The sequence below is a fragment of the Streptomyces sp. NRRL F-2664 genome (genome assembly GCF_000719345.1).
GTDB lineage: Bacteria > Actinomycetota > Actinomycetes > Streptomycetales > Streptomycetaceae > Streptomyces.
In genome coordinates, this window is record NZ_JOFX01000046.1 from 1 (window position 1) to 45708 (window position 45708).

The window sequence follows — 45708 nt, forward strand, 5'->3', positions numbered from 1 at the left end:
CCCCGAAGCCCCCGCCCCTACCCCCGGCCCAGGAGGACCGTGCCCGAGGAGCAGAACCAGCCGCCTGTGCCTGAGGCCAGGGCCACCTCGGGGAGGTGGCCGCCGGGTTTGGTGACCTGGCCCGCTCCTGCCTCGCCGCGTAGTTGGCGCACCGCCTCGACCAGTAGGAACAGGCCCCGCATGCCCGGATGGCAGGCCGAAAGGCCGCCGCCGTCCGTGTTGACCGGGAGTTCTCCGTCGCGCAACAGGCGGCCCTTCTCCACGAACGCCCCGCCTTCGCCTTTCGCGCAGAAGCCGAGGTCCTCCAGGGTCACGAGGGTCATGTACGTGAAGGCGTCGTAGATCTCCGCGAGGTCCACGTCCGCCGGGGTGAGGCCCGCTCGTTCGAAGGCGATGCGGCCCGAGACGGCGGCGGGGGAGACGGTGAAGTCCTGCCACTCCGACATGGTGGTGTGGGAGACGGAGGTGCCCGCGCCCAGAATCCATACGGGGGTCTTGGCGGTGTCGGGGACGTAGTCCTCCGCTGCCAGCAGCACCGCGCAGCCGCCGTCCGAGCGGATGCAGCAGTGCAGTTTCGTGAAGGGGTCGGCGATCATCTCGCCGGAGAGGGCCTCCTCGACGGTGATGGGGTCGCGGAACATCGCGTCCGGGTTGGTGGCCGCGTTGGCCCGGGCCTGGACGGCGACGGAGGCGAGCTGCTCCAGCGTCGTCCCGTATTGGTGCATGTGGCGGCGGGCGGCCATGGCGTACTTGGAGACCAGGGTGTGGCCGTAGGGGACCTCGAACTGCAGGGGACCGCGGGCGCCGAAGGAGAGGTTCGAGGTGCGGCGGCGCGCCTTGATGTCGGCCCGGGCCGTGGAGCCGTAGACCAGTAGTACGGCGTTGGCATGACCGGCGGCGATCGCGTCCGCCGCGTGCGCGGCCATGACCTCCCAGGTCGAGCCGCCGACGGAGGTGGAGTCGACCCAGGTGGGGCGCAGCCCCAGATACTCGGCCACCTCGACCGGTGCGAGCAGGCCGAGGCCGGCCGAGGCGAAACCGTCGATGACGGAGCGGTCGAGGCCGGAGTCGGCCAGGGCGCGCCGGGCCGCCTGTGCGTGGAGGGTGTAGGGGGTGGGGCCGTCCACCCGGCCGCAGTCCGAGAGGGCGATGCCGACCACCGCGACCCGTCGGCCGGGGCGGCGGGGGGTGGTTCCAGGTGTGAGTCCAGGCATGCCAGGACGGTACATCTGACGTATCGTCAGATGCTAGGCCCCGCCGGCGCCTCGCCTCCGCGCGCCCGCAACCCACCGCCCGCGCCCCCTGTGCATCTGTCGCCCGCCGCCCTAACATGACGGCCCGTCAGATACGGGGAGGAGCCCGACGATGGATGCCGCCTTCACCGCGGAGCAGGACGAGATACGGCGCACCCTGCGCGAGATCCTGGGCAAACGCTGCGGCCCCGACGAGGTCAAGGCCGCGGTGCGCACCGACGCCGGGTACGACCGCGAGCTGTGGCAGCAGCTCTCCCGGCAGCTCGGGCTGCCGGGCATCGCCGTCGCGGAGGAGTACGGCGGGGTCGGCTGCGCCCCCGCCGACCTGGCTCTGGCCTGCGAAGAGACCGGACGGGTACTGCTGCCTTCGCCGCTCCTGGCCACCGCAGTGCTGTGCGCGCCCCTGATCGCCGCCCTCGGCACCGCCGCCCAGCGCTCCGCGCTGCTTGCGCCGCTGGCATCGGGCGGGCTGACCGCGGCGCTCGCCGTTCCCGGCCCGGCGCTGGCCACTGCCCTCGCGCTGACCGGTGAGGACACCGCGGCCCGGTGGTCCGGCGGCGGGCGGGCCGGCGGGGTGCAGGCCCGGGCCGGCGCGGACGGCGACGACAGCTGGCGGCTCTTCGGGGAGGTGGCCCAGGTGCTCGACGGGCACAGTGCCCCCCTGCTGCTGGTCGCCGCGCACACCGGCGGTTTCGCGCGCAGCCGTACGCTGCTCTTCCTCGTCCGGGAGGGCGCCCCCGGCCTCGTCCGGTCGCGGCAGACCGTGCTCGACGAGACGCGCCCGCAGGCGCGTGTCCAACTGCGCCACACCCCGGCGGAGTTGCTCGGTGCGACCGGTGGCGCGACCGGTGCCGGGGCCGCTGGTGGCGACGCCGGCGTGCCGGGGGCCCTCGCCGCCGTCGGCCGTACCGCCGCAGCCGTGCTCGCCGCCGAGGCGGTCGGGGCGGCCGAGCAGGCGCTGGCGCACACGGTGGAGTACGTGCGCCGGCGCGAGCAGTTCGGCCGGGCGGTCGGCTCCTTCCAGGCGGTCAAGCACCGGCTGGCGGACCTCTACGTACAGGTGCAGGCGGCCCGGTCGGCCGCCTACTACGCGGCCTGGGACCCGGACCAGGGAGGCCTGGCGCTCGCGCAGGCGCTGGAGGCGCTGCGCGTGACGGCCGGGGAGGCGATCCAGCTGCACGGCGGCATCGGCTTCACCTGGGAGCACGACGCCCACCTCTATTTCAAGCGGGCGGCCTCGGACGAGCTGCTCTTCGGCCCGGTGCACCGGCTGCGGGCGCACGCCGCGGACCGTGCGGGCCTGTTCGCGCAGACGCCCGCCGCCGCATCCGCACCCGGGGTCGAGCCCGCCGCGGCCGGCGCCGCCACCCGGCCCGCATCCGCACCCTCCGCCGCGGCCCCCGCCGCGTCCCCGCCCCCGCCCCCGCAGAAGAAGGTGGCCGTCTGATGGCTCGCGTGGCTCTCGGCGTCAAGCTGATGCAGAAGGTCTCCTCGACCATGCTGTTCGCCAAGATCGCACCGCACTTCGTCCCCGCCCTGGACAAGGCGGTGCACAGGCTCACCCGCGGCAAGGTCATGCTGAGCGCGCAGATGCTCCCCGGGGTGATCCTCACCGCCAGGGGCGCGCGGACCGGTGAACCGCGCACCACACCGCTCGCGTGCATGCCGGAGGACGGCGGGGCGAGCTGGATCCTGATCGGGTCCAACTTCGGCCGGCCCGGGCACCCGGCATGGACCGGGAACCTGCTCAAGCACCCCGAGGCGAGCGTGAGTTGGCGGGGCGAGGACATCGCCGTACGGGCCCGGCTGCTGGCGGGCGAGGAGCGCGCCGCGGCCTGGCGGGCGGTGCTGGGGTTCTGGCCGCCGTACGCGACGTACCAGGCGCGCATCGAGCGTGAGATCCGGCTGTTCCGCCTGGAGCGTCGCTGATCCCGGGCGGGCCGGAGCGCCGGCCCTGAGCCGGCGGCGGGCGTGGAGCCGCAGCGGGCGGCGGACCCGGGGCGGGTCCGCCGTTACCGGGTCGGCTTCTTGCCCGTGATGCCGAGGTGGACGAGCAGGGCCAGGTTCGGCTTGAGCTCGGCCTGCTTGACCCCCCAGGTCTGGAACCCCTTCTGGTGGGAGGCGACCGCGGCCAGCATGGCGACCAGCGAGCCGGCCATCGCCGCAGGGCTGACGTCCTTGTCCACCTTGCCCTTGGCCTGGAGCTCCTTCACCGACTCCGTGAGGGAGTTGGTGACCGAGTTCAGGATCTTCATGCGGATCTTGTAGAACCGCTTGTCGCCCTCGGCCGCGCCGAGGTCGACCACGCGCAGGATCGCATCGTTGCGGCGCCAGAACTCCAGGAAGCCGTCCACGAGTTCCTCGGCGGCGGACCACCCGGACTTGCCCACCCAGCTGCGGCCCTCCACGAGCGCGGTCAACTGCGCGCCCTCGGTGGCCATGTGCTCGGCGATCTCCAGGACGGCGCCTTCGACGTCCGGGAAGTACTGGTAGAAGGTCGCGGGGGAGGTACCGGCCTTGCGGGCGACGTCGATCACCTTGACGTCGCGGTACGGCGAGGAGCTGAGCATCTCGCCGAGGCAGTCGAGCAGCTTCTGCCGCGTCGCCTGGCCGCGCCGGCCGGCGACACGCCCGTCGACGGTGCGTACTTGTCCTGTCATGCCGTCAGCTTACCGAGGGGTGATCGGGGCGCTATTCGGCCGCCTGCAAATGGGGTTACACGCTCCCTGGCCTGGGGGGAAGCCTGTCCCGGGCGGCCGTGGGGGCGGATTCGCGCCGGGTGCGGCACGTGCTGCCGGTCCGGGCGCTGCCCCCGTCCCGGCCGGAAACACCCCATGATCACGTCCGGGCGTGTCGCCCGGTTCCATGAAGTTTCCCCCGAATAGTCTTATCAACAGGCTGTGGACAAGTTTTCGGGCGGATCATGGCTCGGAGGGGCGAGAGGGTACATACCCCCGCAGAACGGAAGGAACCAGGCCCATGGCCGCATTCGTGGAAGGCGTACCCTGCTGGGTGGACGCCTCGCTTCCGGACGTCGAAGCGGGCAAGCGGTTCTACGGCGAGCTCTTCGGGTGGACCTACGCGGACAGCGCGGGCGCCGAGTACGGCCACTACACCCAGGCCTACAGCCGGGGCCGCAACGTCGCCGCCCTGGCCCCCAAGCCCGACGGCCGGATGCCCACGGTCTGGGGCGTCTACCTCTACACCACCGACGCCTACGCCTGCGCCCAGCGCATCCGGGCCGCGGGCGGCCAGATGGTGATGGACCCCATGCCGGTCGGCCCGTACGGAACCGCCGCGATGGCCGCCGACCCCGGCGGGGCCGTGTTCGGGCTGTGGCAGCCCGGCACCCACCACGGCTTCGAGGCCCAGCAGGAGCCGTACACGTACTGCTGGAGCGAGGTCTACACCCGGGCCCGCGACGCCGTGGACGTCTTCTACGCGAAGGTCTTCGGCTACGTCCCGCAGGACCAGGACGACGCCGGCGTCGAATACCGCCTCTGGTCGCCGCCCGGGAAGGCGCCCGGCACGGACTCCGCCGTGCTGGGCCGCAGTCTGATCACGGACGCCTTCCCGGAGATCATGCCGGCGCACTTCCTCGTCTACTTCGCCGTCCCCGACTGCGACCGGTCCGTGGCGACGGTGCAGCGGCTCGGCGGCCGGGTCACCGCGGACCCCTTCGACACCCCCTACGGGCGGATCGCGGTCGTCGCGGACAATCAGGGGGCGGTCTTCGGGCTCCTCTCGGAGCCCCGCACGCACTCCCCCGCGGAGGCCCGCGCCGAAGCGGAGGGGTAGCCCCCGGCACGATCGCCGGGCAGATCACACCCGGCTGCTCGCCGTGCCGGGGCCGGACCCGTCCCGGGCCTGACAGAATCGGGGTTGCGCGACCCGGGCTGCGCCCCGGAATGAGACGCTGCACGGGGCAGGGCCCCGTGCCGGTGGGAGCGGGCCCGGTGAGTGGCCCGTACGGGGAGGTGTGGAGGCGAGTGGTGGAGCAGCTGACGCAGCACGACCCGAGACGGATCGGCCCCTTCGAGGTGCTGGGACGGCTCGGCGCCGGCGGCATGGGGCTGGTCTATCTCGCGCGGTCGGCGTCCGGACGGCGGGTCGCGATCAAGACGGTGCGGACCGAGCTCGCCGAGGACCAGCTGTTCCGCGTGCGGTTCACCCGCGAGGTCGAGGCGGCGCGGGCCGTGTCCGGTTTCTACACGGCCGCCGTGGTCGACGCCGACCCGCGGGCCGCCGTGCCGTGGCTGGCCACCGCCTACGTCCCGGCCCCCTCCCTGGAGGAGATCGTCAACGAGTGCGGGCCGATGCCCGCCCAGGCCGTGCGGTGGCTCGCCGCCGGTATCGCCGAGGCCCTGCAGTCCATCCACGGCGCCGGGCTCGTCCACCGCGACCTGAAGCCGTCCAACGTGCTCGTCGTCGAGGACGGCCCGCGCGTGATCGACTTCGGTATCGCGAGCGGCGTCTCCAACACCCGCCTGACCATGACGAACGTCGCCGTCGGCACCCCCGCCTACATGTCGCCCGAGCAGGCGAAGGACTCGCGCAGCGTCAAGGGCGCCAGCGACGTCTTCTCACTCGGCTCCACGCTGGTCTTCGCCGCGACCGGGCACCCGCCCTACCACGGGGCGAACCCGGTGGAGACGGTCTTCATGCTGCTGCGCGAGGGCCCGAACCTGGAGGGGCTCCCCGAGGAGCTGCGGCCGCTCATCGAGTCCTGCATGCAGATGGACGCCTCCCTGCGACCCACCCCGGCCGACCTCCAGGCGCAGCTGGCACCGCACCTGTTCGACGGCGGCGACGACAGCGGCACCGCGTCGGCGTGGCTGCCCGGCCGGGCCGTCGCGATGATCGAGGCCCGGCGCGCGGGCAACCGTACGCCCGCCGCGTCGGTGCCCGCGCCCGGTCGCGACGGCGGCGGCGCCGGCGGTGCGCGCGGCCGGGGGCCGCAGTCCGAACAGGCGACGCACCGCCGCCCGCGGGGCGCCGAGGGCTGGGTGGACCCGCGTACCGGCCAGGCCGTGCCGGCACGCCCGCAGCACCCGCCGCGGTCCCCGGCGCCGTCGGGGGAGCCGGTGCGGCTGGGCGGCTCGCCGGTGCCGATCGGGCCCGGCCCGTTCGCGACGGCCGCGGCGTCTGCGGCGTCTGCGGCGCACGCCTCGGCCGTGGACTCCGCCACCGGCTGGATCCGTCCTCCGGACGGGTCCGCGCCCCCGCACGCCACCGGACCGGTCGCCCCGGCCGTGCCGGGCCCCGGCCCGGCCCCCGACAGCGGCCGCTGGCGGCCGTGGCGCTTCCGCATGTCGAACGAGGTGTGGGGGACGCCGACCGTCGCCGGCAACCTGCTGTACGTGACCTCCTTCGAGGTGCACGCGCTGGACGTGGCGAGCGGCCGCCGGCAGTTCAAGACCCGCGACGTGGCCTGGTCCATGGCGGTGGCCGACGGCCGCATCCACGCCTCCGACGGGCCGTCCCTCTACGCCCTCGACGGCTCCGACGGCTCCGAGCGGTGGCGGCTGTCCACCGACGCCTGGGTGTACGCCCTGCGTGCCGAGCGCGGCACGGTGGTCACCGCCACGCGCGGCGGCGGCGTGCAGGCCTGGGAGGCGTCCAGCGGCCACAAGCTGTGGGAGCTGACGGGCGCGCAGAGCGACTTCGAGACCCCGGAGGCGGCTCCCGTCCTCCACGACGGCACGGTGTACGTGTGGCAGGACGCGCGGCTGCGCGCCCTGGACGCCCGCAGCGGCCGCGAGTCCTGGTCGTATCCGATCGGTGACGCGGCCTCCTGCGGCAACGTGCCCGTCCGGGTCACACCCGCCGCGGACGGCCATGTGTACGTCGCCGCCGGCACCCGGGTGATCTCCGTGGACCGGGCCTCGGGCCGGGTCCGCTGGCACTTCGAGGCTCCCGCGGTCTTCCTGGCGCCGCCGGCCTTCGCGCCGGGCGCGGCCGTCACGGGCGGCGGGGTGTACCTCGCCGACTACCTGGGCACCGTGTACGCGCTCGACGCGGCCACCGGCCAGGACCGCTGGCGGATCGCGACGGAGTCGCGGCAGTCCTCCGACCCGGTGCTGGTGGTGGGCGGCAACGTCCACCTGGGGGCGGGCAGCGCGCTGTACACGCTGGACGCGGTCACCGGTACCCCGAAGTGGCGGTTCGCGGCGGGCGGGGAGATCACCGGACTGCCCGCGGTCGCGGACGGCCGGGTGCACTTCGGTTCGGCCGACCACTGCCTCTACACGCTGGACGCGGCGGGCGGCCAGCTCCGCTGGAAGCTGGCCACGGGTGGCGAGATCACCGGCGCCCCGGTCGCGGAGGGCGGCGTGGTGTACGCGTGCAGCAAGGACCGCTGCGTGTACGCCCTGGACGCGGCGAAGGGTACGGGCACCCGTACGAGCGGTTGACCCGGGAGGGGCCGGGTCCGGCCCCGCCGGGTAGCGCACCGCACCGGGAGTGACAGGATGGGACCCATGAGCAACGTCTACTTCGACATCACCATCAACGGCGCCCCGGCGGGCCGCATCGTCTTCAACCTCTTCGACGAGGTCGTCCCGAAGACGGCGCGCAACTTCCGTGAGCTGGCCACCGGCCAGAACGGCTACGGCTACGCGGGCTCCGGCTTCCACCGCATCATCCCGCAGTTCATGCTCCAGGGCGGTGACTTCACCAACCACAACGGCACCGGCGGCAAGTCCATCTACGGCGAGAAGTTCGAGGACGAGAACTTCAACCTGAAGCACGACCGCAAGTACCTGCTGTCGATGGCGAACGCCGGCCGCAACACCAACGGCTCGCAGTTCTTCATCACCACCGTCGTCACCCCGTGGCTCGACGGCAAGCACGTCGTCTTCGGCGAGGTCGTCTCGGGCCAGGAGCTCGTCGACCAGATCGAGGCCCTGGGCTCGCAGTCCGGCGCGCCCAAGGGCAAGGTCGAGATCGCGGCCTCCGGCGTCGTCGACGCCGCCTGATCACCACCCGCCCACCCGGCCGGTCGGCCCCGCCCCCTCCCTGGGGGCCGGGGCCGCCGCCGTGTCGGGGCCGCCTGGTAGCGTGACCGGCCGTCTGTCCATGGGGGAGGGGGTCGGGCCATGGTGTCCGGGCGTCGGATCAGGTTCACCGCGGTGCTGGTGGTCGTCGTGTTCGCGTTGACGGGGTTCTCGTCGCACGGCGGTGGCAGCGGCGGGAAGAGCAAGAGCGGCAAGAGCAAGGGCAGTGGCGGCGGCTGCTCCAGTTCCAAGAGCAAGAAGAAGAGCGGCGGCGGGAACGGCAGTACGGCCTCCGCGGCGCCCACCGGTTCGGCGAGCCCGAGCGGCGACCCGGCCACCGTGGTCGTGCTCACCTGCACCCGTTCCGGTGCGCCGGTCACCACGCTCCGGTTCACCTCCCGCCTCGACCGCAGGGCGACCGTCGAGGTCGACCTCCGCCGTGAGGGCGCCGGCGGCGCGGCCGTCGAGTCCGAGGTGGTCCGGGTGGAACTGGGGGCGCGCGAGACCCGCACGGTCGACGTGCCGCTCGACGAGCCCGCGCGGGCCGCCGAGGTGAAGAACTGCCGGCTCGGGCAGCCCACCACCCGCGGCTCCGCGCCGGCCGCCACGCGCACGCCGGGCGCCGGGTCCGGTTCCGCTCCCGGCTCCGCCTCCGGCGGGTCCACCAGGACCGGGGAGGCGGAGGCGGTTCCCCGCCCGAAGACGTCCCGCAAGCCCCGCTGAGGGACGTTCTCAGCGCAGGCGGGGTTCCGGGGCCGTGCGGCGGCCCGCGAACAGCTCCGCCTGCCGGTCCGGCGGCAGGTTGCCCAGCGCGATCAGGGCCGGGGCCTGGGACAGGGCCTGCTGGAGCGCGGCCTGCTTCGCCGACCACAGGGCCCGCACGGTGCCCTGCACGGCCTGCGTCGGGAAGCCGGCCAGGGTCTGCGCCGCCCGCAGGGCCGCCGGGAGCAGCCCGCCGGGGGCGGCCAGTTCCGAGACCAGGCCGATCTCGTGGGCCCGGCGCGCCGTGAGGCGTTCGGCGGTGCCCATGAGGGACATCCGGGCCGCCTCGCCGAAGGGCATGCGCTGCGCCATGTGGACGGCCTCGTACGCGCTGACCATGCCGTAGCTGGTGTGCGGGTCGAAGAAGGTGGCGGTCTCGGAGGCGATGAGGAACTCCGCCTCGCCCAGCAGGTAGAAGGCCCCGCCGCAGGCCATGCCGTTGACGGCGGCGACCACCGGTTTCCACAGGTCGCAGGACTTGGGGCCGATCGCGATCAGCGGGTCGTCGGCCGAGTAGGGGGACGGGGGCTGCGGTACGTCGACGCCGCGGTCGATGCCGGTGCAGAACGCGGCCGTGCCGGCGCCGGTCAGTACGACCGCCCGCACCTCCTCGGCGAACCGCAGCTCCCGCCACGCCTCGCCCAGTTCCGCGGCGGTGGCCAGGTCGACGGCGTTGTGCCGGTGCTCGCGGTCCAGGGTGACGACGGCGACCCCGGTGCTCTTGTCGCGTTCCACCCGCAGGCTCATGACTTCTCCAACAGCCAGCGCGGCACGGTCGTCCCGCCCTGTGCGGTGAAGGCCACCTGGACGCGGGCGCCGATGCGCAGCCGGGCCGGGTCCAGGGAGTCGAGGGGGGCGTCGGCGGAGGTGACCAGGTTCCCGGCGAGGCGGATGTGCGGGGCGTCGGCGAGCTCGACGAGGACCACGTTGTACGGGGCCTGCGCGGCGTAGGCGGGCAACAGCGGCGGGTGCGGCAGGACGTAGGACCAGATGCGGCCGCGGCCGCTCATGCGGCGCCACTCGCTGTCGAAGGACCGGCAGTGCGGGCAGCAGGGGCGGGGCGGGAAACGCAGCCGGCCGCAGGCGGTGCAGGCCTGGACGCGCAGTTCGCCACGGGCGGCGTACTCCCAGAAGGGGGCGCCGTCCTCGTCGGGGACGGGCCGGAGCAGGGCGTCCGCGGTCGCGGCGGCTTCGGGTGCGGTGGTCATCGGTCGGTCAGCTCCTCAGCAGGATCGCGGACGTGGGGACGCCTTCGCCGGCCGTGACCAGGCAGGTCTCGGCGTCCGGTACCTGGGCGGTGGAGACGCCGCGCAGTTGCTTGACGCCCTCGTTGATCAGGTTGAAGCCGTGCACGTACGCCTCGCTGAGCCCGCCGCCGCCGGTGTTGAGGGGGAGCCGGCCGCCCAGTTCCAGGGCGCCGCCCTCGGTGAAGGCGGCGCCCTCTCCGCGGCCGCAGAAGCCGTAGCCCTCCAGGGAGAGCGGGATGAGCGGGGTGAAGGCGTCGTAGATCTGGGCGACGTGGACGTCGGCCGGGCCGAAGTCGGCCTGCTTCCACAGGTGCCGGGCGGCGGTCCAGGCGGGACCGGACAGGGGGTCGTCGTTCCAGTAGTTGACCATGCCGTGGTGCTGGGAGGGCAGGCCCTGGGCGGCGGCGTGGACGTAGACGGGCCGGTGGCGGCAGTCACGGGCGCGTTCGGCGGAGACGATCACGCAGGCGAGGGCCCCGTCGGTCTCCAGGCAGTTGTCGAAGAGGCAGAGCGGGTCGCTGATCATGCGGGAGGTCATGTACATCTCGCGGGTCAGCGGGCGTTCGTACATCATCGCGGCGGGGTTGGCGTTGGCCCGGTTGCGGCAGGCCATGGCCACGTTGAAGAGGTGGTCGCGGGTGGCGCCGTACTCGTGCATGTAGCGGCGGGCCAGCATGCCGATCTCGTCGGCGGGGCGCAGCAGGCCGAAGGGCCGGGTCCACTGGCCGGGGGTGGGCAGTTGGACGGCGGTGTTCTTCCAGGGGCGCGGGCCGGAGCCGCGTTTGCGGGAGCGCCAGGCGACGCCGACGGTGGCCTGGCCGGTGGCGACGGCGGCGGCGAGGTGGCCGACCGTGGCGCAGGAGCCGCCGCCGCCGTAGCCGATCTTGGAGAAGAAGGTGACGTCGCCGGCGCCGATGGCCTTCGCGACCTCGACCTCGTCGGTCTCCTCCATGGTGTAGGAGGAGAAGGCGTCGACCTCGGAGGGGTCGATGCCCGCGTCGGCGAGGGCCGCGAGAACGGCCCGGCAGGCCAGTTCCTTCTCGGACTGCGGCAGCCGTTTGGCGAAGGCGGTCTGGCCGATGCCGACTATCGCCGTCGCGTCCTTGAGCGTTGCCGCCATCGCCACCTCCGGGGAGTGCGCCAGTACTGACAGCCGCGAAGGCTACAGCTAATCTGACGGATAGTCAGCTACTGGGTTCGCGGGAGGGTGGCACGCATGGGCGACGACGGGCCGCGCGAGGACGTGCGCGACAGCGTGGGTGAGGACGCCGGCCGGGGCTCCGCCGAGGGCTCCGGCGAGGACGAGCGCGGAGACCTGCGCTGGGGGACCATCGCCGGACTCGTCCGGTCGGCGGCGGCGCAGTACGCCGACCTGGAGGCCGTCGTCGACGGGCGCGTCCGCATCCGCTACGCCCAGCTCGGCGAGCGCGTCGAGCGCGCCGCGGCGGCCTGCATGGCCGCCGGGGTGGAACCGGGCGACCGGGTCGCCGTCTGGGCCCCCAACACCCTGGACTGGATCGTCTCGGCCCTCGGCGCCGTCTCGGCGGGCGCCGTCCTCGTCCCCCTGAACACCCGTTTCAAGGGCGCGGAAGCGGCATACGTCCTGCAGCGCAGCCGGGCCCGGCTGCTCTTCGTGACCGGCACCTTCCTCGGCACCTCCTACGTCGCCTCACTGCGCCGGGCCGCCGCCGAAGGGTCCGGCAGCGGACCCCTGCCCGGACTGCCGCACCTGGAACAGGTCGTCGTCCTCGCCGAGGACGCCCCCGACACCTTCCGCACCTGGAAGGACTTCCTAGCCGGCGGGGACCGGGTCCCGGCGCAGGCCGTCCGCGAGCGCGCCGAGGCCGTCCGCCCGGACGCCCCCTCCGACATCATCTTCACCTCCGGCACCACCGGCAGCCCCAAGGGCGCGGTCATCACCCACGCCCAGTCCCTGCGCTGCTACGCCGTGTGGAGCGAGCTCGCCGGTCTGCGCGAGGGCGACCGCTACCTGATCGTGAACCCCTTCTTCCACACCTTCGGCTACAAGGCCGGGATCCTCGCCTGCCTGATGCGCGGCGCGACGATGGTCCCCCAGCCCGTCTTCAACGTGGACACCGTCCTCGCCAACGTCGCCGCCGAGCGGATCTCCGTTCTGCCCGGACCGCCGACCCTGCACCAGTCCCTGCTGGACCACCCCCAGCGCGACCACCACGACCTGTCGGCCCTGCGCCTGGTCGTGACCGGTGCGGCCGTGGTCCCGCTGCGGCTCGTCGAGCGGCTGCGCGGCGAGCTGCGCATCGGGACCGTTCTGACCGCCTACGGACTCTCCGAGGCGGGCGGCATCGTCACCATGTGCCGCCGCGACGACCCCGCCGAGACCGTCTCCGCCACTTCCGGCCGGCCCATCCCGGACACCGAGGTGGCGGTCCTCGACAGCGCCGGACACCCCCTGCCGCCCTGCCGTGCGGGTGAGATCGCGGTCCGCGGCCACCACGTCATGCAGGGGTACTTCGAGGACCCCGACGCGACGGCCGCGGCGATCACCCCGGACGGCTGGCTGCGCACCGGGGACGTGGGCGTACTCGACGAGCGCGGCAACCTGCGGATCACCGACCGGATCAAGGACATGTTCATCGTCGGCGGCTTCAACGCCTACCCCGCCGAGATCGAGCAGCTCCTCGGCCTGCACCCGGACGTCGCCGACGTCGCGGTCGTCGGCATCCCGGACCCGCGGCTCGGCGAGGTCGGCAAGGCCTACGCCGTGCGCCGCCCCGGTTCCACCCTCACCGCCGACGACCTCATCGCCTGGTCCCGCCGGGAGATGGCCAACTACAAGGTCCCGCGCGCGGTGGAGTTCGTCACCGAACTCCCCCGCAACGCGAGCGGCAAGATCCTCAAACGCGAACTCCGCGCCCGCCCGTGACCCCCGCCGACGGCCGCCGCGCCCGGGTCAGCGGGCGTAGGAGCCCAGACCCACCAGGCAGTACACGTACTGGTTGAGGACGAGCGAGCCGCGCATGTAGCGGTAGGAGAAGGCGTACTGGGTCTTCGGGTTGTCGTTGCAGCTGTTGAGGTCCGAGGTGCCGGGGATGCTCTCGATCACCCGGTAGTGGGCGTCGGACGCTGAGCAGGGGACCTCCTCGACGCCGCTGACGCTGCGCGGGGTGGTCGAGTCCGGCAGCTGTCCGTTGAGGCAGGTGCCGCGGTCGAAGGGGCTGGGCTCGGGGCTCGGCTCGGCGCTCGGCACGGGAACGTACGGGGTGGTGGCGGCCGCTGCGGGGGCCGACGGCCAGGGTTCGGGCGGGGAGGGCGTGGCGGCTTCGGCGGGCGAGGGGGACCAGGAGGACGACCAGGTGGGCGTGGCGTCCGCGGCGGGCTTGGCGTCCGAGCCGCCGTCGCCGTCGCTCAGCACGAAGAAGCCGATGACCAGGGCCGCGACGACGGCGAGCCCCACCAGGCAGCCGCGTCCGCCGCCGGTCGCCGGGCTGGTGGCCGCGGCCGGATGCGGGGCGGGCCGCTGCCCGCCCGCCGCGGTCGGGGGAGAGACACCCCCGGCCCCCGCGATCCAGGCGGCGCCCGCCCCGGAGACGTGGATCCGCAGCAGCACCTCCTCCGCGCCGACGCGGACCGTGACGCGATCGCCGTGCCGGCAGGGCGGGATGCGCAGCCGGACCGGCCCCGTCGGTAGTTCCACGGGGAGGATCACACCGTAGGTGGCCTGCTGGGGCGTGATCGTGATGAGCATTTCCTGTGACGACACCGGCTGCTCCAAGGCGTGAGGGTGGTACGCAGGCTGCCTGACGGCTTCTCACGGATTGTGCCGGGTGTCCCGATGGTGACGCAGGCGTTCCGCCCAGGGGGTGTTGCGAAAGTCCCGCACGGCGCCCACGGCACCCGGCACGCACTCTCGCCGCACCGGCCGAAGCCCCGAGTACGCCCAGTCGGAGGTGTGAGTACGACGTGTGCACGTGCCGGGCCTCGGGACCAGGGCCAGAATCCCCACGGCATCCGCCGCTGCGGGGCCGAGATCCTGCTCGGGCAAACGGCCCGGCAGATGCAGGGCGTCGGTGACCAGGGCGTCCACCAGTTGGAAGCGTGCCTGCTCGTCGTTCCAGGCGATGCGGGGTGTGCCCGGATCGGCGTAGTCGTGGGCCCCGCAGTACGCTGCGGCCACGGTGCCGGCGCCGGGCACTTCGCGGATCACCCGGCAGGCCGGGACCAACTCCCGGCACGCCGCCCACACATCCGGCCCCACTGGGTCATTGCGCGCCTGCCCCATCACGCCCGCAACTCGGGCCCGGGTCAGGGCCGTGGAGCAGGACATCGCGGGGGCCCTCACCACCCGGCCCCAAAATCTTCATCTGTCTCCCAGGAGCGGCCCGCTCCGTTGGACAGCTCCCCGGCGCACTCCCAGAATCGTCGAAAGTGTGAGGAGGTGCGCCATGAGCATCCGCATCGGCACCTTCAACGCCGAGAACCTCTTCCAGCGGCCGGTCGCCTTCGGCATCGACGACGAGGAGCGGCGCAACAAGGTACTCCAGGACTTCAAACGGCTCGTCGAGATCCTCGACAAGGACGCGTACACGGCCGACGACAAGGGGGAGATCATCGAGATCCTCCTGGCGCACAGCATCGACGTCCGCCCGGAGCTCTCCACCAAGACGATCCTGGTGAACGAGCCCAAGGGCAGGGCCCGGCTGCTCACAGGGGAGGGCAGCGGCGTCCAGGTCAGGGAAGAGGCGACGGGGCGGGATGCCTGGGTCGGCTGGGCCGAGCTGGTCCGCAGGGACCTCTCCCTGGACGCCATCGGGAACACCGCCAGGGTGATCGCCGAGGTGGACGCCGACATCCTGCTCACGGTCGAGGTCGAGGACCGGCTCACCCTGGACCGCTTCAACCGACAGGTTCTGGCCGGCCGGCTGGACGGGAAGCGTTATCCGTTCAACCTGCTGATCGACGGGAACGATGAACGCGGCATCGACGTGAGGCTGTTCAGCCGGCGTCCGATCACCTCCGTACGCTCGCACATCTTCGACAAGAAGAATCCCCGGGACCGCTTCGGCATCTTCAGCAGGGACTGCCCGGAATTCGAGATCGACATCGACGGCCGGCCGCTGTGGCTGCTGGGGAACCACTTCAAGAGCAAGCGCGGCGGGGGTGGGGCGGACAAGCGCAAGCTCCAGGGTGAGCGCTGCGCCCAGATCTACCGGGACGCCCTCGAACGCTCGGACCACGTCGTGGTCGCCGGGGACCTCAACGACACCCCGGCCAGCCCGCCGCTCGACTTCCTCCTGAACGCCGGCCTGCAGGACGCGATGAGCCACGGCAGCTACGAGGGGCCGAAGGGCACCCACGGCAAGTGCAAGGCGGCCGACAAGATCGACTACCTGATGTTCTCGCCGGAGCTGTTCGGCAAGGTGAGCGAGGTGAAGCTGGAGACGCGCGGGATCTTCGAGTTCGGCGACCCGTTCGACAGCGTGCACGGACCGCACGACCAGGCCTCCGACCACGCGGCCCTGTTCGCCGACCTCGACCTGTGAGGGGGCCCGGAAAAGCCGGACGGCCGCCGCCTCCGCGGCCGTCACCTGGCGCCCTTGCTGGCCATCGCGCCGGCCGGCCGGCCCCGCAAGGACACCGTCTGCATCGTCGACGGCACCCTGGTGCCCACCCGTGGCGGCGGCTCAGCTCAGCGTCAAGTGCACCAGGTCGATCTCCTCGTCACGAGCCCGGGCGAAGCACCGGCTCTTCCCGGTGACGATGAAGCCGCACTTCTCCAGCACGCGGATGGAGCCGGCATTATCAGCGGCGGCGTCGGCGTGCAGCGGCCGCGCGGGCTCCAGCTCGATCAGCTCGGCAAGGGCCGCGGTGGCAATGCCCTGGCCCCAATGTGCTCGCCCGATGACGTACGTGACCTCACGCTCCGACGGCGGACCGAAGACAGCGGCGTGCCCTGCCACAGCCCCGTCGGCGAGGACGGTTCGCACGATCACGGACGAGTCCGAGCGCACCTTTGTCCAGTGCTGGTCGAAGTGGCCACGATCGTAGTGGTACTTCCTGGTCACGGCTGCCATGTGCCGCAACTCGGAATCCGTCAGCTGCTGCCAGAAGATCGGCAGGTCACTGTCCTCAAGCTCGCGCAGGGATATGTCCATGGGCGCAGTCTCACTCTCCAGAAGATCGGTACCCGGGTAGCTGGCTCGGATTGGGCCCAGCTCGCAGTTGCGGGACAACTTTTGGCCGTCCCGTCGGTGAGCGCCTTCGGCCCGTCACCGGCGGGCGAGCACCAGCCGCCAGCGCGGAGCGCCCCCGGGCAGTCGGCCGAAGTGCTCCAGCGGGACGGTCTCCACGGTGAAGCCGGCCGTGCGCAGGTCGGCGCGCACCCCGCTCAGCGGGAAGGTCCGGTAGTACATGACGAACGGCGGCCGCCACACGGCGTTGCGCACTCGCATCAGGGCGTCGAAGCCCGCCACCGCCCACCACACCGGCGAGCTCGGCGGGATCGGGGCGCCGATCGGGAAGGCGAAGAGGCCGCCCGGGCGGAGGGCGGAGTGCACACCGGAGAAGAGCGCGGGCCGCTCGGAGGGGAGGAAGTGGCCGAAGGCCCCGAAGCTGACCGCCAGGTCGTAGGAGTCCGCCAGATCCGCCGGGAGGTCTCGCGCGTCGGCCCGTACGAAGTCCACCCGGTCGTCGTCCGCGTGCCGGCGCCCCGCCTCGGCCAGCATGCCCGCGCTGAGGTCCACCCCCGTGATCCGGTCCCGGCACAACCGCCGCAGCAGGCCCGTCCCGGCGCCCGTGCCGCAGCACACGTCCAGGCCGGCGCCGAAGGTCCCCTCCCGCCGGGCGAGGGTCTCCTCGACCGCGTCGAGCATCCGGTCCGGGGTGCGGAAGGGAGTGTGGTCGAACTTCGGCGCGAGCAGGTCGTAGCCCCGCTCGACGGAGGAGAGGCCCTGCACTGCCAGTTCGCGGACGCTGGGCCCGTGGGAGGAGAACACGCCCCCAGCCTATGCCGCGCCCGCCGGTCCGTCCGGGCATACGGGTGCGGCGGCCGCGATGGCTCCCCCTCCGGGCCACCGCGGCCGCCGTCCCCCGTTGCTCCCCCGTACCCCCCCGAGCCCCCGTTTCCCCCGTGGGCTCCCCCGTACGTCCTGTGCCGGCTTACGGGCGCGGACCGGACGCGTGGTTGTCCAGCGTCCGGATCTCCTCGCCCGCGGCCTGGTCGTCGGTCGGCGGCTTGATCTCGCCGCCCGACGCGTGGTTGTCCAGGGTCTCGATCTCGGCGCCCGAGGCGTGGTTGTCGAGCGGCTTGACGGTGCCGTCGTTCGGCAGAAGGTTCTCGTTCGTCGTCATCGGTTCTCCTGATGGATGGGTGGGACCCGTTCGGCGATTCCCCCGATGACCGCCGAACGGGTGATCCTTCCAAACGGCCCGGATGTCCCCCGACGCACCGGGTCGATGCACCTATCGTGCCGTTCGGCGATAAACGAACGATGAACGCCGCATTCAACCGGGTCCCCATGCAGGTCAGGCGGCGATCTCCGTGGCCAGCAGGGTCCGCACCTCGGCCAGTTCGGCGGAACCCAGCTGCTGGAACACCGTCTCCGCGTCCCGCCAGCACGCCCGCGCCCGGTCCGTCTGCCCCAGCCGCCGCAGCGCCTTGCCCAGGACGGTCAGCACCGTCGCCCGCCGCCACTCCCCGCCGATGCCGCGCAGCGCGATCGCCTGTTCGGCGTGCGCCGCGGCCAACGTCGGCCGGCGCGCAGCGAGATGGGCCTCGGCAAGGCGGAAGTGGGTCACGCCCTCCCACAGCGGCTGCCGGTTGTCGTGGAACAGCGCCAGAGCCTCCGTGAGCTGCTCCAGGGCCTCGCCGAGCCGGCCCGCCTGGGTGAGCGCGATGCCGAGCGCGTAGCGGCCGTTGGCCAGGCGCAGCGACAGGCCCATCCGGTCGTAGATGGCGATGCCCTGCTGTGCGAGGTCTATGGCGCTGCCGAGGTGCCCCAGTTCGACGTGGATGCGGGAGAGGTTGCACAGGGCACTGGCCTCGCCGACGTTGTTGCCGTCGGCGCGGAAGTTCTGGATGGCCTGGAGCAGGTACCGTTCGCCGTCCGCGTGCCGGCCCTCGTAGAGGGCGATGATCCCGCGGTCGTTGGGAGCCCAGCAGCTGGGCAGCGGGTCGCCGGCCTCGCGGGCCAGCAAGGTGGCCCGGCGGGCCTCCTCGTCGGCCTCGGCGAACCGGCCGGCGACCAGGTGGACGTTGGTGAGGGTGGTGCGGGCGCGGCCCTCGGCGTACGGGTCCCGGGCGGCCTGGGCCGCGTCGCGCAGGGCGGTCGCGGCCGACTCGTACTGCTTGGAGTTGGCACCCGACTCGGCGAGGTCCTTCGCCGCCCACAGCAGGTCCACGCCGCGGCGCAGGACCGGTGAGTCGCCGCCGCGTACGGACGCCTGCCGCACGCACGCCAGCAGCGGGCCGGCCTCGGCGTACAGCCAGTCCAGAGCGGCGCGCGGCTCGGCGAAGACCAGTCCGGGGTAGTGGGTGTCGGACAGGTGCGCGGGCAGCCGGTCACCGGGGCGTTCGAGGGCGTAGACCCCGGAGGCGGTGGCCAGGTAGAAGTCCAGGAGGCGGTCCAGGGCCGCCTCGCGCTCGCTGGGCGGCTGCTCGTCGCGCTCGGCGCAGGCACGCGCGTAGAGGCGTACGAGGTCGTGGAAGCGGTAGCGGCCGGGCGCGGCGGATTCCAGGAGGGAGCAGTCGACCAGAGCCTCCAGGAGGTCCTCGGTGTCGTACTCGGGCAGGTCGAGCACGGCGGCGGCCGCCGACAGCGAGATGTCGGGGCCGTCGGCGAGGCCGAGGAGGCGGAAGGCACGCTGCTGGGCCGGCTCCAGCTGGCCGTAGCCGAGCTCGAAGGTGGCCTTGACGGCGAGGTCGCCGGCCTGCAGCTCGTCCAGGCGGCGGCGTTCGTCGGCGAGTTTGGCGGCGAGGACGGAGACGGTCCAGGTGCGGCGGGCCGCGAGCCGGGACGCGGCGATGCGGATGGCCAGCGGCAGGAAGCCGCAGGCGCCGACGACGTCGAGGGCGGCCTGCCGTTCGGCGCGCACGCGTTCCTCGCCGACGATGCGGGTGAACAGCTGGAGGGCCTCCTCGGGGCTCATCACGTCGAGGTCGACGAGATGGGCCCCGGCGAGGCCCGCCATGCGGACCCGGCTGGTGACGAGCGCCGCGCAGCCGGCGGTGCCGGGCAGCAGCGGGCGGACCTGGGCGGCGTCGCGGGCGTTGTCGAGGAGGACCAGGACGCGCCGGCCGTCGAGGGTGGAGCGGTAGAGCGCAGCCCGGTCGGCGGGGGAGTCGGGGATGGCGGTGTCCGGGGTGCCGAGGGCACGCAGGAAGGAGCCGAGGACGGCCTCGGGTTCGGCGGGACGGGCCTCGGTGCCCTGGAGGTCGACGTAGAGCTGGCCGTCGGGGAAGTGCGGACGGGCGGCGTGCGCCACGTGGACGGCGAGGGTGGTCTTGCCGACGCCGCCGATGCCGGCGAGTGCGGAGACGGCCATGACCTGGTCCTGGGCGCCGTCGGAGAGGATCGCGCCGAGTTCGCAGACGAAGCTGGAGCGGCCGGTGAAGTCGGGCACCGTCGCGGGCAGCTGGGCCGGCCTCACGTGAGCGGCCGCGGCGGCCGGGGCGGGGTCTTCCGCACGGGCCAGGTCGGCGTCGGCGTTCAGGATGCGCTGCTGGAGCGCGGCCAGTTCGGGGCGCGGGTCGACGCCGAGCTCGTCGGCGAGGAGCCGGCGGGTGTCGGCGTAGACGGCGAGGGCCTCGGCCTGCCGGCCGCTGCGGTAGAGGGCGAGCATGAGCAGCTCGCGCAGGCGTTCGCGCAGCGGGTGGGCGGCGGTGAGGGCGGTCAGCTCGGACACGGCCTCGGCGTGGTGGCCGACCTCCAGGTCGAGGTCGAGGCGGGTCTCCAGCAGCTGCAGGCGCCACTCGGCGAGCCGGGTGCGCTCGGTCTCGGCGTGCGGGCCGGGGACCCCGGCGAGGGGTTCGCCCTCCCACAGGTCGAGGGCGCGGGTCAGCAGCGTACGGGCGAGGGAGCGGTCCCCGGCGGCCCGGGCCGCCTCGGCGTCGGCGGCGAGGCCGCGGGCGACGCCGAGGTCGAGGGTGGCCGCGGAGCGCAGCCGGATGGCGTAGCCGCCGGACTCGGTGACGAGCAGGCCGGGGGCGACGACCTTGCGCAGGCGGGAGGCGTAGGTGCGGATGGTGGCGAGGGCCTGCTGCGGCGGGTCCTCGCCCCATATGGCGTCGATCAGTTCGGGTGCGGTGGCGGTGCGGCCGTCGCGGAGCAGGAGTACGGCGAGCAGGGCGCGCTGCTGGGGGGTGCCGGAGGGCAGTGCCTCGGCCCCCCGCCACGCCCGCACGGGCCCGAGGACGGCGAACCGGGAGTCACCGGGGGTGTCGCCTGCGGCCGTGCCGCTCCCGGCGGGCCGGGCGGGGCCGGCGGCCGTGCCCCGGGCGGGCTCTGCGGTGGCGGTAGGGCGGGGCGCGGCGGTGCCCGGGCCGGGTGACCGGGGTGCGGCGGGTTCCGGGCCCGTTCCCGTGCCGGTTCCGGGTGCGGTGGTCCTCGGCCATACGGGTCCGGCGGGGGCGCCGCCGGACGCCGGGCCTGCTCCGGGGCGGACGGCGGCCGCGTGGCCGCATTCGGATGCGGCGGCAGCCGCACGGACCTCGGGGTGGTTCCGCGGGTGCGGGATGGCCGGTACGCCGTCCATCTGTCGTCCCCCCTGCCTTCCGTCGGTGTAAGGGTCAGTCTGCCCTGTCTCACGTGTACCCGTCAGCCCGTCCCTGACCGATCAGCGACCAACTAGCTGACGGTTCGTCAGATCAGCGCTACGGTAAGGGCCATGGAGACCTTCCCGAAGATCATCTCGGTGGACGACCACACGGTCGAGCCCCCCCACGTCTGGCGGGACCGGCTCCCGTCCAAGTACCGGGACACCGGCCCCCGCGTCGTCCGCGCCCCGCTGAAGGAGATGACCTTCCTCGGCGGCAGGTTCGCTCCCGTCATGGGAGCCCGGGGCGACGACGGGCCGATCGGCGACTGGTGGGTGTACGAGGACCTGCACCGGCCGCTCACCCGCCTCGACACCGCCGTCGGGTACGACCGCGACGAGATCAGGCTGGAAGTCATCACCTACGAGCAGATGCGCCCCGGATCCTTCTCGGTTCCCGACCGGCTCGCCGACATGGACGTCAACCACGTCCAGTCCGCCCTCTGCTTCCCCACCTTCCCCCGGTTCTGCGGCCAGACCTTCACCGAGGCCCAGGACCGTGAGCTGGGACTCCTCGGGGTGCGTGCCTACAACGACTGGATGGTGGAGGAGTGGTGCGGCCCCGACGCCCGGGGCCGTCTGATCCCCCTCACCCTGATCCCGCTCTGGGACGCCCGCCTCGCCGCCGCCGAGGTCCGGCGCAACGCGGCGCGCGGCGTGCGCGCGGTCGCCTTCTCGGAGATACCCCCGCACCTGGGCCTGCCGTCCATCCACACCGACGAGTGGGACCCCTTCCTGCAGGCGTGCGACGAGACCGGCACGGTCATCGCCATGCACATCGGCTCCTCGTCACGGATGCCCTCGACGTCCGCGGACGCCCCGCCCGCGGTCGGCTCCACCATCACCTTCGCCAACTGCTGCTACTCCATGGTCGACTGGCTGATGAGCGGCACGTTCGAACGCTTCCCCAACCTGAAGATCATGTACGCGGAGGGCCAGATCGGCTGGATCCCGTACATCCTGGAGCGCGCGGACGTCGTCTGGGAGGAGAACCGCGGCTGGGGCGGTGTCGCGGACAAGGTGCACCGGCCGCCGTCGGAGCTGTTCGCCGGGCACGTCTTCGGCTGCTTCTTCGACGACGCCTTCGGCCTGCGCAACCTCGACGCGATCGGCGTCGGCAACGTCCTCTACGAGACGGACTACCCCCACTCCGACTCCACCTGGCCGAAGTCCCGCGAGGTCGGCGAGGCACAGATGGGCCACCTGGCGCCGGACGTGGTGGACCGTATCGTGCGCGGCAACGCGATCGACCTGCTCGGACTCACCCCGGACGGCCTGTGGGCAGGACCGGGCACCGCCGCCTGACCGTCCCGGTCGGGCCCCCGGACCGGGCGATTCGCCCTGTCCGGCGGCCGTCCGGTGGACGCCCGCGGGCTACTTGGGGGTGGTCCAGATCTGGCGCTTGTTCGTGTTCGCCGCGTGGAGCTGGACCACGGTGCCGTTGGCGGTCGCGCCGCCGGTCACGTCGAGGACCTTGCCCGAGGCCACGTGGACGATCTGGCCCTTGGCGTTGACGGACCAGCGCTGCGCCGCCGAGCCGTTGCAGTCGTGGAGGCCGATCCTGTTGCCGTCGGTGCTCGCGTTGCGCGCGTTGTCCAGACACTTCCCGAGCGCGCGGAAGGTGCCGTCCTTGCCCAGGATCCAGGACTGGGCGGCGGTGCCGTTGCAGGTGTAGAGCTGGATCTGCGTGCCGTTGGCGGCCTTGCCCCCCTTGACGTCGAGGCACTTGGAGCCGATGCCGGCCACCCGGCCCTGCGGGGGGAGCACCGCCCCGGCGCCCGCCGCGAGGCGGCGCAGGCCCTGCACGTCGAACTGCTGGACGTAGGTGCCCGCCCGCTTGTCCTGGTAGGCGTGGGCGGGGGAGCACATGACCGGGAACTGGCCCGAGTCGCTCCCCTTGACGCAGTCGCCCCTGTTCAGGCTGCGGTTGGCGTGGGTCAGGCCCAGGGTGTGCCCGAGCTCGTGGCTGATGTGGTTGCGCATGTACGTCTCGCCCATGGCGGCGGTCGGCTTGCCGGCCGGGGTGAAGAACGACTCGTCGATGTACGCGTGTCCGCTGGTCACGGTCTCGGCGACGGAGGAGCTGGTGAAGCCGCAGCTGAGGTTCGCGGTGCCCGAGCCGTCACGGACGACCTTCCAGCCCGTGCTGCCCATGGTGCCTTCGCCGGCGGGCGGGACGCACGGCCGGGGCAGCACGCCGATGACGACCTCGCCCTTGGGGCGCATGTAGTCCCAGCCCACCGGCTTCGTGTCGACGGCGACCGGCAGGTTGGTGATGCGGCGCAGGTCCGCGGCGGATGCCCGGACGTAGGGACCCAGCCGGTCCGCGGACTTCTGGTCGTAGAACTTGATCGTGTAGCCGGTCGCCAGCCACTTGGTCGCACCGCTCAGCTTCCAGCCCTCACCCTGCGGAGGGGCGGGTGCGGCGGCGGCCGACCTCGCGGCGGCGGCCCCGGGGAGCGCCGACGGCTGTGCGGCGAGCGACATGACGCCGTTGCGGAAGACCGTCCCGTCGCTGCCGTGGACGGCGGAGTCCTCCGCGTGGGCCTCGGGTGCGTCCCCGGCCGGCGGGACGCTGTCCGCGGGGGTCTCGATGCGTGCGGTGTCCGGGACGTCGTCGGTGCCGAACGCCGTGGACGGCAGCTGAAGGGCGCCCACGATCGCGGCCACGGCCGCCACGGCGACGACGGATATCCGGTGCTTGCCTGTGCCTCGCACGGGTTCGTTGCCCTCTCGTCAGGATCTTCCCCCGCGAACGCGCGCGGCGGCGGGGGCGGTGGACCACCGGCGATCATAGGGGAATCGGCCAAGTGTGCGACGTAGGACCAAGGTTGACCGGTACGTGCTGCCTGCCGGTCGTGCCGGACCGGCTGCGCAGGCGTCGTCCATTGCCTTGCACCCGGCCCCGCGGTCAAGGCATGCTTCGCCGGGGCAAAGCGGAAGGATCATCATGCCGGTGGACAAGCGGAGCGTCGTGACGGCCGTGCTGTGTACGGTGGCGGCGCTCGGCGCCTCCGCGGCGGTGGCGAAACTCGCGCCGCCCCCCGAGGCGGCCGCTCCCGCCCAGGTCAAGGCCGCGCAGCCCGCCCAGTCGTCGCCGGCCCCCTCGCGTTCGCACGAGCCGAAGCCCCACCTGTCCGGCCTGCCCGGGAGCACCCTGCCCCCGGCCGTGACGCCCCCGCCCGGCGGGCCCGCCGCCTTCACCGGGGCGCTGTTCACCAACGGCCTGGACAGCGACCACTTCTGCACGGCGACCGTGGTGCAGAGCCCGGGCCGCAACCTGATCGTCACCGCCGGGCACTGCCTGCTCGCCGGGCAGCAGCGCGAGGGCACGGCCGTCTTCGCCCCGGCCTACGCCAACGACACCGCCCCCTACGGCACGTGGAGGATCGAGGAGGTCTTCGAGGACGAGCGCTGGGCGGAGGGCACGGACGACGACTACGACCTCGCCTTCGCCACGCTCGCCCCCGACGCCCAGGGCCGCTCGATCGAGGACGTGACCGGCGCGGCCCTCCTGGACACCACCGGCCGGGCGGGCGAGGAGGTCACCGTCACCGGTTATCCGGCCGACCGCAAGATCCCCCGCACCTGCACCGCGACCGCCGTCCGCGAGAGCGCGACGCAGCAGCGCTTCGACTGCGCGGACTTCCCCGGGGGCACCAGCGGCAGCGCGTGGATCGCCCGCGACGGCAAGATCGTCGGCATCCTCACGGGAGGCGACACCGACGACGTGTCGACCAGCACGGTCCTCGGCGACTACGCGGCCGCCCTCTACGCCCGGGCCACCGCCCAGGCCCCGGCGTCCCGCTGAGGGCGTGATCCGCCGGGTGCCACGACGTACGTCGAGCGTCGCGGTGGCGGTCGGCCTCGCGGGCGCCGAGGCCCGGATGCGGCCTCAGGCCATGAGGCCCAGGTGGACCGGGGCGGGGCGGGGGTTCGCCAGCAGGTCCGCGAGGCGCGGCGGCCAGACCGGTTCGCGCAGGCCGGCCAGGTGCCGGGCCGACAGCCACTGCCAGTGGATGCCCGGGGCCTCCAGGGTCGGTTCGCGGTGCGGGCCCGTGGTGACGTAGATGTGCTCGTGCTGGCGCACCGGGACGCCCTGGTGGGTGAAGTCGTGCTCCCACGTGCACAGCAGGCGCTCCGGCTCCAGGTCGGTCCACCCGGTCTTCTCGCGCAGCTTCCGCCGGACGCAGTCCTCGGGGCTCTCGCCGGGGTCGATGCCGCCGCCGGGAGGCAGCCAGTGGATGCCCACCTCCACGTTGTCCTCGCGGAAGAGGAACACCGACCCGGTGGGGGACAGGATGACAACGCGCGCCGCGTGACGGGGAGTTCGCCTCATCGATTCAGGGTACGTCGGTGATCGGCCCCGGGGGACGGCTTACCCCCGTCCCGGGGCCGGTCACCGGGCGGGCCGTCCCGCCCGCCGCCGGGGCCGGGGCCGGGGCCGGGGGCGAGGCGGGCGGCGCGCGCACACGGGGTGGCGGCCGGCCAGGGTGCCGATCGCCGGGGCGGCGGGGAAGCCGCCGGCCACCGCCCGCACGGGGGCACCGCCCACGGCATGTCACCCGGGCCGGCGTGGAGCGCCGCGGCCGCGCCGCCCGGGGCGATGCCGGCCGGCCGGGTCCGGACGGGCAGGCGGAGACGTCGCCGAGCACCATGGGATTTCGCCCGGTTGCCCCGTCGAGCCGGGCCGCGCGCCAATCGGGGCGCGCAGGGTGCCCCAGCGGGTCGTCCTCGGCCGCCTCGACCGCGACCGCACCCGTGTCCTGCGGCCGTCCGGCGCCACGCCCGGCCCGCGGCTGTCGCCGGGTCGCCCGTACGTGGCGGGCAGTGCGTGCGAGCCGGCGCGGTGGCGGCCGGCGGGCGGGGAGGCCCACCGCCGAGGAGCCGTCCGCATACCTGCCGAACGGCGGCACACCGCAGGTGAGGGCGCCGGATGGGCGCTGCGAACGGAGGCGGAGGCCACGGCCGGGTCCCGGGCGCGCCCCCGCGGCGGCCTGACGGCGGGTGTCCGGTTCTCGGTTCCCGGCGTGGCGCGCCCCTCGCACACAACGCGGACAAACCCTCTCCGATGGTGTGTTGAGGTACGGTCGGTTGAATGAGCAAGCACGCCCGAGCACGCTCCCGTCCCGCCCGTACGCACCGCCGTACGGCCCGTCGCGCGGCCCTCGCCGCCACCCTCGGTCTGCTGACCTTCACGGCCGGGTGGGCGTACGTCGCCCAGGACCCGGACGGGGCCGCGGGCGCGGCGCAAGCCCGCACGGATTCGCGCCCGCAGCCCGTGGACCGGGCCGCGCGCGACATCCCGCGCTCGCCCCTCCAGGGACTGACCGGGATCAGCGAACGGACCCGGGAGCGGATCCCGGCCGAGTCCCGCCAGCTCATCCTGGTCACCGGCAGGGCCGCGGACTCCTCGGAGTCGACCGCCACCCTCTACACCCGTCCCGCGGCCGGGGCCGACTGGGTCAAGGGCGAGAGCTGGCCGGCGCGCAACGGGGCCAGGGGCTGGTCCGCGGAGCGCACGTACGGGGACCTGACCTCGCCCCAGGGCGTCTTCGCGCTCACCGACGCGGGCGGTCTGCTGTCCGCGCCGCCGGGCACGCGGCTCCCGTACGACGAGAACCGGGCCTTCGTGGCCACGGGGCGCGGGGTGAACGGGGAGTCCCTGGTGGGGTCCTTCGACTACGTCGTCGCCATCGACTTCAACCGCCGCCCCGGCCACTCCCCGCTGGACCCGGTCATGCCGGACGGCGAGGACAAGGGCGGCAACATCTGGCTCCACGTGGACCACGACGGGCCGTCCCAGGGCTGTGTCGGCATCCCGAAGGACGCCATGCGCAAGGTCCTGCAGACCCTCGACCCGGCGGCGAAACCGGTCATCGTGATGGGGCCGGAGGGCTTCTGACGGGGGCGCGGGGTCCGCGCAGCAGCAGCCCGGTGCAGGCCAGGTCGAAGACGCTGCACAGGAGGCCGAGGATGAACGGCGGGTCCTCCGGCGCGCCGAACAGCAGCGTCGGGGCCAGGGCCCCGAGCCGCGTGGCGATGCCGGTGGTCGGGGACCGGCCGTGCGGGCCGCGCCGGGAGGCGTGCACGGCGATGGCGAGAGCCGCCGGGCGGCGAACTCGGGCAGCGCTCGGCGTGGCGAAGCGCGGACAGGTGTAGATGATCACCACGTCGGCCGCCGCCCCGACGATGTCGGCCGCGCCCTGGGCGGAGAGGTCCCGCGGCCTCGTGGGCGGCGTGGATCGCCCACCGGGTGAAGCGCAGCGCAAGTGCGGTGACCGGCCTGGCGTAGGTCCGGTCCCGCAGTCCGACGCGGACGGCCTCGACGTACGGTCGTCCGGGCGACCCCGCTGATGAGCGTGAGCATCGGATCCACGGCCGAGACCTCGGAGGGTGTCCGGCCGGTCGGACCAGGCCCGGGGACCGGCACTCCCGACGCACCTCTTGTCTGACGGGCCGTCAGGTATCACGATGGCCCGGCACCGATATGACCCATCGGCAGACGAAGGCGAGGCGGGCCCGCCATGGCGCGCGTGTTTCCGGAAGGTCGGCTGGTCCACGGGATGCAGCTCCCCGTCCAGTCGCAGAGCACCCTCTACGCCGAACCGTGGGAGGCGTCGGCCGGCGCCGCCGACCTCGCCGCGGTCGCGCGGGCCGCGGACCGGGCCGGCTTCGGCTACCTGGCCGCCTGCGACCACGTGGCGATCCCGCGGCGGCTCGCGGGGCCCATGGGCACCGTCTGGTACGACCCGGTGGCCACCCTGTCCTTCCTCGCCGGGATCACCGAGCACGTGCGGTTGATGAGCCACGTGGCGATCCTCGGCCTGCGCCACCCGCTGGTCAGCGCCAAGCAGTACGCCACCCTCGACCACCTCAGCGGCGGCCGGCTGATCCTCGGTGTCGGCGCCGGGCACGTCCAGGAGGAGTTCGAGGTCCTCGGCGTGGACTTCGCCCGCCGCGGGACCGTCCTCGACGAGACCCTCGACGCACTACGGGCGGCGCTCGGACCGCAGGAGTACCCGCAGTTCGAGGGCGAGCTGTTCTCCTTCCGGAACCTCGGGCAGCTGCCCCGGCCCGCCCAGGAGCGGATCCCCGTCTGGGTGGGCGGCTCCTCGCCCGCCGCCGTCCGCCGGGCTGCCGTCCGCGGGGACGGCTGGCTCCCGCAGGGCGACCCGCGCGACCGGCTCCCGGCGCAGATCGCCCGGATCCGCCGGCTGCGCGCCGAGGCCGGTGTGGACGCCCCCTTCGAGATCGGGGCGATCACCGAGGCGCTGTACGTCGGCGAGCCGGGCTGGGACACCGGCCGCCGCACGCTCACCGGCAAGGCGGAGGCGCTCGCGGAGTCCCTGCGGGAGTACGGGGCGCTCGGTGTGGACCAGATCCAGGTCCGCTTCCGCAGCCGCGACCGTGCCGAACTCGTCGACCAGATCACGGCCTTCGGAGCGGAAGTGGCCCCGCACCTCAACGACTAGGGCGTGTCCCAGCACCTCAACGGCACCTCCACGACCGGCAGCAGGGAGTACGACATGGGCAAGCTGGACGGGCGCGTCGTCATCATCACCGGTGCGGCGCGCGGCCAGGGCGAGCAGGAGGCGCGGCTCTTCGCCGCCGAGGGGGCCCGGGTGCTCCTCGGCGACGTGCTGGACGAGCAGGGCGCGGCGGTGGCCGAGGACATCGGCGAGGACCGTGCCCGGTACGTCCGGATGGACGTGCGCCGGGAGGAGGACTGGACGGCCGCGGTGGCCGCCGCGAAGGAGGCCTTCGGCCGGATCGACGGCCTGGTCAACAATGCGGGCATCCTGCGCTTCAACGAGCTGACCGCGACCCCGTTGGAGGAGTTCCAGCAGGTGGTGCAGGTCAACCAGGTGGGCGCCTTCCTCGGCATCAAGGCGGTGGCGCCCGAGATCGAGGCGGCCGGCGGCGGCACCATCGTCAACACCTCCTCCTACACCGGCCTGACCGGCATGGCGTACGTCGGCACCTACGCCGCCACCAAGGCGGCGATCCTCGGCCTGACCCGGGTGGCCGCGCTGGAGCTGGCCGCCAAGAACATCCGGGTCAACGCGATGTGCCCCGGCGCGGTGGACACTCCCATGGCCAACCCCGGCCTGCTGGACCCCGACAAGATGACCGACGAGGCCCGCGAGGCGATGGCCGAGCTCTACCGGCGCGTGGTGCCGATGGGGCGGGTGGGCCGCCCGGAGGAGATCGCCAGGCTCGCGCTCTTCCTGACCGGCGACGACTCCTCGTACATCACGGGCCAGCCGTTCGTCATCGACGGCGGCTGGATGGCGGGCGTCAGCGTCCTGTAGCCGGGTGGAGCTGATGGAGCGTCAGGTATTGACGCTCCGCGCTTCGCGGTGGAACAGTCGGGACATCGAATCTGACGCAACGTCAGAAAACAGAGGACGGTGAACCCCTTGGAATTCGGGCTCTTCGTGCAGGGATACGTGCCGCAGGCGCGGTCCAGGGTCGACCCCGAGGCAGAGCACAAGGCGCTGGTCGAGGAGACCGAGTACGTCATCCAGGCCGACAAGTCCGGCTTCAAGTACGCCTGGGCCTCCGAGCACCACTTCCTGGAGGAGTACTCGCACCTGTCGGCGAACGAGGTGTTCCTCGGCTACCTCGCGCACGCCACCGAACGCATCCACCTCGGCTCCGGCATCTTCAATCCGCTCGCCCCGGTGAACCACCCCGTCAAGGTGGCCGAGAAGGTCACCATGCTCGACCACCTCTCCAAGGGCCGCTTCGAGTTCGGCACCGGCCGCGGCGCCGGCAGCCACGAGATCCTCGGCTTCCTGCCCGGGATCGAGGACATGAACGGCACCAAGGAGATCTGGGAGGAGACCATCGCGGAATTCCCCAAGATGTTCCTCCAGGAGGAGTACGAGGGGTTCCAGGGGAAGCACTGGTCGCTACCGCCGCGCAAGGTCTTCCCCAAGCCGTACGGCAAGGCCCACCCCGCCATGTGGTACGCCGCCGGGTCCCCCTCCTCCTACGCCATGGCGGCCAGGAAGGGCCTCGGCGTGCTGGGCTTCAGCGTGCAGAAGGTCTCCGACATGGAGTGGGTCCTCGACCAGTACAAGACGGCCGTCCGGGAGGCGCGGGCCATCGGCGCCTTCGTCAACGACAACGTGATGGTCACCTCCACCGCGATCTGCGCCGAGACCCACGACAAGGCCGTCGAGATCGCCGTCAACGCCCACATGAACCGCTTCCAGTCGCTGGTCTTCCGCTACCACGACACCTTCCCGCGGCCCGAGGCGATCCCCGAGTGGCCCGAGACCCTGCCGGAGTACAACGCGGAGATCATCGAGCTGCTGATCGCCGAGGAACTCCTGATCTGCGGCGACCCGTCGGAGGTCCGCGCCCAGTGCAAGCGCTGGGAGCAGGCGGGGGCGGACCAGCTCTCCTTCGGCCTGCCGACCGGTGTCTCGTACGAGGACACGATGACCACGATCAAGCTGATCGGCGAGCACGTGATCCCGCACATCGACACGGACCCGGTGCACCGCACGACGCGCTTCCGTCAGTCCGCCTGACCCCTGCGGGGGCACCAGCGGGGACGGCGTCTTCCCGGACCGCCGTCCCGCACCGGCCCCGGCCGGGGGCCATGCCGAGGCCGCGGTCGCCCCGGCGGCCTCCGGCCGGGGCACAGACCCAGCCTCGCCGGCGAGGCTGACAGCGCGAAGGGACGTCATGCTCGACCACCTGATCAAGGGCGCGACCGTCGTCGACGGCACCGGCGCCCCGGCCCGCGTCGCCGACCTCGGCATACGCGACGGCCGCATCGCCGTCATCGCCGCACCCGGCACCGTCACCGAGGAGGCCCGCACCAGCGAGGACGCGACCGGCCTCGTCCTCACCCCCGGCTTCGTCGACCCGCACACGCACTACGACGCCCAGCTCTTCTGGGACCCGTACGCCACACCCTCCATGAACCACGGCGTCACCACCGTCGCCGGAGGCAACTGCGGCTTCACCCTCGCCCCGCTCCACCCCGACCGTCCCGAGGACGCCGACTACACGCGCCGCATGATGAGCAAGGTCGAAGGCATGGCCCTCAAGGCCCTGGAGGAGGGCGTCGACTGGACCTGGTCCACCTTCGGCGAATACCTCGACGCCCTGGAGGGCCGGATCGCCGTCAACGCCGGCTTCATGGTCGGGCACTGCGCCCTGCGCCACCACGTCATGGGCGAGGACGCCGTCGGCGGACAGCCCACGCCCGAGCAGATGCAGCGGATGCTCGACCTCCTCCACGACGCCATGGACGCCGGCGCCTGGGGCCTGTCCACCACCCAGTCCGCCACCCACTCCGACGGCGCCGGCGCGCCCGTCGCCTCCCGGCACGCGCGGCCCGCCGAACTGCTCGCGCTCTCCCGCGCGGTCGGCGAACACGAAGGCACCCAGCTCGAAGCGATCGTCGCCGGCTGCCTCGACCAGTTCTCCGACGAGGAGATCGACCTCCTCGTCGACATGAGCGCCGCCGCAGGACGGCCCCTGAACTGGAACGTCCTCACCATCGACGCCGCCGTCCCCGAACGCGTCCCCCGCCAGCTCGTCCCCAGCGAACGCGCCCGACGGGCCGGCGGCCGCATCGTCGCACTGACCATGCCGATCCTCACCCCGATGAACATGTCGCTCGGCACCTTCTGCGCCCTGAACCTCATCCCCGGCTGGGGCGAGGTCCTCGCCCTCCCCGTCCCCGAGCGGATCGCCAGGCTCCGCGACCCGGACGTCCGCGCCGACATGCTGCGCCGCGCCGACAGCAAGGAGGCCGGCGTCTTCCGGCGCCTGGCCGACTTCGGCCGGTACGTCCTCGGCGACACCTACAGCAAGGAGAACGAGGGACTCTCCGGGCGGGTCGTGAACGACATCGCCGCCGAACGCGGCCAGGACCCCTTCCAGTGCCTCGTCGAGATCTGCGCCAACGACGACCTGCGCACCGTGCTGTGGCCGATGCCCACCGACAACGACCCGGCGAGCTGGGCCCTGCGCGCCCGGACCTGGCAGCACGAGGACGTCATGCTCGGCGGCTCCGACGCCGGCGCCCACCTGGACCGGATGTGCGGTGCCCCGTACACGACCCGTTTCCTCGGCGACTGCCTGCGCGGCCGCAGGCTGGTGCCGCTGGAGGAGGCGGTACGGATGCTCACGGACGACCCGGCCCGACTGTTCGGGCTGCGCGGGCGCGGGCGCCTCGCCGAGGGCTACCACGCGGACCTGGTCCTCTTCGACCCCGAACGCATCGAGGCGGGCCCGGCCACCCTCGTCCACGACCTGCCCGGCCACAGCCCCCGCCTCGACGCGCGCGCCATCGGCATCGTCTCGGTGCGCGTCAACGGCGTCGAGACCGTCCGCGACGACGAGGTGACCGGCGCCGTCCCGGGCATCGTGCTGCGGTCGGGCCGGGACACGAGGACGGTGAGCACCCGTTGAACGCCCAACCCCTCTACATCGGCGGCGAATGGGTGGAGCCCGCCGGCGGCCACTACGAGGTCGTCAACCCCGCCGACGAGTCGGTGGTCGGCCTCGCCCCCGAGGCCTCGCGCGAGCAGGTCGCGGACGCGGCCCGCGCCGCGGCGGAGGCCTTCGAGAGCTGGTCGCGCACCACACCGCAGGCCCGGGCGGAGATCCTCGACCGGGCCGCCGACATCATGCAGCGCGAGTTCGAGCCGTGGACGGTGCTGGCCCGCGCCGAGACGGGTGCACCGACGGGGATCGCCCGCGGCATGCAGGTCGGGGTGGGCGTCGCCCGTTTCCGCCGCTACGCCGAGGGCGCCCTGGAGCCGGTCGAGAAGGGACTGCCGCCGCAGGTCACGGAGGCCGGCCCGATGGGGAGGGCGAGCATCCTGGGCGCGCTGGAGGTCCGCCAGCCGGTCGGAGTGGTCGCCTGCATCACCTCCTACAACAATCCGTGGGCGAACCCGGCGGGCAAGGTGGCCCCCGCCCTGGCCATGGGCAACACGGTGGTGGTGAAGCCGGCGCCGCAGGACCCGCTGTCCGTCTTCCGGATGGCGCAGGCCCTGCACGAGGCCGGGGTCCCGGCGGGCGTCGTCAACGTCGTCGGCGGTCAGGCGGTGGAGGTCGGCGAGGCCGCCGTGGACTCCCCGCACGTGGACATGGTGTCCTTCACCGGCTCCACCGCCGTCGGGCAGCGCATCGCGGAGGTCTGCGGCCGCACGATGAAGCGGCAGCTGATGGAACTGGGCGGCAAGGGCGCGGCCGTCGTCATGGACGACGCCGACCTGGACGCGGCGGTGCTGGGGATCGGCACCACCTTCTCCTTCTACTCCGGCCAGATCTGCACCGCCCCGACCCGGGTGATCGTCCACCGCTCGGTCTACGGGCAGCTGGTCGAGAAGCTCACCGGCTACCTGGCCTTCATGAAGGTCGGCGACCCGGCGGCGGCCGGGACGGTCGTCGGCCCGGTCATCTCGGCGGCGCACCGCGACCGGGTGGAGTCGTACGTGGAGCTGGGGCGGAAGGAGGGCGCCCGGATCGCCCACGGCGGTGAACGCCCCGTGGTCGGGGACGGCCGGGGCTTCTACGTCGCCCCGACCCTGCTCGTCGACTGCACGAACGACATGCGCGTGGTGCGCGAGGAGATCTTCGGCCCGGTCGTCGTGGTCGTCCCCTTCGACGGCGACGAGGACGAGGCGGTCCGGCTGGCCAACGACAGCGACTTCGGCCTGCTGAGCTACGTCTGGTCAGGGGATTCGGCGCGTGCCTTCCGCATCGCGCGGCGGCTGCGGGCGGGCGGGGTCGGCGTGAACACCGTCGGCCGCAACATGGAGGCCCCGTTCGGCGGCTTCAAGCGCAGCGGGGTCGGCCGCGACGTCGGCTCCTACGCCCTCCACGCGTACAGCGAGATCCAGTCGATCGTCTGGACGACGTAGGGGAGTGTCCGGCCGGGGGTACGGCCCCCGGCCGGAGCCGTGTCACGCCTCCGGGCCGCTCGGGCGCTCGACGAGGCCCAGGGCCTCGGCCAGTTCGCGGTCGCCGCCGGCGTAGGCGGCGAAGTCCTTCGGATCGTCCGTCTCCAGCCGTCGCAGGGCGGCGGCCGCGCGCTCGCCGGGCGGACCGTCGCCGTCGGGCAGCCGCCAGTCGAAGAAGAGTGATCCGCGGGTGCCGGCCGGGGGCGCGGTCGGCCTGTACCGCAGATGTACCACGGTGGTGTCCGGGTCCTGCCAGTCGGTGCCGATCCAGGCCGGTGCGAGTTCCCACCGGGCTGTCAGTTCGGGCCGGTCGCGCAGGCCGGCCGCGATCAGCCGGGCGGTGCTGCGGGCCGGCCAGCACCACGAGTGGTCCCCCTCGGCGCGTGCGAGTTCGGCGTCGTAGGCGGCCGCGTCGAAACGCATGGGGGGTGGCAGCGGGCCGACCACGCCGCGCCATCCGTCCCACACCACCTCGTCGCCGTCCCGGCGGATCGTCACATACAGCGCACCGCAGCAGCCCTCGGTGCAGTACGCCTCGACGAGCTGCACCTCGTGCGGCTCCGGGTGGGCGCGCAGGCGGCCGCTGTCGAGCAGGTACTCGGGCGGGTTGCCCCGACCCTTGCCGAAGAGGGCGGGTACGAGGGGGAGTCCGGCCACCAGGATCCGGGTTTCGACGGCGGGGGAGTCCCCGGGGTCGTGGACGACGACCACGACCTCCCACCGCGGCCGGTCACCGCCCTCGGTCCGGGTGAAGGGCAGGTGCCGGGTGCGTCGGAACCAGTCGGCGTGCCGGTCGCCGGGCGCGGCCCCGGCCGCGGGGGCCGAAGCGGTCTCGGGCAGCAGCCGGTCCAGGGCGTCGAGCAGGGCCCGGCGCCGCCCGGGCCGCCAGTTCAGCAGCACGGGGGCTCCGCTGTGCAGGTCCACGGCGATCGACAGCAGCAGCGACCGGTGCTCGGGGGTCGGGGGCAGTGCGTCGGCGTGCCGGACCAGGGCCTCGTAGACGGCCCGGGCGGGCAGGTAGTCGAGGATCGCGGGGCGGCCGTCGTGCTGGCAGGCCATCCGGTGCAGCAGCCGGCCGGTCAGCGCGAGCAGGTCGGCGTCCCGCGGCCGTTCCCGGAGCAGCCCGCGCAGATCGGCGGCCTCGGCGATGCGCCGGGGGTCCCACAGGGCGCGCTCGTCGGGCAGGGCGAGCAGCGCCGACCGGACGGCCTCCGTGTCGCCGGAGGCGACCGCGTCGGTCAGCGGTGTCAGCGCCTCGGAGCGGTCGCGGCTGCGCAGCACCAGCAGGGCGGCCGCCTGCCGGTCGAGCGGGTCGAGGGCGGCGCTCGCGGCGTCCGCCAGGCCGCGCAGTGTGCCCAGGGCCTTCAGGCAGGGGACGTCCTCGGGCTCACCGAGGCGGATCAGCAGGGCCATGCCCACGTCGACGGCCGCCACGTCGGTACCGGTGCGGATCAGCCGCTGGGCCGTCCGCCGGGCGGCGTCCTCGTCGGTGAGGGCGAGCCGTGCCGCGTGGGCCCGCAGGGTGCGGTGCGGCAGTGCCAGTTCGGCGACCCGGCGGTGGACGGCCTCGGCGGCGCGTACCGGGTCGGGGTCGGCGAGCAGGGGCGTGAGGGCGTCGGCCACTTCGGCCCGGGCCTGCCGCCAGGTCAGGCCCTCGCGGCGGGGCTCCGGCTCCGGTGGCCCTTCGGGCAGGGGAAAGCCCTTGCGCGGAACCCTTGCGTCCGGGTCGATGCCGTGGCGGAACAGGGCGTAGTCGTGGAGGGAGGCGGTCCGGGAAGTGAGCGCCGGGCGCTCTTCGCGGGCGCTCACCGGGCGGGGCGGAACTCGATTCCGTAGGTCATGCCCCGCAGCATGCCGCAGTGATCATCCGGCGTCCAGCGAGAAAACGGCCTCCCCGCGGACGCGGCCGTTGACCTGGAGCTGCACCAGGTGTTCCCCCGAGTGGTAGCGGCGGGTGGTGATCGGCTTGAAGGAGTGCCGCCTGGTGCCGGCCAGGGTCTCGCCGGGGGCCAGCGGGCGGGTGGCGAGCTTGAACACCTTCGGGGTGCGGGTGCCGTTGGCCTTGGTGTGGTGCACGACGTAGTCGATCACCAGATGGGCCGGGAGTTCGCCGGTGTTGGTGACGGCGTAGTCGAAGGCGAGGTACTCCCCGACGGCCACGCGCGGGGTGGTGACCACCGGCCCGCGCACCGTGACCGGGACGTCCGGGGCGTGGCCCAGGAGGGTCAGTGCCTCGGGGCGGCCGGCCTTGACCAGGGTGCGCAGCCCGTGCCGGACCACGCGGTCCGTGGTGTCGGCGGGCTCGGAGAGCCAGCGGGCGGCGGTCTCGACGGCGAGGGCGGGGTGGTCCCGGCTGATGTCGTTGAGGTGGTTGGAGACGGAGCGGCGGACGTACTCGGATGCGTCGGAGTGGAGGGCGTCCAGCAAGGGCAGGGCGGGGCGCGGGTCCGCGACGAAGGCGGGGAGCTGCGGGGCCCACGGCAGCCGGGGCCGGGTGCCCTCGCTGGCGAGGCGCCGTACGTGCGGGTCGGGGTCGTCCGTCCACTTCCGTACGACGGCCAGGGCGCGGTCGGGGTCGGCGCGCAGGAAGGGCCGTACTGCGGATTCGGCGGTCAGCCGGGAGGTGAGGTCGTGCAGCAGCTCCAGGCCGGGCTCGAACACCTCCAGTCCGCGGACGGCGACGGCCTCGTTGACGGGGAAGGTCATCCACCCCGCGAAGGCCGGTTCGGCGAGCGCAGTGCGCACGACGGCCTCGAAGCCGGGCCAGTCCTCGGGGAGGTCGGCGAGGACGGCGTCGCGGACGGCGGTGACCCGGCCGCTGTAGGTCAGCCCGTCCAGGGCGGCGGCACGGGCGGTCAGGGCGGGGGCGGACGGGCGGCCGCCGGCCCGGGCCAGGAGGCCGGCGAGGGCGGTGACGGTGTCCGCGCTGAGGAGTTCATCGGCCGTGGGCATGGGGACAGTGTCGCGGATGCCGCGCCGTGGGCGGGGCTGCTCCGGGGCCCGGTCCGGGTCGTATACCGCGTTACCGATGGTCACCGCAAAGTCACGAGGGAAAGTTTGGAATGGCGCAAATCGGACATGCCTGCGGTTTCCGCATGACGAAACCTTCTCTGTCGAGCCTGTCGAACCGCGGTTGGATGCCCAAGTGAACCTTTCATTACGTGTTCGTGAACGGCTTCAGCCTCAGGATTCCAAGGCTTCTGGAGCGGTTCTTTTCCGGAGTTCGATCCTCCAGATGTGGAAAACGCACCCTCTAACGTCCTGACCCATGACTCAGCTGGATGTTCGGCCTCAGGCCGGAGACACGGTAAGCGGCGTCGCCGACGGCGATGTCCGCGGCAAGGGGCTCGGCAAGGGCTCCGTAGGGCTTGTGGGCAGCGCCGTCATCGGCATCTCCACCGTCGCGCCCGTCTACTGCCTGACCTCGACCCTCGGCTCCACCGCCGGCGAGGTCGGCCTGCAGATGCCCGCGATCTTCCTCGCCGGCTTCCTCCCGATGCTCCTGGTCGCCTTCGCCTACCGCGAACTCAACAAGGCCATGCCGGACTGCGGCACCTCCTTCACCTGGACCGTGAAGGCCTTCGGCCCGCGGATCGGCTGGATGTGCGGCTGGGGCCTGGTGATCGCCACGATCATCGTGCTGTCCAACCTCGCCGGCGTCGCCACCTCCTACTTCTGGCTGCTGGCCGGCGAGATCACGGGCAATGCGTCGATCGCCGCCCTGGACGACAACAAGCTCGTCCACATCGCCACCTGCCTGACGCTGATCGCCGTCGCGACCGCCATCAGCTACCGCGGCATGACCGCCACCAAGGGCGTCCAGTACGCCCTGGTCGGCCTCCAGCTCGTCGTCCTCGCCGTCTTCGTCGCGATGGCCTTCCAGAAGGCCTCCGCCGGCACCTTCGACACCGGCCTGGACTTCTCCTGGTCCTGGATGAACCCCTTCGCGGTCGAGTCCATGGCGGCCTTCACCGCCGGACTCTCGCTCTCGATCTTCATGTACTGGGGCTGGGACGCCTGCCTGGCCACCAACGAGGAGACCACCGGCTCCACCAGGACCCCCGGCCGCGCCTCGCTCATCGCCATGGTCGTCCTGGTCGGCTCCTACCTCGCCACCGGCATCGCAGCCCAGATGGCCGTCGGCTCGGGCGGCGAGGGCCTCGGCCTCGCCAACGAGGAGACCTCCGACAACGTCTTCGCGGCCCTCGCCGGCCCGGTGATGGGCCCGGTCCTCGGCATCCTGCTCTTCGTCGCCGTCCTGGCCTCCGCCGCGGCCTCCCTGCAGACCACCTTCATCCCGGTGGCCCGCACGGTCCTCGCGATGTCGACGTACGAGGCCCTGCCGCCGTCGTACGCCAAGGTCCACCCCCGGTTCAAGACCCCGGGCCGCGCCACCGTCATGGCGGGCGCCGCCACCGGGCTCTTCTACACGGTGATGACCCTGGTCAGCGAGAACGTCCTGACCGACACGATCTTCGCGCTCGGCCTGATGATCTGCTTCTACTACTCGCTGACCGCCTTCGCCTGCGCCTGGTACTTCCGCGCCGAGCTGCGCCGCTCCTCCCGCGACCTGTTCTTCAAGGGCGTCTTCCCCGTCCTGGGCGGGCTCCTGCTGGCCGCGGTGTTCTGCAAGACCCTCTTCGACATGTGGGACCCGGCCTACGGGTCCGGTTCCACCGTCCTCGGCGTCGGCAGCGTCTTCATCATCGGCGTGGGCCTGCTCGCCCTCGGCCTGGTGATCATGTTCGTCACCGAGCGCCGCAGCCCCGCCTTCTTCCGCGGCGAGGTCCTCACGAAGTCCACCCCGTCGCTGGTGGTCGAGGACTGACACCCCGCGCCACGCCACCCACTGAGTCATCCCCGCGGCCCCGGATCGATCCCCCCGATCCGGGGCCGCCGGCGTTGCGCGCGGTGACCTCGGGTGCGGGGGGTCGTTGGGCCGGGCATGACTGCCATGAAGCGCACCCTCACCGCCCTGGTCCTGTCCGGGGGCGCGGCCCTCGCACTCCTTCCCGCCGCCGCGCACGCCGCGACCGCCGACGAGCCGTCCGGGGCGGCGCCGCTCGTCGGCCGCGTCGTCGACATCGCCGACCACCCCGCGCAGACCGTCCAGGACGCCAAGACGGCGGTCGCGGTGACCCAGGGCGCGGTCGGCTCCGCCACGAAGGCCACCGACAGCTCCCTCGGCGGCGCCGGCACGGCCCTGGACGCGGGGCTGCCGAAGACCCCGAAGGTCGAGTGATCACGGCCGGTACGGGACGGGCCGGGATCTCGGCCCGTCCCGCTCGTTGAGCAGCGCATGATCCTCTGGTTGCTCAACAGCCTCAGCACCTTCGTCATCGCCGTCCTCATCGTCGGCGGCCTCACCGGCCTCGCCGTCGCCGGGAGCATGGCGGCCCGCCGCTGCTTCCCGCACCTGGCGCAGGGGGAGCACAACGAGATGGTCGGGATCGCGCTCGGCATGTTCGGCGCGATCTACGGCATCATCCTCGCCTTCGTCGTCGTCACGCTGTGGACGCAGCTGGAGACCACCCAGAACATCATCGCCGCCGAGGCCGCCGACCTCGCCGCCGTCGTACGCAGCGCCGACGCCTTCCCCGCGGCCGACCGGGCACGCGTCCACGCGGCCGTCGGGGCGTACACGCACGCCGTCGTCGAGGTGCAGTGGCCCCTGATGCGGGAGGGCCGGCCCAGCTACGAGGCGACCGGCGCCCAGACGCACGCCCTGTACCAGGCCCTCATGGCCTACGAGCCGCAGGGCCCGCGCGCGGAGACCTTCTACGAGGAGGCGGTCACCCGCCTGAACGACCTCAACTCGCAACGCCGCGCCCGGATCACGATGGCCGAGACCTCCCTGCCGGTCCTGCTCCAGGTGCTCGTGTACGGGGGTGCGCTGGTGATCGTCCCCCTGACCTTCCTCTTCGGACTGCGCAGCCTGAAGATGCAGCTGCTCTTCGTGTCCGCCGTCGCCGGGCTGATCGGCTTCAGCCTGCTCCTGGTGGTGGCCCTGGACCGGCCCTTCGCCGGCGACCTGAGCGTGAGCCCCGCCCCGTACCAGGAGGCGGCGCTGGCCCGGTTCTGGGCGCCCGACGCCCCGGCGGATCAGCCTCCGGTGCAGGGGTAGAGCACCAGCCGCCGGCCGACGGTGACGGCCCCCGCATCCCCGTACGGGTTGGGCGGGAGCTGCACGGCGCGACGGCGCCCGCGCCGGTCGTCCCTGTCAGCGGTGTGGCCCGTCCGGCCGTCGAGGCGCACTCTTGAGGGTGGGACGCCGGTACGGCGTCCCCCGGAGCGGCTGTTCGGCTACGGGTACGGGCCGGCGGAGCCCCGCGGCCGGCCGTCGGCCTGCGGCGGTGCCGGACCGGGTGCGCAGTCCGCGCGGTGGGAGGCACCTGTATGGCAGCCGGACAGCACGGGGCTCCGGATCGATCGGAGAGTTTCGGGGAGGGACTGTTGGGCGGGCTCCTGGACGTGGCCCCGGAGCTGCCACCCCACCTGGTCGGTCCCGTCGTGGCCGACGCGGTGGCCCGGCTGGGTGGGCGGCAGCCGCAGATCCTCCTCCAGGACTACGGGCAGGAGAGGCTGGTCCCTCTGGAGGGCGAGGGGCTGGTGGGCGGGGAACCGCTGCGCATCGACTGCTCGGACGCGGGCCGGTGCCTCCTCACCTCCCGGCCCGTCGAGCGTGCGCTGAGCGGTGGGGTTCGGGTCTACGCCCCGCTGTGGGACGGTGGCGACCAGGCGGGGGTGCTGGCTGCCACCCTGGACCAGGTCGACGACGACGACCGCCGGATGCTGCGCAGGATGGCAGGTCTGGTCGCCGACATGTTGGAGAGCAAGAACAGCTGCACCGACCTCTTCTTCCGCACCCGGCGCAGCGAGCCGATGAGCCTCGCCGCCGAGATCCAGTGGTCGCTCATGCCGCCCCTCGTCATGATGACGCCCCGGATCGGCGTCGCCGGAGTCCTGGAACCCGCCTACGACGTGGCGGGCGACAGCTTCGACTACGCGCTGAACGGGGACACCTTCCACCTTGCCGTGATCGACGCCATGGGCCACGGGCTGAACGCCGCCACGATGGCCACGGTGGCCATTGGCGCGTACCGGCACGCCCGCCGGATCAGCGTCGAACTCGCCGAGATCTACCTCTTCATGGACCGGGCCGTGGCCGAGCAGTTCGCCCCCGACCACTTCGTCACCGCCCAGATGATGCGCCTGGACACCGACACGGGCCACCTTCAGTGGGTCAATGCGGGGCACCCGGCCCCCATGCTGGTCCGCCATCACCGCGTCGTGCGCCGCCTGAACAGTCCCACGACCCTGCCCGTCGGCTTCGGGGGAGCACAGCCGCAGGTCAGCGAGGTGGAGCTCGAACCGGGGGACCGCATCCTCTGCTTCACCGACGGGCTGGTCGAGGAGCACCAAAGCGGTCAGGAGCAGTTCGGTGAGGACCAGCTCATCGAATGGGTGAACCAGTTGGAGAAGTCGGACAGAGGGGTCCGCGCGGTCGCCCGGGACCTCTCCCACACGCTCAAGCGGGCACGCGGCGAGGTCACCTCGGACGACGCCACCCTCGTCCTGGTCGAATGGCGGGGATGACGCCCCGACCTGGGCCGCTCGTCAGGCAACGCCGCGGAGTAGACTCGGATTACCGGGAGTAACTCGTACACCCGCTCCCACGCGGACGTCGTTTCCGGCGATCACTACATGGCGCCGCCCACAAGGCGGCCCGGGGATGAGCCCGCGATCATGACTGGCACCGCTTCCCCCTTCTCGGTACGTCTGACCCTGACGCCGAAGACCGCCCTCGCCGGCCTGCTGGACGGCGCCTGGTGGCCCAGGTCCCGCGACCTCGCGGCCGAGCTTCCGTCCCTGGCCGACGCACTGGACGCCCGTTTCGGCCGCATCACCCGGCTCACGGCCAGCCCCACCTGCTGGCTGGAGGTCCCGCCGAGGATCAGTGTCGCGGACGGTCGCGCCGTCCAGCTGGGCTGGTTCACGGAGCAGGACTCCGACACCATGATCCTGTTTTCCTACGCTGTCGGCCGGTGCGACCTGCTGGTGATACCGCCCGAGACCGAAGCCGCCGCGGCACAACGGCTCATGGCCGCCGCCGCCCTCCCCGGCAACGTCCGGGCCGTCGCCACCCTGATGGCCGACGAAGCCGCCACCGGCCGCCGCATCCGAGACGCACGCAGCCGCGATGACTCCGGGGAGAGCGAGGGCGCAACCGCCTCCGCGCCCGCGGGGCATCCGGTCGTCGGTGCGCGGATGATCCCGCTTCCGTGGAACATGCGCCGGTGAGCAGACGGCTCCGCCAACCCGCGTCGCGGGGCCCGGCCGGCCCGGCAGTCGGCCCTCGTCCAGCTGGACGGCTGGGGCTTCCCGGAATCCACCGCGCTGTCCGCCGACACCGGGCTCCTCGTTCGTGGCCGAGTTCGCCGCCAGCGCCGTCCTGCACGGCCGCGGAACGGGGCGTCACGGACCGCCCCGTCGGCACGACGGTCCGGGCGGAGCTGCGGCGCCGGCGCCGCCCCGCTGCAGGCCTCATGTAGTGGCCATATAAGCTCCGGCTGCCCGTCGTGTGAAGACACAGGACGAGGACCTGCTGAGCTGGGGGCTCCATGAGATTGCTGCCGATGGGCAGAACAGTGCGCGAGAGACCGGGCAGGGGCAGGGTCGCGGTCGCTTCCGGGGCCCTGCTGCTCTCCGTACTGGCATCGTTGACCGGCCCGGCGGGGGTCGCCGCCGCCGCGGCGACGCCGCCGCCCGCCGCCGCCGGCCCCGCTGTCGCGGCGGCCCCCGTGTCGGGTCCCACGGCCACAGCGCCGAAGAGCGATCCGGCGGGCGAGCGCGAGGCCGTACTGCGCTCGCTCCAGCAGAGCGGTCGGGCGAGCGCTGCCTGCCCGGCGGGCCTGCAGCCGAGCACGATCGTCAACTGCGCGGTGGAGACGAACACCACGGCGTCGTTCTCGATCACCCTGCCCGCGCCGGACGCGGTGGTCCTGCAGGTGGTCACGTCGCCCGGGATCATCCGGCCCAAGCTGGTGTCACCCGCCGGCGCGACCCTCACGTGCGAGCACGTCCTGGGTTCCGCCGACTACACGTACGGAGCGGTCCGCTGCCCCGTCGCGCAGGCGGGCACCTACACGATGAAGGTGGAGAACACCACCGGCTCGCAGACCCAGATCTGGGCCTCGTACCTGCCACTGGCCTCGTCCACCACCTGCACGACGGTCGCTCCGGCGGACCGCAGGCTCGGCGCCCCCAAGGTCTTCCAGGGCTCCCTGCCGGCCGGTTCGGCCGGTGACTGCTACGCGCTGGACCTGGTCGCGAACGACGTGCTCCGCAGCTACTCGTCGTCCAAGGACATCCACCACATCGTCTACGACGCGACCGGCAAGCAGGTCTGCGCCACCGTGCGCGACTGGCAGAACTCCGGGAGCGTCCCGCTCGACTGCAAGCTCACCGGAACCGCGCCGTTCCGCATGGCGGCGCTCAGTGCCTTCGGGTCGGGCCACGCGGCGTACGACGTCGCCCTGGCGCGTCTGTCCAGGCCGGAGGGCTGTGCGGTGGTGGAGCCGCAGGCGTTCGGTGTCTCCCCGGACCTGACCTCCACGGTGCGCTGCCGCACCCTGCGGGTGTCCCAGCCGGCCTGGCACTCCTTCGGCCCGGTGGCGGCGGGTCCCGCCCCCGCCGGCACGCTGTTCACCGCGGCCGGCGCCGCCATGCCCAGCCCCTGCCAGTACGGCGGATGCGATCTGCCCGTCGGCGACCACACGTGGGTCGCCACGCCGAAGCCCGAGGCTCCCACCGCCTTCGGCATGGCCTTCCACTCCGCCAAGGAGAGCCGCGGCTGCACCGCCACCCACGACAACGGCCTCGTCGCCGGGCCGGTGAGCGGCACGTTCGGCGGACCCGGGCAGAAGCTGTGCCTGACCCTGCCGACCGCCTCCGGCACGGGCGTGTACCTGCTCGACCGGACACCGGCGGGCGTGGAGAGCCTCGGCGTCCTGGTGTACGACGCGGCCGGGTCGAAGCAGTGCGAGTACTCCGGCTATCACCCGGTGTGCAAGCTGACCGGGACCGCGCCCTTCCGGGCCGTCCTGACCGGCACGCCGTCGAAGGCGTACGGGCTGGCGGTCCACCGGACGGGGGAGGCCGCCGGGTGCGCGGCCTGGCCGCGGACCGGCTTCGACGCATCGGTGGGCGCGCAGGCGTCGCTGGCCGTCGGCGCCCTGCAGACGTGCCTGACGTTGCCCGCCGCCCAGCACACGGCCGCCGAGGTGCTGGCCTACTCCGCCCCGTACGGCCAGCAGGGCGCGACGTTCTACGCCGCCGATCCCGCCGGCAACGTCGCGTGCATGGGCGGATCCGTCGTGACGTGCCGCCTCACGCCCGGCACTGCGTACACCGTCATGATGGTCGGACGGGCCCCGGAGACCTACCAGCTGGCCCGGCGGGACATCTCGGCGACGGCGAACTGCACCGCCCCGGTATCGACGAAGGTCGGCGCCCAGGCCGTTTCCTTCGACCTGACGTCGCCGCTCGACGCCCGGTGCGTCCGCGTGAGCGGCTCCGCCACCGACAAGTTCTGGCTGGGCGCCAGGACGGCCGGCGGCAAGGACGACCCCGCCGCGAGGCTGCAGGTGGTCGACGCGGCCGGCGCGCTGCAGTGCCAGCAGTACACCGAGGCTTGCCGGGTCACCGGATCCACGTCGTACGTCGCGGTCGTCCTCCCCCACGGCCACGCGGGCAAGCCGATCCACGCGGACGTGGACACCTGGAAGGTCGCCACGTCCGGGGGCTGGGTGCCGGAGTGTGCGGCGAACCGGATCTCGGCGGAGGGCTTCCCCGAGCGCAGTGGTGTGCTGACGCAGACCGCGAGCGCCTACTGCGCGGTCGTCGACATGAAGCCGTCGCAGAGTTTCGGTGTCAGCGGGGTGAGTACGACCAACGACCTCGACAGCTGGTCCACCGCGCAACTCAGCCTGCTCGCCGCCCACGGCTGGGAGGGTTCCGGAACCTCCTCCGGATACCGGTGCGACGGCGGGTTCAACACCCTCTGCTCCGTCGACAGCGACGCCCCGGCCGGCCAGGCCGTCCTGATGCTGAGCCCTGCAAGGACAGTGCTGCCGGTCGAGTTCACCCTGCGGGGGACCTGCGTCACCGGGTGCGCCGGGCAGCCGCGCAACCCCTGGATATCCGGCATCAGCCCCGCGGCGGGTCCCGCCGGGACGCTGAACCAGGCGGTCGTCCACGGACAGGACCTCACCCTGACCACGGAGCTCATGCTGATGCCGAGCGGCTCGCAGTTCGCCGACGGCCCCTTCATGAAGCCGCTCTCCGTGAGCCCGGACGGAACGTCGATGAAGGTCCTGGTCGACACCACCGGCCTCCAGCCGGGCCTCTATGACGTGGGCCGCTACATCGGCAGCCGGATCACCAAGGCCTACACGGTGACCGCGCCGACGGCCGCCACGAAGAGCCGGTTCGTGCCGCACGGTCCGGCGCGGTTCCTGGACACGCGTGACGGTACGGGTGCGGCGAAGTCTACCCGAACGGGCAACCCAGGCCCTCGGTGTCGAACCTCAACTTCGCACCCGGGCAGATCGTGCCGAACCTGGTGACGGTGCCGGTGGTGAACGGGAAGGTCGACCTGCGCAACAACGCCGGTTCGGTGGACCTGATCGCCGACGTGACGGGGTACTACACGGACAAG

At 73.1% G+C, this 45708-nt stretch carries 37 protein-coding genes and 2 pseudogenes; 23 read left to right on the forward strand and 16 right to left on the reverse strand.

What is annotated here, in order from left to right:
* Positions 1-17: 17 nt before the first annotated feature.
* On the reverse strand, positions 18-1214 hold the full coding sequence (locus IF89_RS0129805; RefSeq protein WP_030774711.1) for a thiolase C-terminal domain-containing protein: 1197 nt from the start codon (positions 1212-1214) through the stop codon (positions 18-20).
* A gap of 151 nt (positions 1215-1365) precedes the next feature.
* Between IF89_RS0129805 and IF89_RS0129810 the strand changes: the two genes are divergently transcribed.
* Together IF89_RS0129810 and IF89_RS0129815 are read left to right on the forward strand one after the other, a co-directional pair.
* Positions 1366-2700, forward strand: coding sequence for an acyl-CoA dehydrogenase family protein (locus IF89_RS0129810; RefSeq protein WP_078628600.1), 1335 nt, complete (start codon positions 1366-1368; stop codon positions 2698-2700).
* Entirely contained in the window at positions 2700-3182 is a 483-nt protein-coding gene (locus tag IF89_RS0129815) for a nitroreductase family deazaflavin-dependent oxidoreductase (RefSeq protein WP_030774713.1), read from the forward strand. The genes IF89_RS0129810 and IF89_RS0129815 overlap by 1 nt, the downstream gene beginning before the upstream one ends.
* 83 nt (positions 3183-3265) lie before the next feature.
* Here IF89_RS0129815 and IF89_RS0129820 read toward each other — a convergent pair whose 3' ends face one another.
* Positions 3266-3913: a TetR family transcriptional regulator gene (locus IF89_RS0129820; RefSeq protein WP_030774714.1), complete on the reverse strand. Its 648-nt coding sequence runs from the start codon at positions 3911-3913 to the stop codon at positions 3266-3268.
* A gap of 319 nt (positions 3914-4232) precedes the next feature.
* Here IF89_RS0129820 and IF89_RS0129825 point away from each other — a divergent pair, with 319 nt between their 5' ends.
* From IF89_RS0129825 to IF89_RS0129840, 4 genes are all read left to right on the forward strand, one after another.
* On the forward strand, positions 4233-5051 hold the full coding sequence (locus tag IF89_RS0129825; protein ID WP_051807821.1) for a VOC family protein: 819 nt from the start codon (positions 4233-4235) through the stop codon (positions 5049-5051).
* Positions 5052-5242: 191 nt separating this feature from the next.
* A complete protein-coding gene (locus IF89_RS0129830) occupies positions 5243-7666 on the forward strand; it encodes a serine/threonine-protein kinase (RefSeq protein ID WP_030774717.1) in 2424 nt (807 codons plus the stop codon).
* A gap of 66 nt (positions 7667-7732) precedes the next feature.
* On the forward strand, positions 7733-8230 hold the full coding sequence (locus IF89_RS0129835; protein ID WP_043194581.1) for a peptidylprolyl isomerase: 498 nt from the start codon (positions 7733-7735) through the stop codon (positions 8228-8230).
* A 120-nt stretch (positions 8231-8350) separates the two neighbouring features.
* On the forward strand, positions 8351-8971 hold the full coding sequence (locus IF89_RS0129840; RefSeq protein ID WP_051807822.1) for a hypothetical protein: 621 nt from the start codon (positions 8351-8353) through the stop codon (positions 8969-8971).
* A 9-nt stretch (positions 8972-8980) separates the two neighbouring features.
* On the opposite strand, the gene IF89_RS0129845 is transcribed toward IF89_RS0129840, so the two are convergent.
* The 3 genes from IF89_RS0129845 to IF89_RS0129855 are packed head-to-tail and all read right to left on the reverse strand — an operon-like array spanning position 8981 to position 11377.
* Positions 8981-9757, reverse strand: coding sequence for an enoyl-CoA hydratase/isomerase family protein (locus IF89_RS0129845; RefSeq protein ID WP_030774721.1), 777 nt, complete (start codon positions 9755-9757; stop codon positions 8981-8983).
* A complete protein-coding gene (locus tag IF89_RS0129850; protein ID WP_051807824.1) occupies positions 9754-10218 on the reverse strand; it encodes a Zn-ribbon domain-containing OB-fold protein in 465 nt (154 codons plus the stop codon). The genes IF89_RS0129845 and IF89_RS0129850 overlap by 4 nt, the downstream gene beginning before the upstream one ends.
* Positions 10219-10225: 7 nt before the next feature.
* Positions 10226-11377, reverse strand: coding sequence for a lipid-transfer protein (locus IF89_RS0129855; RefSeq protein ID WP_030774725.1), 1152 nt, complete (start codon positions 11375-11377; stop codon positions 10226-10228).
* Between the two features lie 96 nt (positions 11378-11473).
* Here IF89_RS0129855 and IF89_RS0129860 point away from each other — a divergent pair, with 96 nt between their 5' ends.
* Positions 11474-13162, forward strand: coding sequence for a FadD3 family acyl-CoA ligase (locus IF89_RS0129860; protein WP_078628601.1), 1689 nt, complete (start codon positions 11474-11476; stop codon positions 13160-13162).
* A gap of 27 nt (positions 13163-13189) precedes the next feature.
* Here the strand turns inward: IF89_RS0129860 and IF89_RS0129865 are convergent, their stop codons facing one another.
* Complete coding sequence (locus IF89_RS0129865; RefSeq protein WP_030774729.1) at positions 13190-13999, reverse strand: LppU/SCO3897 family protein; 810 nt, start codon at positions 13997-13999, stop codon at positions 13190-13192.
* Positions 14000-14221: 222 nt separating this feature from the next.
* Positions 14222-14446 (reverse strand): annotated as a pseudogene (locus IF89_RS47935) (IS5/IS1182 family transposase); the annotation flags it as partial.
* A gap of 235 nt (positions 14447-14681) precedes the next feature.
* Here IF89_RS47935 and IF89_RS0129875 point away from each other — a divergent pair.
* The gene (locus tag IF89_RS0129875; RefSeq protein WP_030774732.1) at positions 14682-15779 is read left to right on the forward strand and encodes an endonuclease/exonuclease/phosphatase family protein; all 1098 of its coding nucleotides are present in this window, start codon (positions 14682-14684) and stop codon (positions 15777-15779) included.
* A gap of 42 nt (positions 15780-15821) precedes the next feature.
* Positions 15822-15911 (forward strand): annotated as a pseudogene (locus IF89_RS44810) (IS5/IS1182 family transposase); the annotation flags it as partial.
* A 9-nt stretch (positions 15912-15920) separates the two neighbouring features.
* Here the strand turns inward: IF89_RS44810 and IF89_RS0129880 are convergent.
* The 4 genes from IF89_RS0129880 to IF89_RS0129895 all read right to left on the reverse strand — a co-directional run bounded on the left by IF89_RS0129880 (position 15921) and on the right by IF89_RS0129895 (position 20988).
* A complete protein-coding gene (locus tag IF89_RS0129880; RefSeq protein ID WP_030774734.1) occupies positions 15921-16391 on the reverse strand; it encodes a GNAT family N-acetyltransferase in 471 nt (156 codons plus the stop codon).
* Positions 16392-16505: 114 nt separating this feature from the next.
* Positions 16506-17231, reverse strand: a complete 726-nt coding sequence (locus tag IF89_RS0129885; RefSeq protein ID WP_030774735.1) for a class I SAM-dependent methyltransferase — start codon at positions 17229-17231, stop codon at positions 16506-16508.
* A 163-nt stretch (positions 17232-17394) separates the two neighbouring features.
* On the reverse strand, positions 17395-17586 hold the full coding sequence (locus IF89_RS38425) for a hypothetical protein (RefSeq protein WP_043194583.1): 192 nt from the start codon (positions 17584-17586) through the stop codon (positions 17395-17397).
* Between the two features lie 174 nt (positions 17587-17760).
* Positions 17761-20988 carry an AfsR/SARP family transcriptional regulator gene (locus IF89_RS0129895; RefSeq protein WP_234327914.1) on the reverse strand — a complete coding sequence of 1076 codons (3228 nt, stop codon included), beginning with the start codon at positions 20986-20988 and terminating at the stop codon, positions 17761-17763.
* A 132-nt stretch (positions 20989-21120) separates the two neighbouring features.
* Between IF89_RS0129895 and IF89_RS0129900 the strand changes: the two genes are divergently transcribed.
* Positions 21121-22353, forward strand: a complete 1233-nt coding sequence (locus tag IF89_RS0129900) for an amidohydrolase family protein (RefSeq protein WP_030774738.1) — start codon at positions 21121-21123, stop codon at positions 22351-22353.
* A gap of 69 nt (positions 22354-22422) precedes the next feature.
* On the opposite strand, the gene IF89_RS0129905 is transcribed toward IF89_RS0129900, so the two are convergent.
* Positions 22423-23766, reverse strand: a complete 1344-nt coding sequence (locus tag IF89_RS0129905; RefSeq protein ID WP_030774740.1) for a ricin-type beta-trefoil lectin domain protein — start codon at positions 23764-23766, stop codon at positions 22423-22425.
* 238 nt (positions 23767-24004) lie between these two features.
* On the opposite strand from IF89_RS0129905, the gene IF89_RS0129910 reads away from it, so the two are divergent.
* Positions 24005-24859 (forward strand): trypsin-like serine peptidase, encoded by an 855-nt coding sequence (locus IF89_RS0129910; RefSeq protein ID WP_234327915.1) that lies wholly within the window; start codon positions 24005-24007, stop codon positions 24857-24859.
* Positions 24860-24943: 84 nt separating this feature from the next.
* Here the strand turns inward: IF89_RS0129910 and IF89_RS0129915 are convergent, their stop codons facing one another.
* Positions 24944-25387, reverse strand: a complete 444-nt coding sequence (locus IF89_RS0129915; RefSeq protein WP_030774744.1) for an NUDIX hydrolase — start codon at positions 25385-25387, stop codon at positions 24944-24946.
* Positions 25388-26146: 759 nt separating this feature from the next.
* Here IF89_RS0129915 and IF89_RS0129920 point away from each other — a divergent pair.
* Positions 26147-26953: a hypothetical protein gene (locus IF89_RS0129920; RefSeq protein ID WP_030774745.1), complete on the forward strand. Its 807-nt coding sequence runs from the start codon at positions 26147-26149 to the stop codon at positions 26951-26953.
* Here IF89_RS0129920 and IF89_RS46180 read toward each other — a convergent pair.
* A complete protein-coding gene (locus tag IF89_RS46180; protein ID WP_158717941.1) occupies positions 26925-27320 on the reverse strand; it encodes a hypothetical protein in 396 nt (131 codons plus the stop codon). The genes IF89_RS0129920 and IF89_RS46180 overlap by 29 nt on opposite strands.
* Before the next feature lie 294 nt (positions 27321-27614).
* Here IF89_RS46180 and IF89_RS0129930 point away from each other — a divergent pair, with 294 nt between their 5' ends.
* From IF89_RS0129930 to IF89_RS0129950, 5 genes are all read left to right on the forward strand, one after another.
* Complete coding sequence (locus tag IF89_RS0129930; protein ID WP_199820582.1) at positions 27615-28523, forward strand: LLM class F420-dependent oxidoreductase; 909 nt, start codon at positions 27615-27617, stop codon at positions 28521-28523.
* A 54-nt stretch (positions 28524-28577) separates the two neighbouring features.
* Positions 28578-29363: an SDR family NAD(P)-dependent oxidoreductase gene (locus IF89_RS0129935; RefSeq protein ID WP_030774750.1), complete on the forward strand. Its 786-nt coding sequence runs from the start codon at positions 28578-28580 to the stop codon at positions 29361-29363.
* Positions 29364-29471: 108 nt separating this feature from the next.
* On the forward strand, positions 29472-30593 hold the full coding sequence (locus tag IF89_RS0129940; RefSeq protein WP_030774752.1) for an LLM class flavin-dependent oxidoreductase: 1122 nt from the start codon (positions 29472-29474) through the stop codon (positions 30591-30593).
* Between the two features lie 157 nt (positions 30594-30750).
* Positions 30751-32490, forward strand: coding sequence for an N-acyl-D-amino-acid deacylase family protein (locus IF89_RS0129945; protein ID WP_030774754.1), 1740 nt, complete (start codon positions 30751-30753; stop codon positions 32488-32490).
* On the forward strand, positions 32487-33950 hold the full coding sequence (locus IF89_RS0129950) for an aldehyde dehydrogenase family protein (RefSeq protein ID WP_030774755.1): 1464 nt from the start codon (positions 32487-32489) through the stop codon (positions 33948-33950). The genes IF89_RS0129945 and IF89_RS0129950 overlap by 4 nt, the downstream gene beginning before the upstream one ends.
* Before the next feature lie 42 nt (positions 33951-33992).
* On the opposite strand, the gene IF89_RS0129955 is transcribed toward IF89_RS0129950, so the two are convergent.
* Positions 33993-35798 (reverse strand): hypothetical protein, encoded by a 1806-nt coding sequence (locus tag IF89_RS0129955; RefSeq protein ID WP_030774756.1) that lies wholly within the window; start codon positions 35796-35798, stop codon positions 33993-33995.
* 54 nt (positions 35799-35852) lie between these two features.
* Positions 35853-36941, reverse strand: a complete 1089-nt coding sequence (locus IF89_RS0129960; protein ID WP_030774757.1) for a DNA alkylation repair protein — start codon at positions 36939-36941, stop codon at positions 35853-35855.
* A gap of 316 nt (positions 36942-37257) precedes the next feature.
* On the opposite strand from IF89_RS0129960, the gene IF89_RS0129965 reads away from it, so the two are divergent.
* The 6 genes from IF89_RS0129965 (at position 37258) to IF89_RS0129990 (ending at position 45616) form a co-directional block, all read left to right on the forward strand.
* Positions 37258-38817: an APC family permease gene (locus IF89_RS0129965; RefSeq protein WP_030774758.1), complete on the forward strand. Its 1560-nt coding sequence runs from the start codon at positions 37258-37260 to the stop codon at positions 38815-38817.
* Positions 38818-38934: 117 nt separating this feature from the next.
* Positions 38935-39231 carry a hypothetical protein gene (locus tag IF89_RS0129970; RefSeq protein ID WP_051807828.1) on the forward strand — a complete coding sequence of 99 codons (297 nt, stop codon included), beginning with the start codon at positions 38935-38937 and terminating at the stop codon, positions 39229-39231.
* A 57-nt stretch (positions 39232-39288) separates the two neighbouring features.
* Positions 39289-40113, forward strand: a complete 825-nt coding sequence (locus tag IF89_RS0129975; protein WP_030774763.1) for a DUF4239 domain-containing protein — start codon at positions 39289-39291, stop codon at positions 40111-40113.
* A 272-nt stretch (positions 40114-40385) separates the two neighbouring features.
* Complete coding sequence (locus IF89_RS0129980; protein WP_030774764.1) at positions 40386-41585, forward strand: PP2C family protein-serine/threonine phosphatase; 1200 nt, start codon at positions 40386-40388, stop codon at positions 41583-41585.
* A 150-nt stretch (positions 41586-41735) separates the two neighbouring features.
* A complete protein-coding gene (locus tag IF89_RS0129985) occupies positions 41736-42290 on the forward strand; it encodes a DUF5994 family protein (protein WP_043194584.1) in 555 nt (184 codons plus the stop codon).
* A gap of 335 nt (positions 42291-42625) precedes the next feature.
* Positions 42626-45616: a hypothetical protein gene (locus IF89_RS0129990; RefSeq protein ID WP_158717942.1), complete on the forward strand. Its 2991-nt coding sequence runs from the start codon at positions 42626-42628 to the stop codon at positions 45614-45616.
* The last annotated feature ends 92 nt before the right edge of the window (positions 45617-45708 follow it).

Coding starts and splice junctions, on each gene's coding strand:
- IF89_RS0129805 (WP_030774711.1), bottom strand. CDS start 1,214: ATGCCTGGACTCACACCTGGAACCACCCCCCGCCGCCCCGGCCGACGG.
- IF89_RS0129810 (WP_078628600.1), top strand. CDS start 1,366: ATGGATGCCGCCTTCACCGCGGAGCAGGACGAGATACGGCGCACCCTG.
- IF89_RS0129815 (WP_030774713.1), top strand. CDS start 2,700: ATGGCTCGCGTGGCTCTCGGCGTCAAGCTGATGCAGAAGGTCTCCTCG.
- IF89_RS0129820 (WP_030774714.1), bottom strand. CDS start 3,913: ATGACAGGACAAGTACGCACCGTCGACGGGCGTGTCGCCGGCCGGCGC.
- IF89_RS0129825 (WP_051807821.1), top strand. CDS start 4,233: ATGGCCGCATTCGTGGAAGGCGTACCCTGCTGGGTGGACGCCTCGCTT.
- IF89_RS0129835 (WP_043194581.1), top strand. CDS start 7,733: ATGAGCAACGTCTACTTCGACATCACCATCAACGGCGCCCCGGCGGGC.
- IF89_RS0129840 (WP_051807822.1), top strand. CDS start 8,351: ATGGTGTCCGGGCGTCGGATCAGGTTCACCGCGGTGCTGGTGGTCGTC.
- IF89_RS0129845 (WP_030774721.1), bottom strand. CDS start 9,757: ATGAGCCTGCGGGTGGAACGCGACAAGAGCACCGGGGTCGCCGTCGTC.
- IF89_RS0129850 (WP_051807824.1), bottom strand. CDS start 10,218: ATGACCACCGCACCCGAAGCCGCCGCGACCGCGGACGCCCTGCTCCGG.
- IF89_RS0129855 (WP_030774725.1), bottom strand. CDS start 11,377: ATGGCGGCAACGCTCAAGGACGCGACGGCGATAGTCGGCATCGGCCAG.
- IF89_RS0129860 (WP_078628601.1), top strand. CDS start 11,474: ATGGGCGACGACGGGCCGCGCGAGGACGTGCGCGACAGCGTGGGTGAG.
- IF89_RS0129875 (WP_030774732.1), top strand. CDS start 14,682: ATGAGCATCCGCATCGGCACCTTCAACGCCGAGAACCTCTTCCAGCGG.
- IF89_RS0129880 (WP_030774734.1), bottom strand. CDS start 16,391: ATGGACATATCCCTGCGCGAGCTTGAGGACAGTGACCTGCCGATCTTC.
- IF89_RS38425 (WP_043194583.1), bottom strand. CDS start 17,586: ATGACGACGAACGAGAACCTTCTGCCGAACGACGGCACCGTCAAGCCG.
- IF89_RS0129895 (WP_234327914.1), bottom strand. CDS start 20,988: ATGGACGGCGTACCGGCCATCCCGCACCCGCGGAACCACCCCGAGGTC.
- IF89_RS0129900 (WP_030774738.1), top strand. CDS start 21,121: ATGGAGACCTTCCCGAAGATCATCTCGGTGGACGACCACACGGTCGAG.
- IF89_RS0129915 (WP_030774744.1), bottom strand. CDS start 25,387: ATGAGGCGAACTCCCCGTCACGCGGCGCGCGTTGTCATCCTGTCCCCC.
- IF89_RS0129920 (WP_030774745.1), top strand. CDS start 26,147: ATGAGCAAGCACGCCCGAGCACGCTCCCGTCCCGCCCGTACGCACCGC.
- IF89_RS0129930 (WP_199820582.1), top strand. CDS start 27,615: ATGCAGCTCCCCGTCCAGTCGCAGAGCACCCTCTACGCCGAACCGTGG.
- IF89_RS0129935 (WP_030774750.1), top strand. CDS start 28,578: ATGGGCAAGCTGGACGGGCGCGTCGTCATCATCACCGGTGCGGCGCGC.
- IF89_RS0129945 (WP_030774754.1), top strand. CDS start 30,751: ATGCTCGACCACCTGATCAAGGGCGCGACCGTCGTCGACGGCACCGGC.
- IF89_RS0129960 (WP_030774757.1), bottom strand. CDS start 36,941: ATGCCCACGGCCGATGAACTCCTCAGCGCGGACACCGTCACCGCCCTC.
- IF89_RS0129965 (WP_030774758.1), top strand. CDS start 37,258: ATGACTCAGCTGGATGTTCGGCCTCAGGCCGGAGACACGGTAAGCGGC.
- IF89_RS0129970 (WP_051807828.1), top strand. CDS start 38,935: ATGACTGCCATGAAGCGCACCCTCACCGCCCTGGTCCTGTCCGGGGGC.
- IF89_RS0129975 (WP_030774763.1), top strand. CDS start 39,289: ATGATCCTCTGGTTGCTCAACAGCCTCAGCACCTTCGTCATCGCCGTC.
- IF89_RS0129980 (WP_030774764.1), top strand. CDS start 40,386: ATGGCAGCCGGACAGCACGGGGCTCCGGATCGATCGGAGAGTTTCGGG.
- IF89_RS0129985 (WP_043194584.1), top strand. CDS start 41,736: ATGACTGGCACCGCTTCCCCCTTCTCGGTACGTCTGACCCTGACGCCG.
- IF89_RS0129990 (WP_158717942.1), top strand. CDS start 42,626: ATGGGCAGAACAGTGCGCGAGAGACCGGGCAGGGGCAGGGTCGCGGTC.